This window comes from Microcoleus sp. bin48.metabat.b7b8b9.023, assembly GCF_013299185.1.
Taxonomy (GTDB): domain Bacteria; phylum Cyanobacteriota; class Cyanobacteriia; order Cyanobacteriales; family Microcoleaceae; genus Microcoleus.
The window spans coordinates 230,571-279,716 of record NZ_JAAFKG010000002.1 but is presented as its reverse complement, the minus strand read 5'-3'; the positions used below and the strand labels follow the sequence as shown (position 1 = coordinate 279,716).

The window sequence follows — 49,146 nt, the reverse complement described above, 5'->3', positions numbered from 1 at the left end:
GGATGCCTAACTGGTGATGCGATAGTTGCACAGATTTTTGGGTGTTTTTACTCACGCTTGGTCTCGGATAATTCACTTTTACGCCCTCAATTCGCCTATGTGCCAGTTGGGATGCGGAATGTGGGTTAGAACGAGCCAATTTAAGCCGTGCAAATCTCAGCTATGCTGATGCGAGTTGGGCGAATCTCAACGGTACTAATTTAGCTGAGGCAAATTTGCAAAAAACTAACCTCAGTTGGACGGATTTGAAGGCATCGAATCCCCAACACGCTCGCTTGGGATTGACGGCGCTTACTGGAATTCGACTTCCTTGGGGCGTGTACGTCATCAACCACAAAAAAGCGCGCAAAGAACATAACGAGAGTTAGTTTCTATATTTTTCCCTTTGACTGTTGCGATCGGATATTTTTTATTGAGTTATTCAATCCGCGACAGCCAAAGGAGTGAAATGATTCTATGATTTTTTTCTGTCATCAAACTGTAGCAATTTCTGTCAAAGCTCTTTTGCTATGATTCGGTGAAAGCTGCACAGCAATAACATAGATAGCTGAACCGAGGAATAGACAGTATAACTCTTAAGAGTTGTTTTCACAGCTCGCAAACCTAATTATCCGCTCATTTCGGCAAAGGCTCTAAGATTTTCTCAGCATGACTTGCCGCCACCGCCGCAAATAAAGCCTCATAATGATTCAAAGCTTCCTCAAATCCGTAATTCTCTACAGCATACTTTCTACCTTGTTCGCCCAACGCATCCACCCGATCGCGATTTAAGAACAAATCCTCCACAGCATCAGCCAAAGCCTGCGGATCTTCCGGCGCTACCACCACCCCGCCACCGCTTTGCTGCACTGCTTTATGGGCCGTACCCGTTTCGGGAACCGACGCCAAAATTGCCCGGCCGCTCGCCAGCAGCACTTGAATTTTTGAAGGCATATTAAAGTTAGTTACCCGGCGCTTTTGTACGACTAAACTAACATCCGCAGCAGCTAACATTTCGGGCAATTTTTCTCGCGGTTCAAACGACAGTAACATTACATTAGTAGCTTTGTAAGTTTCGCAATCTTTTTGCAAGCGCGTCAGTGCTGTTGATTCCCCCACAATTACAAAAGCAATTTCAGGTATGTGCTTCAAACGGGCCGCTGCTTTGACCACTGTTTGTAAGCCTTGGGTAAGGGCAATATTTCCAGCATAAAGAACCACAAATTTGCCATTTAGTTTGTGGGTTGCGCGAAAGGGGTTATTTTCTTTTGGTAAAGGGCGGATAAAATTGACATCAACCCAATTCGGAACGCAAACTATTTTTTCCGGGGGTACTCCCTGAGAGTGCAATTTGCTGACAAAACCGCTGTCGATAACGCTGACTTGGCTAGCTGTGCTGTAAGCCAATTTTTCTAAAGCGTCAGCAATGCGAACTAGCATTCCATTTTTTTTCACTAAGCCGACGCGCACGGCTGCTTCTGAGACGATATCTTGAACGTTCAGGACGATCGGGATATCGCGAATCCAGCCGTAAAAGGCCACTGGGACACAAATCGGTAAAGGTGGCATTGTTGAGAAAATCACGTCCGGACACCAGCCTCTGAAGGCTTGAACGGCGCTGGATACGACAAAACTACCGTCTAGCAAAAGTCGGTCTAGCAGGCTGGGGTGAGGGCCGTTGACGCGCAGGTAGCTGCGCTGAATAGTGACGCCGTTGTGTTCTTCGGTGAGGTAGAATTTGCCCCGATATTGCGGATAAATTCGCCGCTGGGGATAGTTGGGCATTCCGGTGACGACTCGGACTTGGTGCCCGCGCTTGACTAGGCCTTGGGCTAGTTCTGTCATCAAGGGGGCAATGCCGATCGGCTCTGGATAGTAGTTATAGGAATAAATTAGAATACGCATAATATTTAGTTTGAAGCAAATAGTCCTGCCGCGACTAACTCGATCGTCCACCCGGTGAATTGCAGAGGATGCGATCGGGTGTCAGGGGCATCTCAGGGGCGGCGCCCGCCAGGGCCGACGATCGCCAGAAGCCGCCCAGGCTCAGGCGGGCATCGCGCCCTCAGATAAGGTTTTTCCGCATTACCAGGCAGTTGGAGCGATCGTCGGTACGGATATAGTGCAGCTCGTCGGTGAGCTTGTACATAAACACCAGTCCCCTTTCTCCTTCTCTATCCAAGGGATCGCGCTGCTCTTGCAGGATCGAGCGCAGCTTTGATTCCAGGTTGAAGGGTTGACCCTTGTCCCAAATCCTAATTTCTAAGTAGTCTGCAAACACTTTTACGTCAATGTCGATCGGCGTCTCGGGGGGCAAGTTCTGGTGAGCATGGCGGACAGCATTTGTAAACCCTTCATTAACAATCAGGCTGCACTGCCACCACAAGTCCTGTGGTATCAGCGGCAGAACAATATTCTCCAACCATTCCGAAACTTGTGTCAGAGCGTTCAGGTCTGTTGTAACCTGAAGGTCAAACTCGGCAATTGGTTGCTCGTCTTTCATTTTTCTTCTCCCTGGTCGCCCCCCACCACCGCTGTAGCCAGCGCAGGTTGGAGAGGAAAAGGAGGGCAAGGTCTTGGCAACATATTAGTTTAGTCAAGCTTGAATTGAAGAAGCCCGTTTTGCCTCAAGGTGAGCATTCCTTTCGCACCATTTACTCGATCGCGAAAATGAGAGACTTCCGATACTGTAACCCGCTTCGGTAGGACGTTTAAATCGGAAAATTTCCCGACTCAGCAGCTTGCGATGAGTTATTTCAGCTTCGACCGTGTTAGCAGTCCGTACTTTTTTCAACACACCTGAGTTCTTGTCGTCCTCGAAAACCCTGCTGGAGTCATTCGAGTACGACCTCGAACTCGCCAATTGCTAATTAATGCTCCGATCGCAGAGCTGGCAAATAGATGCACACTTTCTGGGCGTGTGAATTTTAACACTTAATCCTAACGTAAGTATCGCGATCGATCGCCTGCTTGACTAAGTATCAAGTTCGAGTTCCGGCTGTCGAGGAATTAACAGCAACTAAAAGTTCAGCAATCGGTTGTTGACCGCTCTACATAGCGCCACTATTTTTGTTAAACAGCACAGTTATCGTTTTAACAATTAGTTTCAGGTCATACATCAGGCTCCAGTCTTGTTGGTATTTTAAATCTAAACGGATGACATCTTCAAAATCGCGGACTTTAGAGCGACCGTTGACTTGCCATTCGCCTGTCATTCCAGGTTTGACATCCAAACGCTGCCACTGAGGGACTTCGTAGCGCTCTACTTCGTCTGGAGTAGGCGGTCTGGTGCCGACTAGACTCATTTCGCCTTTGAGCACGTTCCAAAACTGTGGCAGTTCGTCGAGACTCGTTTTCCGCAAGATGCGCCCGACTTTGGTAATCCGCGGGTCGTTGTCATTTTTGAAAAATGCGCCAGAAGCTTGGTTTTTAATTTCGGCTTTCATGGCTTCGGCATTAGTACACATCGATCGAAATTTCCAAATCCGAAATCTTCTGCCCATCCAGCCGCAGCGGGTTTGTGCAAACAATATCGGGCCCGGATCGTTAATCGTGATGGCTGCCGCTATGGGTACAAACAAAATTCCTGTAATTATCAAACCGACGATTGCCCCAACAACATCTATCACCCGTTTCACCAACGACTGCACCGAGGGGTGCGTCATCGGTAGCTGATTGTCGGAGGGGTCTGTCTTTGCAGGAGTTGAGTTTGCAGAAGGCTGCTCGATTGTCAGCACTTGATCTAGGCTGGTGAGAGCAAATACTGCCATTACCTGCGGCTTCAGGTTCCGGAGTACCAAGTCGCTGCCGCGCTGTCTGGCAAATTTCAAATTGCTGACTAAAGCACCGATCCCGCTACTGTCAATGAATGTCGTCTGACTGAAGTCTAGGACAATTTTGCTGGGAACGGTGTTTTCAGAGAAAAGTTGCTGGCAGGTTGTCTTGAAGTTTACGGCTTCAAGTACGCTCAAGCGCACGGGTATGTGAACCGAGGGAATCTCGTCCAAGTATGTAACCCGAAAATCTGTCTCTGGGGTTTGGCTGACCATGAAGTCCTAGTTTCAAATTTCAAGCTGATGTCTTTAGCCTATTGTGTCCTAGCTGCTCCACCTTTACCAAATATTCTTCCGATCTAAAGCCCAGCTTTATACAAACTTTACAAAGACGCCCGAAAATGTGACCACCGAGTGTCCCGATATCCAAGGCAAAGTTGACACTCCTGGGCTCAGATGAGCGTGAGGATTCTTCGTTCAGCGCTCGGACTTAAATCAAGAACATTGCTGCACCCGATCCAGAGATCCAATCTCCCTAAGGAATGAAAATTGAATAACTTAAGTAACTTTGCTTCCCCATTTTTTTTCCAGTAAGGGCGAAGGGGGCATAGTCGCCTAGGTTATTAAATTTTGATTCCTAAGCGTTTACTGCATCTAGTACAGAAGTTCCGACGTGCCCCGTCGTACCTATCCCGCGATTCAGGATATTAATTGCGGCATTAGGATCTCTATCCATCTCGCATCCACACTGACAATCATGGGTTCGAGTGGAGAGAGATTTTTTAACGGCTTCCCCACAATTACTGCATTCTTGACTCGTGTAAGCAGGATTTACCGCAATGGTGATCCGACCAAACACTTTTCCAAAATATTCTAATAACACTCTGAACTGATACCAAGAAGCATCGCTTATTGACTTAGCCAGACAATGATTTTTCACCAGGTTAGACACTCTCAAATCTTCGTAAACCACTACATCGTTTGATGTGATTACGCACCTTGCAAGCTTAATTGCATGGTCTTTACGCTGTCTACTTATTTTGAGATGTCGCTTACCTAAAATCGCTCTAGCTTTGCGGCGGTTTGACCCGCCTTTTACCTTCCGACTTACTAGACGCCCAGCACGTTTTAATCGTGCTTCAGCTCTGAGCAGAAATCTAGGGTTGGGAACCATGAAGCCATTTGAATCAGTGTAAAACTCTTTCAAACCGACATCTAGTCCAATTGTTTTACCTGTCATTGGAGCGGTTTCTAGTCGGTCTATAGAGATGCAAAACTGGACATAATATCCATCTGCTCGTTTAACCAACCGTACTCGCTTAATTTGGGAAGAGTTGATAAAAATTTAAGTCACGAGTACCTTTTAACTTCAGTCTACCAATTCCACACTTATCGGTAGAGGTGATTGATTTCCTATCGAACGAAAGCTTCCAAGAATTAATTTTGTACTCAACAGAACGACAGTCTTTCTGGAATTTAGGAAACCCAACTCTTTTGCCTTTAATGCCTTTTTTGACATTATCATAAAAGCGGGAAATACTAGCCCATGCTCTTTCTGCACTAGCCTGCGAAAGCGATCGCACCTAACTTATTTGCTCCGGTCAATTTTTTTTGCCCAAATTGCACAATGCTTAGAAAGATCTAACCAAGATTTAGCCCCACCATCCATCCACAGTCGGATCGATTTGTTGCGAATGAATTGACAAATTCTAATTGCTTCATCTACTGCCTGAAACTAACATAGTTTTGCGTAAGCCTTGAATTCGAGAACAAGCATCTTAATTTCCTCCTGTTCCTCGGCATAACACATCGATCGTAGGAATGCCTGACTTCCTCTAAAAATATGGAGAAAGTCCCCCGCTTAAGGGGGAGGCTCTAACCCCAATTTTCTGGTAGCTCAAGAATTGTAGACGTTTTCTGACTGGGAGGTTTCGCGGCTGATGGGTTGGACTTTGGCTTTGGCTTTGGCTGCGTTGCGTTTCAGGGCCTGGAGACGAGCTTCGTATTTAGCCCGTTGAGTTTTTTTGGAGGTTTGCTCGATTAAGGTTTTTAAGGCGCTACCGAGGCTTTTATAAGCGTTTGGCAGAGTGTAGCCGAAGCGAGTGGCGAGGGTGAGAGCTTTTTCGTCAGCGTCTATTGCTTCTTTTAAGCTTTTATCTCCGTTATTTTTTTGGTAAAGTCTCCAGCCAGAGACGCCGCACAGGGCTAGGGCCAATACCAGTAGCAAGCCATCTTGCACCCAAAGTTCGCCGACGGCGCCGCCTAAACCGATCGCCAGAGCCGCCATTTCCCAACCGTCTCTGGGGATGGTGTCGTTTTGGATGCGGGCGACTTCATGCCAAAATAGGAGGTTGCGCTGATCCATTGCTAGCTGTTCCCAGCGGATCAGGTCTATCTGTATTTCTACCTGGTCTTTGCCTATCTCTTCGCTACGGATTAGGGTGGGATTAACTTCTATTGTTTTTTCTACTGTTACCCAACTTTGGAGTTCTGGGGGCAGTATATTTTTCAAGCGCCGGATCTCACTCATCTCGGCTCTTGCTGTAGAGGTTGCATAGGATGTCATAGCTCCGGCCTATTGATTTTCCAAAGGTTAATATGTGTCTATATTCTGGAGTATAGCAAACCTTGAATCCAAATACAGCCGAGCTGCGGGGGTCGATCGACCTTTTGGCAATTTTATTTGATTTTAGTCGTTGTGGGCGATCGCGTTGTGGGCGATCGATTTCTTCCGACTATTTCATCAACGGTTGAATTTCCTGCCGCAATTTCGACCAAGCCGCCAAAACTTCCGGCTTAGAAGTAATCCCTTTTTGAACCAAAACCACCCCGTCCAATACTTCAGCAATTCCGTACAAGCCATTCCGCAGAGCTGCATCGGTAAAACGCACTCCCCCCCGAACTCTACCTCGGTCAACCTCAGCTTTCAAATTATTTTGCTTCAACTGCCACAAATCTAACAGCGCATAATCGACATCGACCACTTTTCCCTCTTCATCTTTCATCTGCATCACCTCTAAACGAATCAGATTTCGGCGACCAGAAAGGTGAGAAACTATATAACCGCTAGTAGAAACACTAGAATCTTGGGGAATCAAACTCAAGACTTTTTTGACATTAGCTGCATGGCCCAGTTGAGCAGGCAAAGATTGATAAACCCAAGGTTGGAAAGAATAAGGAGAAATAGAATACAAAGCTTTACTCGGATTAGAAGTGTAGGTAAGTACGATCGACAAACCAATACATCCAATCCAGAAGCGATGGAACCTTGGTTTAAATTTACCTTGATTTTGCGACCACCACAGGATTGTACCATAAAACAACCCCGGAACGATCGCAAATGTGTAGCGGGTGTTGATAGAAGTAGCCGACTTATTAACAACTTGCAGCAACAGAACCAGCAAAGGAAAAATAGTCATCAACCAGGCACTAGGAGCAATCGCAGGCACAAATCCTAGCGGCAACCAATGACCGAAAATATATAAAATCCGCCTGCTTGCATCCTTGAAAAATACTTCAATAATTATCTGAGGTTGAGTGATAATTGCCCACAACAGTTCTAGTGTTGACGGATTCTCTGTTTTGACAAATTTACTAAAGTAACTTGCTATGTACAAGCGGGAATTGTCAACCGAAAACCTCGGCATAATTGTATTAGTTATAAACACCACATAGCTAAAACTCAGCGCGCACAAAGCCATGCCAGCACGAGGGTAGCGACGGCTGACAATTAAATACGATCCGATGCCAAACAAGCTAATTCCAGCATCTTCGCGAGTACCTAATGTTAACACTGCGAACAGCCAAAACAGCCACCAGCGCTGCTTTTCTAAAGCTAGGAGCAAACTAAACATAAATAGAGGAATCTGGCAGTGTTCGTAAAAATTTCCCAGCGTCGGGCCGATGACACCATTTGCTCCGTAATAGCTAGCAACTATCATTACTGACATCGGAACAGATAGATAGTGTCTTGCTAAGAAATACAGCACTATTCCGGCGGCAGCAATTAAACCTACTTGCAGAACAATCAGGGTGACAGGAGATGGAAACAAAGCATAAATCGGCAGCCAAATCAGAAAATCGATGACAAAGTGTTGCCCTAAATGGATGTAAGATGGGTATGACAGTTGTCGGTCTATCAGCGAGGCGCTAGAGGCGGCTGATGACATTGAACTTTGAAAAAATCGCCCGTGTACGCTGTTCCAAAATACTTGGTTAAAGAGACCGTGATCGTAGGTGGATAAAAAGCTTTCGTAACGGATGATACTAAAAGTTAAAACTATTATAAAAAATATAGTTGCTAGGATTGTAGCTTGACGCAATCCTGTTTGACTGTTCCAGGAATCAATAGGTTTAAATTTCATAGTTTTTACTGAACCCGATATTTTTTCTGAGATTGACTGAAGTTGTGTTTGAATTCGGAAATAGAAATAAATTTACCTTGAGTTTTCAGAATTTCCAGGTATTTTTCAAGTTTGTCAACCATTTTGTCGCCTGAGTCTTTTTTGACGTAACCGGGTAATTTAAACTCGGAAATATCTGTGAATTCCCACGGGTGAAAGTAGATATTGAGATACGAATCTGTTTCTAGCGTTAGCTTGGTGGCTAATTGTATCATTGACAGAGGAAAGTTTTTAAAGCTCAGCCAAAATAACGGAAATCGGATCAGAGGAGTCACTGATATGGGAAGATTCAGTAATTGATTCGTATAATATGCCGTTCTGGGTTTAGAGAGATTGTTGTATCTACCGGGAATGTAAGTGGGATTCATGGATGAGTTGTATTCGTACCCTGCCTTTTCTATTTCTATATCGTCAACTGGCTGAAGTCTTGCCATTCTGAATCCGGTGACTTGAGTATTGGTTATTTGTTCTAGGGTTAGCTTAGATTTTTGCAAATCTTCGACGCAAAATTGAGAGTGGTAAAAGCCGTGGGAGGCGATTTCGTGATGTTTTGAGAGTTCCTTGATTGTGTCTCGGTGGTGGAGTGCAAAGTTGGCTGTCACAAAAAATGTGGCTTTAATCTCTAATCTGTCAAGAAGTGCTATAATATTTGACAATCCTCGGCTAGATATTTCAAATTTTATTTCCTCTTCCAGGTGTTGACCGTATTCTTCGGGGATGTCAAATTCTTCTAGATCGAAACTCAACAATATTGATTTATTCATAGTAGCCTGCGCGGTCGTTGGATCTAATCTTAAACAAGCAGCTCAGCATTTTTAGGGAATCTTTCAATATATTGACTTGAGAAAGTTTGTAGAGATGTTCTTGTGAAACTCTGGCTGGTATCTCACCAATTGTATATCCTTTCTTTTTGGCTAAGAAAAGCAGTTCTGCATCAAAGGAAAACCCGGTAAGTGTTTGTCTTTTAAATATTTGTTTGGCTGGTATTTTCTTGAAGCCTTTGAGTCCAGCTTGCATATCTTTATATTTTAAATTGAGGATAACTCGGGAAATAAAGTTAAATATTTTGCCGGCTATTTTTCTAAGTAAGGTAAGATTTCGGAAGTTTTCTCGATCGAGATTGCGGCAACCAATTACGACATCAAATTTTTCTAATTTTTCTACTAAGGGTTCGAGATGTTCGAGGGAGTATGCTAAGTCGCCATCCATGAAGCAAATGCAGTCTGCGTCTGCATATTCGCATCCTTTTTTGACGGCATACCCTTTACCTTGACGGTTGCTGTAAGAAATTAGTTTGATGTGATGTGTGGGGAAATCTTTGAGTTTATTGTCTATAATTTCTAGGGTATTGTCGGTGGAGCCGTCATTAACAATGATAAAATTGTAAGCATGATTTTTTTGAGAAAATTCTAAAATTCTGTCAAAGGTTTGCTCTATGCAATTTGCTTCGTTGTAAACAGGCAGAATTACTTCGATTTTCATCATTGTTGTTCGATCGTCGGGCTTTCGCAGAAGTATGCTACCACCTCGGGCAAGAAATCACAAGTACAGGACATCACGTTTCAACAGTTGACAGTTGACAGTTGACAGTTGACAAGTGACAGTCTCTCCAAGAGAGCGACCTCTACCTAAAAGGAAGAGGGATGGAGTAATGAATAGTCCGATTTTAATTTCTCCCTCAAGGGGTTGGGGCTTTCAACCAATTCTTTCTGTGTAAAAAAGTTAGCCAAAAATAAATCTTGTCAAGTTTTAAGGGGGTGCTGCGGGAAAAGTACGATCGCCATAAATTGTATCATGCTAGACTTGGCCTAGCTCATCTTTAGGGGCGACACGGGCGATCGACAATCTAGACACTCCCAACATCTAAACTGGAAAAACCGTCATACTACCGCCTGAACTATATACCTTATGAGGTTGTAATTGTCAATGATAAATTATTTAGTTAACAAATGGCCCGAGTATTTTAAACCCGGTATGACGCCCCGAAAAAAACGTATTATTAGATTTTTACTAGCATTCCTCCTAACTTTCATCACCTATCAAGCAATCTTAGAAATTATCACAGTAGAAATTCCGATATTCGGCTTTCACGATATAGTAGATTTGCGGAATCCCCAGGAAATACCGCCGCAGCGGCGAGACTTTCCCGGCGACTACAGCCAGCAAAACTTGGAACCATTTTTAGATGACTTAGTTAGGCAGAACTATTGGTTTTTGTCAACCCAAGAGCTTTACGAGTATTTCATCGCCAATCCCAAAAAGCCGGTGCCGAGTGAATATGGCGATCGCAAAAAAGTTATGATTACCTTTGACGATGGCAACAAAAGCATTTATACGCACTTGCTCCCGATTTTACAAAGACTCGAAAATAAATATGGCAGAAAAACTAAAGTAGTTGTATTTGTCAACTCCGGCTTCTTAGGTCGTCAAGACTCACTCATAAAAAAGGTAACTTGTCAAGACTTAAGAGACGGAATGCAAACAGGTTTTTATGATATTCAATCCCACGGACTGAACCACGAAAATCTTACAAAGATTTCTATGACAGCATTAGACAGAGAACTATCTCAAGACCAAATTATACTCAGAAAATGCACCAAAGACTTAGATCCAAATCAAATAGTTGCGTCTCACATAGCCTACCCCTTTGGCGCCGTCAACAAACAAGTTGACAAATACCTCGTCAAATACTTCTCATCAGGATACTTGTACGACAGTCTCAAATTAAAATTGCGGTTTTTTCCACCCAATAAATACCGGATTTCGAGATTAACAGTCAACAAAAAGCACTCCGCAGAAAGACTCAGCAGACTAGCTTCAGGAAGCTGGTTGCACAAACTAATTGGCAAAAAATAAGCTATAGCCTTTCTGAGCAAAGATGAAGTACGTTGTTGGGCTTCAGCCCTCTTAGTTTCAGCCGTTATATAAGCTATCAGCCATACCTCATCTTTGTGAGAAAGGCTATATACAGCTTTTACAGTTATTCAATGAAGAATTGGTGAGTGCATTGGAACACGCAACATCGGAATCACAAAATAGCATCGAAAACCAAAAAACCTTAGCAATTGCTGCCGTTTCCCAACGCGCCGACGCCCTTGATGCGCTGCGCGGACTAGCAGTATTAGCAATGGTTTTATCAGGTACAATAGCCCGCAAAACCTTACCAGCGTGGATGTATCACGCCCAATTACCACCACCAGACCATATTTTTAATAATAAGCTACCAGGATTAACCTGGGTTGACTTAGTTTTCCCCTTCTTTTTGTTTGCAATGGGCGCCGCGATACCGCTAGCTTTGTCGCGCCGCATCGCCAAGGGAGGGGATACAAAAAAAGTGATTTTCTCTATTTTGCAAAGAGGCTTTTTGTTAGCGTCATTTGCGATATTTCTCCAGCACATTCGCCCGACTACAATTAATCCAGACGAACCAAGCCCGCAAAAGTGGTGGCTGGCTTTGTGCGGTTTTTTTCTATTATTTTTAATGTACGTTCGCTGGCCCAAAAAATGGTCAACTTGGCTGTGGCGAGGGATGACAGTTGTTGGTTGGAGTGCGGGGATTGGCTTCATCTCTCATATCAAATATCCCGATGGTAGGGGAATTTCTTTTGAACGCAACGATATTATCTTGATGGTACTTGCAAATGTAGCAGTTTTTGGTTCTATAATTTGGCTGTTTACGCGTTCAAATGTGTGGTTGCGAGTCGGATTTTTGGGTTTGCTGTTGGCGGCGCGGCTGTCTTCTCATGCTGACGGTTGGATTAAGCTAGTTTGGCTGTACTCTCCTGCACCTTGGCTGTTTCAATTTGATTATTTAAAGTATTTGTTTGTAGTGATTCCTGGTACGATTGTTGGAGATTTGCTTGGAAGGTGGATAGAGTATCGTTCGCCGGAAGAGGCGATTTATGCTAGCTGGAAGAGTTGGCGCTATTTTAGCATTATGATTTTGATGTTTGCTGTCAATTTAGTTTTGTTAGTTGGACTGCAAGCTAGATTGGTGTGGCAGGTTTCATTAGTGACGGTGGTACTGTGTTTGTGCGGTTTGTTTTTGTTGAGAAAGCCTCGGAATGTCACGGAAAATGTATTGAACCGCCTTTACAAATGGGGTTTTTATTGGCTGGTTCTGGGTTTGCTGTTTGAGCCTTATGAAGGCGGAATTAAGAAAGATTCGGCGACGATGAGTTACTTTTTTGTAACGACTGGAATGGCGATTTTTCTGTTAATTGGGTTGATGATAATTATTGATGTGTTTCAGAAGAGATGGTTTTTGCAGTTGTTTATTGATAACGGGGTGAATCCGATGATTGGGTATGCGGGATTTGCCAATATTATCTGGCCGATTCTGGTATTAAATGAATGGGAACCTGTGATTATTGAGATGACTTCCACCGATCCGTTTATGGGTTTTTTGAGGGGCTTTGGATATACAGCGGTTTTAGCGTTAATTGTGGTGGTGTTTACGAGGTTGAAACTATTTTTGAGGACGTGATATAATGGCGATTGGAAAGATAAGGTACGTTGTTGGGCTTCAGCCCTATCTTAGTTTAGTGCTTGTATAAGCTATCATTTATACCTCATCTTTTTGAGAAAGGCTATATAATTAAAGGCCGAGAGCATCTTCACGTTTGGTAATACCATTTCTCTAAAATCGTGCAACAATCTTTGACCCCCCCTAACCCCCCCTTGCTAAGGGGGGGGACAAGAGTATTGTTGTATTCTTTTTTAAAATCAGCTTGCCGAAATTCAATATTAAACTTATCGAACACAACTTCTTTTCCTAAAAGCATGACATCTGCTGTGTTATTTTGTATCCAAGCAGTAGGAACCATCAAATTATATCCGTCAATTGTCATTTCAATCTGTCGCAAAACATACTCAACTGTTACCCCCAATTGTTTGACATATTGATATGTGTTCTCCATCGGCTAAAGCATATCCCAAATCTTGACCTGCTTTCAATGAAATTATACTAAAATCTGCTCCTGAATCTACTACCATAGTAGCATTCATGACTAGCTCTTTATGCTTGAGATTTACTTGATAGGTAGGCGACCACTCATGGGTGCTGACAGTGCTGAAATAAATCGGTAAAATCACAATAGAGCTAGTAAAACCCGGAACTAAGTAAATTGAAAAAATCTCTCCTGATGCTTCAGCTAACTGTAAAATTTCGCGCAAGTTTTCACTGTTTTAGATAATACCGTTAGCATTATAAATAAGCAATATATTGATGGGCATACTGTTGCAAGTGCTGGCAATTTCGGTTCAGCCATTTCAGCATTTCCCGGCTTTCGTTTTTAGCAGGAATTTTGTTCATAGATGATGCTATGATTGGCTAGAGAAATTTGCTGGCAAACCTAGGGAGTTACCGCTTATGAAAGTGACTTGAGAATGCCGCTTTCTAACTGATAAATTGCTGCCATGATTCCGGTTTCAGGATGTGCGAGCAGGGATTTTTTCACATCTTTCAAGTATTCTACAATGTGTTCGCGCAAAATTGGTCTTTCTACTGTGACTGTATGATTGTAATCCCACAAATCCCAGATAATAATCCCGATGCCGACAATCGGGTCGATTAAACCTACTCCAAGCTGACTTGCAACTGTACCGCCTGTTTTTGTTGCTACTTTGGCGGCGGCTTTGCTGGCAACTTTTGCTGTAACTTTGCTGCCGACTTTGGTTGCTACTCCCAATATTAATGGTTTAGCAATTAAGTAACCGCTGCCACCAACCAATGCTTTTAAGGATAAATTTGAGATGCTTCCTTTGTCGCTGATTGTGGTGGCAATATCGTTCAGATATTTGTCCCACTGTACTTGTGGGATGTTATAATTGTTTTGAACTACTTTGACATTTTTGCTGACTTCGGCTATGTACAAGTTGGCAGTATCTTGAGTGATTAATTGAAATTTGAGTTGAGCGTTTTTGGGAACCAGCACGCGGTTAGCAAATTCTCTTTGGAAGTCTTCGGTTAATTTTTCGGAAACCGCACGAGATGCTGCATTCATGTCAAATCGGTTGAGTACGGCTGATTTGACGAAATTGAAAGGGACTGTAAACTCCATCTTTTTTTGATTGAAGTAATCGAAGTACCAATCGAGGAAGCTATTGTCTACTCGTGCTATTACTTCGGTTTCCCATTTGTCCAATTCTTTTGATGCGAAAGTCTCGGCTGTTGTATGGGCTTTTTGGATGGCGTTTTTAATGTCTTGGTTGACTTTGCTGAAGTCGTGGGGCGGGGAGACTACAACGGTTGTGGTTGCAGTATTTGTGAGCGACTGGGAGATGAGAAAGTTGCCTAGTAGGGGAATGATGACTACTAGAATTACAACTGTCCAAATCATCGGTGTCACGGTTTTGATAAACTGAGCGATGACTCTGAGGCGTTCTGTTTTCTCTGAATAGCTGATTTTTTCCTTATCTTGACTCATGGCGGTTTCTCAATTGATGAGAGTGTGGGGCTAGTTTAGATTATAGGCGGCGTTTTGTGCGATCGATCTACAGGTCTCTGGCCCGGTATTCTGGAAGGGTTGGGACAAAAGGGCGTGAAGCGGAGCTATCCCGTAAGTAATCGCGATTTTCTATTCTTAGGAATTTTCTCGCCACCTAAAAATTAGTTGTAACAGGCGATCGCACTTTCTGTAGAGACAACTGTTAAAAAAATATCACGCGCTGCTGCTATCAAGTTGCCCCTTCGCAAAAAAGACATCCAATCACTTAAAAAGTTAGTCAGTAAGTAACTGGGCAATTCGCCGAAAGCCCGTAGGTCAGGCGACTAGGAGGTAGCTTAAACGTATGGGCGGCGATCCACCGCCCGAAATGCAAGGCTGTTTTGCATGAGTTACAGCAGCGCGTGACTATCAAAGTATAACATTTAAGCAATATATAACAACCATTTTAGTAAACAATGCGATCGCTTACCTTTAAAATTCATTCAGATCCTCCCGAGCGGGAGTATCATGTCTGATATATTCGCAGCTTAATCCTATATATTTTTTCACGAAATTGATCATTCTTCTGCCAGAATCTACTGATGACCAAGTTGTCAAGTCACCCAGCAATTCTAATAGTTCTTCGTCTGTTAACTGTTGCAGCGATTGCTTATTGTAAATTTTATTCAAATATATCTGCCTAACTTTTTTGGAATATCTCAATTCCTTAATTTTAGTATGAATCAAAGCTACTATATCTGATGGATTCATAATTTCTTGACTAATATTATAAATATTAGGCTCTTTCTGGCACCCGTATTTATCTTTAATTCTGTTAATTTGTTCTTTGAATTTAGCACCTTTTTCAGGATTGACCATCGAGACAAAATTGGCAAAACCTTCTATTGATGCGATTATATCCTCAGACTGTCCCCATTTGTGACCTTCCAGACCGTCTTTCTCAATTTGATAAAGAACAGCACGAAATTTTTTTAGCTGTTCTCTTGAAACATTAAGTTTTTCATTAACTACAATACCAGTAACTTTCTGCTGCTGATATCTACGAATAACTTTAGTTTTCTGTTCATTAATCTCAAAATCTTCTTGCTCAACAATAAACCTGGTGTTTTGGAAGATATTAAAGATATAGCGGAGACTCTCACCCGAAGCAGAAAAAGTTAGGTCATCAGCATACCGAGTATAATCAAAACCATATTGTTTCGCCATCGAATATAATCGCCGATCCAGCCTGCGACACAGAATATTTGTAATTGCTGGGCTTGTTGGTGCTCCCTGTGGCAAGTATCGTTTAGTCCACGAAAGTAATAATTCTGTTTTACCGTTCAATTCAACCTCTTTAATTTTCGGCTCAGTACAAATCAAACCGAAAATTGTTGAGGCAGTTTCCGAATAGCCGAATGATTTGAAAAGTCCCTTAACTCGTATATAGGAAATAGAAGGAAAAAAATCTTTGAGGTCGATATTGATTATGACTTCTTTTCCTACATGATGCTCTGCATTAGTAACTATAGAATGTTTAAGGCGAAAACCGTGAGCAGCATCGTGTAGTTGGATTTTTTCTAAAATATTCTCAAGAATCCACTTTTGAGTTTTCTTTAACAAGTGTGTCGGTGCTGATATTTTCCTATTTTCCCCAGTTTTTTTTGGAATTTGGAAGCGGATATAATGATATTTTTTGCGGGAAAAAGCTAGAAAGCGCAATCCTTTAACACTAATTTCCATAGCTTGGGCGATCGCTTCATGGGAGTTGCATAATGGCAAGTTGTTGCTTTGCAATTGCTCCGGATCGAACTTCGCATTGTTAATACGCTTCTTCTGCAAAACCTGACTATGTTTTAGTTGCCTAGAAAGCCAGCGCTCTAGTTTTTCAAACTCTTCTTCTATATACGCATCAGCGTCTTGTCTTAAACAATTTATATCGCCAGATGACATAAATTCATGGGGAAAAGCGTCTACCAGATCGTCATAGCACTCATACCAGTTTTCATTATGAAATATCCAACTTTGTTCACTATAATCTGATTTTACATTTTCAATCTTTTTAAAACAATATTGGTCAATAAATGTTTGTAAATTATTGGATATAGTCGTGTATTCTTTATCGTTTAAGAGCTTTGCCGCTTGCTGTAAATCTTCAATAGCTTCCTGCTTATCTGTTTGTCGCCTGCGAATCAAACCTCGGTAGTGATAGGCTTGGACGCAGTTCATATCGTCGTTAATGATGGCTTGGTTAAAGCATTCAAGAGCTTCGCCGTAGTTGCGTTGCATATAATAATAAATTCCTTGAATAATAAGATCACTGGTATCCATATTATCTTTTAGCCTGCTTTACTTAACACAACCAGAATGTACTGGTCAAGACTAACTCCTTCCCTTTCCGCTTTTTCTGCTAAACTCAAATGCAGCGATTTTGGAATTTGCAACGATAAATTTCCGCTATACTCAATTTCGGTTGCAGGTAAAGGAATCTCATCTTGACACTCATAAGCAGTCTCTATCCACAATTCCCTAGCTTCCTGAATATTCTCCATCGCTTCGGACAAAGTTTCACCCTGAGACATACAACCAGGAAGGTCTTTTATTATAGCTGTATAACCTTCGGATTCTGGATAAAAACTGATAGGATATTTAAGACTCAAGTAATAGTCTAGAGATTTAAGCTTGACTTTCATCTTCTATAGTCCTGGACGCACGGGTGGTCAGAAACCGGGTTTTTCACGAGAATACGCGTTACAGCCGACAAAACGGCAAAAAACCCGGTTTCTTTGGTATTTATGCGCAAGTCTTATTCTAATTGAAAAGTGCGATCGCACTTTTCATTCGCGTTCATCTGCGTTGATTTGCCACCATCAGCGGTTCGTCAAAAAATAAGGTGAGCAACGCCCACCTTACTATAGCCTTTCTCAAAAAGATGAGGTATAACTGGCAGCTTGTATAATCGCTTAGACTAAGAGCGCTGAAGCCCAACAACATACCTCATCTTTCTGAGAAGCGCTATATCTTAGCTAAAAGCAATTAAACCTTAGCTTCTTTCTTCACCAAATCACCCCAACCCAAATCCTTCAGCGAATTATTCCGGCGCAGGGGACGAGTCACCAACTCCAAAATATCTCGCGCATTTCCAAAGCCGTGAATCTGTGCGAAAGTAAACTCAACTGACCATTTAGTATTAATCCCGCGCGCTTCCAAAGGATTAGCGTGGGCCATACCGGTAATCACTAAGTCGATATTTTGCTCGTAAATCCGCTGTAGCTGATTGTAATTGTCTGGTTTCTCGACAATCCGAGGAGTGGGAACTCCCATCTCGTGACAAGTCTTTTCTAACAAAGCCAATTCCGCGGCTTGATAGCGCTTGTCCATGTAAGGAATGCCGATTTCGGGACAAGTCATGCCGCAGCGGATCAAGAAACGTGCTAAAGAAATCTCCAACAAATTGTCGCCCATGAAGAAGACTGATTTGCCGCGAATTATTTGCAGGTAATCTTCTAAACCTGCCCAGATTTGCGCTTCTCTTTCGTCTAAACCTTTGGGTTCGATTCCTAACACTGAGCAAATCTTTTCAATCCAGGCGCGGGTTCCGTCAGGCCCGATCGGGAATGGTGCACCAATTAGCTTACACTTACGACGGCGCATCAACGTCGAAGCGGTACGGGACAAGAACGGATTCATGCCGGATACATAATAACCTTCTTCCAAAACTGGCAATTCAGTGTAGCGTTTGGAAGGCAGCCAACCGGAAACTTTGATGCCTTGCTTCTTCAATTCTAAGGTGAGCTGAGTCACAACCGGGTCGGGCAAGGAACCGAAAAGTACCAGCGGTGTGTGCTTGACATATTCGGATTCATCTGCTGCAACTTCCTCTTTTTTCTTGCCGAAGTTCAGCAGTTGAGAGATAGCATTGCGTTCTACTTTTTGAGATTCCATCACCGGCGCTTTCTCAGGGCATTTAGCAGCCATCGCGGCTAAAACGGTATCTTCGCCTTGAGTGAAAGCGTAGTCTAAGCCGTTAGCGCGGGCTGTGACGATGGGAATGCCAATTTCGGCTTCGAGCTTGGGTGCTAGGCCTTCCAAGTCCATTTTGATGATTTCGGTGGTGCAGGTGCCGATCCAGACGATTACACTGGGGTTACGATCGCGCTTAATTTGCAAACACAGTCGTTTCAACTCATCGAAATCGTTTAATTGAGCGGAAATGTCGCCTTCTTCCAACTCAGCCATCGCATAGCGCGGTTCGGCAAAAATCATCACGCCCATGGCGTTTTGCAAGAAGTAGCCGCAAGTTTTGGTACCGATGACTAGGAAAAAGCTATCTTCAATTTTTTGATAAAGCCAAGCTACGCAGCTAATCGGACAAAATGTGTGATAATTACCAGTTTCGCATTCAAAGTTTAAGGCTTCTGGCTCAGTAGTCGTAATTGCAGTCATATTTCAAATGTTCTCCATTTAAATTGTTTTTCGTCTGGAACTTTCCCAGGCTATAGTTAGCGAGGAAATACCTGTATTTGGCGATCGCACGATCGCAGAACAATAATAGAAATACCTGGTTTTGGCGTAATTCCTGTGAAAAATAGATGCAGCAAACTGAATATTTTCGCAGCAGCAGCATCTAAAATTCCAGCTCAAAAATTCTGCGCGAGGGCTGGTAATCCCTCACAGCAGGGATTTAGTGTTTTTCAACTCGGTGACGCTCCTACACCAACCGCAAGCGGTATGTTGTAGGCATCTGAGTCCGGTCAAGGATATCAAGATCTTCCTTCAAGGTACTCCAATCGTTTCCCTCTACGGCGTTTTATAGTGAGGAACACGTCCCGCCCCACTTGTCACATCAAAACTTTTGACTTAGACCCAGATTGTTATTCTTTGATCTAAGGTATGAGTATTTTACCGCAATTATTACGGAGGAGTGCTCGTCTCGTCGCCACCCTCCATTATTGGTTGGCTACGCTCAACATCGCTTGGAGGGTCGCTCATATCCTCGCACGTCTTTCATCCCACCCCAAATCAAAGATTATGGGCTGGGGATTCCCACCTGTCTAGCTAAGCTAAAAACCATTTTGGTGGTTGTGAGTTTGAGTTAATTAAAATTTAACAACTCGCAACTCACAACTCACAAATAGGCGGGAAAACTCCAGACTGGGATAAAATTTGGCGATCGCAACAACCTTACTTAAAATCCGACAAAAAGCCCGAAATCTCTTCATCCTCATCATCAGAATCCAAATCACCGAGACCTAGAGCATCTAAATCATCTTCATCAGGATCTCCGGTAGTTGCTTCCCCCAAATCGTCTAGTCCGAGTTCGTCGAGGTCATCGTCATCAGATACAGAGAAATCGTCAAGACCATCTTCGTCCAAGTCGCCCAGATCCATATCTAGGTCATCTGAGGTCGTTGCCCCAAACGGATCGGGTATTGCTTCGGCGACAAACTCTGCATCTTCTTCCCCAAACGGATCGGATATCCCCGCTTCGAGATCCCCAGAGGTCAAAGTCCCAAATTCTGAGGCTTCATCTTCCTCATCGTCGAGGTCGAGACCACCCAAGCCTAAGGCTTCATCTTCCTCGTCATCAAGGTCGAGACCGCCCAAAGCTGAGCCATCATCTTCCTCATCATCAAGGTCGAGACCGCCCAAAGCTGAGGCTTCATCTTCCTCATCATCGAGGTCGAGACCGCCCAAAGCTGAGGCTTCATCTTCCTCATCATCAAGGTCGAGACCGCCCAAAGCTGAGGCTTCATCTTCCTCGTCGTCGCCCATATCGAAGTCTGATATGGCGTCTTCCTCATCCTCGCCCATATCGAAGCCAGATATGCCGTCTTCCTCATCATCGAGGTCGAGACCGTCCAAAGCCGAAGCTTCTTCTTCCTCATCCTCGTCCATGTCGAAGTCGGAGACAGATTCTTCCTCATCCTCGTCCATGTCGAAGTCGGAGACAGATTCTTCCTCATCCTCATCCATGTCGAAGTCAGAGACTGCTTCTGCCTCGTCCTCGTCCATGTCGAAGTCAGAGACTGCTTCTTCCTCATCCGGTCTCAGTGCGTTAGCAGCAGCAGCCAGACCAGCGACTCCGGCGACTCCGGCGACTACTCCGGCTGCTGTTAGGGCCGCACCGCCTAATTTATTAGATTTGGCATCAGCGGGTGCAGCAGTTGCAGTGGGAGCGGCAGTTGGAGCGGCTGCGGGTGCAGCAGTTGGAGCGGCTGCGGGTGCAGCAGTTGCAGTTGGAGCGGCTGCGGGTGCAGCAGTTGCAGTTGGAGCGGCTGCGGGTGCAGCAGTTGCAGTTGGAGGTTGACCGGCCATTTGTGGCACGGTACTTGAAGGCATACCTAGTGCTAGATCCGGGTCAAAATTTAGACCCAAGACTTCGATCAGGCTATCTGCATCCGGCTTGAGTTTTGAGAAGGGCAGCATTAATTGCTGGAGTTCCGGCTCCAGGGCAGCCGCAATTCCCAGGATGAGGTAAGAAACAGGCCTTTTCCCGCCGTCGGGTGTGGCGACCGTGTTGTCAGCCGTCATGTGCAGGAGCAGCCAAGTCCGATTTGCCTGGTAGTAGTCCAACCACTTCTGTTTGAGAGCAACTGAAAAAGTATCAAAAAAAGCCATAACCTCTTTATCCTCATCCTGATCGCTAGACCTATTAAACCATCATCAGGTCTAGCTCATCTTCCTCCTTCTTGACCACCGGTTGCACAGGATTTAGATAAAAATCTGACAACAAGGAGAATAATTCGCGATCGGGCGTGTCGTTGGGCACTACTCCTTCGGGCATTGCCAAAATTTGGTCGGCGATGTTGAGGTAGTAATCGCAGACGTAGTTGAGGGATGGGTCAGACTCGGCCATCTCAAACAAAGTTTTGCCTTTGACGCGAGAAACGCGGATGTCTTCAATTAGCGGCAGGACTTCCAGCACTGGCATGGGTACGGTGTCGATGTACTTGTCGATCAAATCGCGCTTGGAGGTGCGGTTGCCAATTAGACCGGCGAGGCGCAACGGGTGAGTGCGGGCTTTTTCGCGAACTGAGGCGGCGATGCGGTTGGCTGCAAATAATGCGTCGAATCCGTTGTCGGTAACAATCATGCAGTAGTCGGCGTAGTTCAATGGGGCGGCAAAACCGCCACACACTACGTCGCCGAGCACGTCGAACAGGATGATGTCGTATTCCTCGAAGGCATTGAGTTCTTTGAGCAGTTTAACGGTCTCTCCGACTACGTAGCCGCCGCAACCAGCTCCTGCGGGCGGGCCGCCTGCTTCTACGCAGTCAACGCCGCCGTAGCCTTTGTAGATGACATCTTCTGGCCAAACGTCTTCGTAGTGATAATCCTTTTCCTGAAGGGTGTCAATAATTGTGGGGATCAAGAAGCCCGTGAGGGTAAATGTGCTGTCGTGCTTTGGATCGCAACCGATTTGCAAAACTTTCTTGCCGCGTTTGGCTAGGGCAACGGAGATGTTGCAGCTTGTTGTCGATTTGCCAATTCCACCTTTTCCGTAAACTGCGAGTTTCACTCTTTTTTTCTCCTATAGGTTTCTATCAAAACGATCGGGCTGGGGTTTTACGCTTTGATGTTGCGATCGCCCCAATGCAATAACCTTTCCTCCAGTGCCCTTACCGCAATCCCATTCTTGTCAAGTTTGGAGTTGGCTGTGCTGAAAGCTCGTTGAAAGCATTATTAGCTAAGTTACGAGGAAAAGAAAGGGGCCCTCGAAATGAAAATGCTAGTAATTCTATTTATTTTGCATCTTTGGGCATCTTAGCTGGTTTTTTGATTTACAAATCTATTTTTATAAATATTTTAGATTTTATTTAAGTTTTAGAATACTTTCTTAATAAAAAGAGGTACAAAAACAAAACAAAAATTAACTTCTCAAATAATCTCGGTCTTTGGGTTTGGGGCTAGGATGGGTGCAGTTGATGGCTTGTGGGGTAAGTGGAGGGGGAACAAAGGCGCTAGTGGATGAGGCAAAGCGGAAAGTAAGTTGGGTTAATTGGGCCTGGGATGCCAAAATTAGACGATTTTGGATTTGAGATTTGAGATTTGAGATTAGGAAAGAGTGATTTTGCTTGGGTTTTGAGTGTTGTGTAAAAAATTGTGAATTTTTAGTAATTGAGCGACAGTTGTCAGTGGGCAGTGGGCAGTGGGCAGTGGGCAGTGGGCAGTGGGCAGTGGGCAGTGGGCAGTGGGCAGTGGGCAGTGGGCAGTTGACGCATCGGTGGCTAGAAATCCGGTTTCTGCGAGTTTTGCATTTTGTGACGAGAAATCTCCGAAGAAACCGGGTTTCACTCTTGGCGCAAGTGCGATCGCGCAATACAATTTTCAGTGGTTAGCGGTCAGTTTTTTGTAGTGCTGTGCTCGCTCCCATGCTGTGTAAAATCGTTTCCGGTTGTATCGGAATCATCTGTTTGGATGAAGTCAGTGCGATCGTCTCGCTCGCACGCTCATAATTCCGGTGCTGCCGGATTTGATATCAAGCACGCGATCGAGGACAGCACTGTTTTAAAAAAACATCTTTTTAAAGAGGGCCCGCCCGCACCATCCACCGCCCCTACAACTGTCAACTGTCAACTGTCAACTAAGAGGGCTCTCACGGGGGCACTGCCCCTACAACTGCCAACTGTCAACTGTCAACTGCCTTCTGTCAACTGTCAACTGTCAACTGTCAACTGTCAACTGTCACCTGCCTTCTGACGATCGGAATCTCGATCGCAAACTCAGTCCCCAGTCCAACTTCCGAAACGCACTCCAGCCGCCCCCCATGCTGTTCCACAACTAAATGATAGGAAATAGACAGTCCCAAGCCAGTACCCTTACCGACTGGTTTGGTAGTAAAAAACGGGTCAAATAGTTGCCGGCAAATCTCATCCGGTATGCCCCCGCCGTTGTCGGAAATGCGGATCGCTACAACATCGCCAACAACTTCAGTGCGAATTGTAATTGCGGGAATAGTCAATGGAGAACTAGGAATTAACGGCGGTGGATTTTTCGCCTTTCCCTTTCCCCATTGGCCCTTCTGGATTGCTTCATCCAAAGCATCAATAGCATTGGCGATAATATTCATAAACACTTGATTGATCTGACCTCCACAGCACTCGACGCTGGGCAAATTGCCGTATTCCTTAATAATTTGAATACCTGGATGTCCGCCTTGAGCTTTGAGCCTGTGCTGCAAAATCAATAAAGTGCTGTCGAGTCCCTCGTGAATGTCAACGAATTTGACGCTAGTTCGATCCGATCGCGAAAAATTTCGCATTGACAGGACTATTTGGCGGATGCGATCGGTGCCAACTTGCATCGAAGACACGATCTTAGATAAGTCTTCCACCAAAAAATCGATTTCCATATCTGCTGCTGCTTCCCTAATTTCCGAGACTGGTTCGGGATAGTGCTGCTGGTAAAGTTCTAATAGTTGAATTAATTCTTTGATGTAATGACTCGTGTGGGAAAGATTGCCGTAGATAAAATTAACCGGATTGTTAATTTCGTGGGCGATACCGGCAATCATTTGTCCCAAAGAAGACATTTTTTCGGTGTGGACTAATTGAGTTTGAGTTTGCTGCAATTTCCGCACTGTTTGCTCTAATTGCTCGGCTTGATTTTTCAAGCAGGTTTGCTTTTTCCGCAGCACTTCTTCTACTCGCTGGCGCTTAATAATATCCCGTCTTAATAATTTATTTGATTCTAAAAGTTGGGCGGTGCGCTCTTCAACTTGTTTTTTTAAGTCTTCGTGAGCTTGGTGCAGGGCTTCTTGGGCGCGCTGGCGCTCTAAAATTTCTTGCTGTAAAAGTTGGTTGGTTTTCTGCAATTGGGCGGCTCTATCGTCTACTGCTTGCTGCAAAAGCTCGATCGTCCCGTACATCTCAGATTGGTTGAAAACTTGCGGCAAACTTGTCAGAGAAACAACACCCAAAAGCTCTCCGTGACTGCCAACTACTACCAAACGGCAGACGCAATGGCGCTGCATTTCCTGGTGGGCGCGGAAGAGGGAATCGGTGGCAGATATGGAAAATAAAGGCGCACTCATGGCATCCGCCGCCAAGATTTCCGAGAGGTTTAATTCGAGGGCGTGAAACTGCACGATGTCGCGCTCGGTGACAATGCCGATCGGGATTTGATACTTTTCTATTGGTACGATCCGCTGTGGATGCTGAATTTGGTCTTCGATAATGACGACGCAGTGCGATCGATGTTTGACCATGAGCTGGGCTAATTCGAGGGCTGAGGCAGTCTTTGGCGCACAAATGACTTCTTTTGTCATGACATCTCCCGCACAGCGCAAATTTGCTAGCAAGTTCACTGGTTGTAGGGCTTCGTGAATGGCTTCGCGGGTGATGATGCCGACAAGTCGCGAGTCGTCATCGACTACGGGTAAGTGCCGGATCGAGTGCTGGCGCAAGGTGAATATAGCGGTGAAAATATCTTGAGACTCGGATTGTTTGAGGGTAATGGGCGAGTGAGTCATTACGTCAGCAATTGTCAGTCCGATCGCACAAGCTTCCATGGTACTTAGCTTGACGATATCCCGTTCTGTGAAAATGCCGATCGGGCGATCGTCCTCCACGACTATGACACAACTGCGCTTTGCCGGGATCTTAAGATTCTTTTGTTTTTCGCTACAAAGCTGACAGGAGACGCGCATCGGGTTCATGAGAGCCAATACTTCGGCGATCGGTGTTTCTGGAGCCACTGTCAGGGGATGGCGATCGATCGATCGATCTAAAGGTGATAGATCGATCGGTGCGCTGGTGGGTTCTACAGGGGCTGCTGGTGGTTTAATTGCGAGCTGGGGGACTGAATCTAAGAAATGTTGTAAATCTTGTTCTTGTAGCATAGTGATTATTAAATTTCCTTAATGAATTGTTACAATTTGGCGGACAGGAGTTGACAGACTTAGCATTAATTAAGTGGAACAAGGAACCGAGAAACGGATACCGTGCCACGTAGTCCTATAGTGGTGAACTCCAAATTTGAGATCCTAGTTCAAGCTTCCAGATTGATATATGGAGGAAATCTAAAATCTCAAATCGGCTGACAGATACTTTGCCAAAAACCCGTTATTTAATTTTTATTTGTTTAATTCCTATGTCGTGGACACCATTAAATCATCGAATTCATCATTTGCCACTGATTCTTGCAGGCCCGATTTTGCGCCGAGTTGAAACTGGGGGCGTAACAGTTTGGCTGGCTTTGAAAGCACCCCGTCAAGTCGAACTCAAGGTTTATGCGACTGAGGGGGGCACCGGTGAAATTGTCGGTACGCCGTTGCTGCAAGGTGCTAGTTCTACTGTGCGGCTTGGCAAATACCTGCACGTAGCGGCCGTGACTGCTAAACCAATCGACAGAGATATCTTGACATCCGGGCAAGTTTATGCTTATGACATTGAGTTTGCGGGGAGTCGCGAGTCGCCGTCGGTGGGAGTCCCAGAAAATGAGCAGGAAAATCTCCTTTCTTGTCTGTGGCCGACTGCTGCTGATTTGTCAGTTTTGGGGCCACAGACGATCGGTTATTTCGCTCACGGGTTGCCGACTTTTGCCCTGCCACCGAGGGATTTAAACTATTTGCGTATAGTGCACGGTTCTTGTCGCAAGCCCCACGGAGACGGCAGAGATGCGCTGCCAATCTTGGATAATTCGATCGAACAGTTTGCAGGTATGGCAAATTTCCGGCCCCACCAACTGTTTTTAACGGGTGACCAAATTTACGGCGATGACGTTGCCGATGCGATGCTGTGGGCCTTGACTGACGCTGGCGATACACTATTGGGCTGGGAAGAGAATCTGCCCCTGATGAATGATGCCCAAATAAAAAAGAATTTGTGTACCAGTATACCTAAGAAATCGGAAAAGAAAAATGTAATTCGTCAAGAGAGGGAAACTTTCAGAGAATCGCCAATTCAGCAAGCGTCTGATGCTGAGTCTGAATACAAAAAACCAATTGAGTTAAAGCCGGGGACTCGCAGCGATATTGCTAGAGATTTTGGCGGTTTTACGGCGATGTTGGTGAATAAACCGGATAAGGCTAAAAGTCACTTGTTTGGTTTGGGCGAATATTGCGCGATGTATTTGTTAGTTTGGTCTCCTGTGCTGTGGTGCGATAGTTTTCCCAAGGGTAAGGATATTTGTCAAGATTCTAAGCAGGCAAAAGTCTGGGATAGAGAAGTTGTAGAACTTGACGGTTTTTGTCGCAATTTGTGGCGAGTCAGGCGGGCGCTGGCTAATATTCCTACTTATATGATTTGCGACGATCATGATGTTAGCGATGATTGCTATTTGAATCGGGAGTGGTGTTATCGGGTATTGGGTAAGCCGCTGGGCCGCCTGGTGGTGCAGAATGCTTTGCTGGCTTATGCTGTGTTTCAGGCTTGGGGAAATACCCCCGCACAGTTTGAGGATGGAAGAGTAGGAGATAAGTTATTAAAAGCTACTAAAAAGTGGTCGGATTCGGCGGGGACTGATGTTAGTGTCTGGGATGAGGCTGCTAGGTATTTGGGGATTCCGGCGGTTGATAATGAAACTAATTTGCCGAAATTTAAGTTAGATGATGATGTTTTGATTTTGGATCGGGATGATGAGGTTTTAAGTTGGCATTTTACTGTGAGAAGTTTTAAGCACGAGGTGATTGTGCTCGATACGCGGACTTGGCGGGGCTATCCACTGGAAAATGCGATCGATCCGCCGATGCTTTTGACTCACAAAGGTTTTGAGGAGCAAATTCAGCAGCCTTTGCGGGAGACTGAGTTGCTGAATAAAACTGGGGAATTTGCGATCGAAGCGACGCTGGTTGTGGTGCCGACAAATTTGGTGGGTTTGTGGATTATCGATGCGGTGCAAAGGCGGGATGTGGAACAGGGCAAGGTTTTTAATACCGATGCGGGGGATGCTTGGAATTTTCATGAGTTGGCTTTTGTGAAGCTGTTGTCGGAGTTTTTTAAGCAGCGCGATCGGGTGATTGTTTTGACGGGGGATATTCACTATGCTGGTGCTGTGCGGTTGAGTTATTGGTCGGATTGTCATTTTGGCGATTCTCGCCCTGAGATTGAGCGTTTGTCGCCTGCATCTGGGGTGAATGGAGAGATGAAAATTGGGAGTCAAAGATTGTCTGTGTTGGCGCAGTTAACGGCTAGTGCTTTTATTAATGAGGAGTGGACAACTCATGTAATTCATACTAAGATTAAGTCGCTGTTTGCCGAGCGATCGCACGAACGTTTGGGATGGAATGAGCCGCTGGAGTTGGTGAAGATTCCGAGACGCGGCAGGAAGAAGGCTGTGGCTGCTGCTGTGAGGGATAGGCAATCTTTGCCTGATTGGGGTTATCGAGTTGACTGGATGAAGCGGCAAAGATCTCGGCTGTTTTTGCAGCATGAAGGCGGTAATATGTCAAGTATATTGCCTAAAAATAAACTGTTATTAGTGTTGCGTCGTTTGTGGGATTTGATAGCGTTGTTGTGGCGGAATCGGTGGCTGCAAGAGGGTGATGAGATTGTGGGTTATGGCAATATGGCGATCGTCAGTTTTGAGTGGCCGGCTGATGCTGATGGGGAGAAGGCGGTGATTCAAAGTGTTTATTGGCGGCCGCTTTGGGCACCGGATAGTGTGGTTTACAGTCAGTATTTTGTGTCGTTGGGTTTGGATGGGGATGATTAGATTTCCGGTTTATTGAACCGGGCGGTTGGAAACCGGGCGGTTGGAATCCCGGCGGTTGGAAACCGGGCGGTTGGAAACCGGGCGGTTGGAAACCGGGCGGTTGGAAACCCGGCGGTTGGAATCCCGGCGGTTGGAATCCCGGCGGTTGGAATCCCGGCGGTTGGAAACCGCGGCTACACAGACAAAACCCGCCTCCGCGGGTTGAAGAGTTCGTAGCGTAGCGGGGTGTAAGCCATCGCACATTTATCTCAAATTGGATGTTTCTTAGTCCGCGGAGGCGGACATGGTTTGTGTAGACGCGGTTTCCAACCGCCGGGTTTTTAACCGCCTCCGATTTCAAATTCGATCGCACATTTATCTCAAATTCGAGGCGATCGAACTCGGCGGTCAAATCTACAAACATTGCTAAACCTTCGTCATCTACTTGCAACCGAAAGTTTTCAAGGTAAGTAACCCAAGGTAAATAATACGATATTTTCTAATTGTACCAATATATCTGGATTAACTTCACCAATTTTATTTCGCAATCTTGTTCGATCTAAAACTCGCAGTTGATGGCATAATGCAACAGAATCTTGAGCTAATCCTCCTTCACCGCCGGGAATTAGAACGCAGGAAGGAAGAGAGGCACGGCGCAGATTTGTGGTGAGAGGAATACTGATGACAGTGGTGGTATATCTAGAAATAGTATCGTTTTGAAAAATAATTGTAGGACGCACGCCAGCCTGTTCGGAACCTTCTGTAGGATCGAGGTTGGCAATCCAGATTTCACCTCGTCTAATTGTCATACCAAATCCTCATGTTTGAGGAGGTCTGCATATTCGCTGATTCCGAGTTCTGCAAGTTGTCGGTCTTCTTCTGCAAATTCGCTGTATAGTGCAGCTAAGTTAGTTTCATCGATCGCAGGAATAGTAACTAATCTGGCACGGAATTTCAGAAAAGCAATAAATTCAAATACTTGTTTGAGTTGTTCTCGATCGAGCTTTTCTAACTCTTGTTGGATTAACTCTTTCATGACAGTTGTTTTTGGTGGGATTTTTTTATATTATAGCCGATCGCACATTTCCCTCAAATTCGATCGCCCATCCATCCAAAAATGCGATCGCCCATCCACTCAAAAATGCGATCGCCCATCCATCCAAAAATGCGATCGCCCATCCACCCAAAAATGCGATCGCCCAGACCCCAGAAACCGGGTTTTTTCCGAAATACTACGTTACAACGCATAGATTTGGGCAAAAACCCGGTTTCTTGGCTGAGTGGCGTGGCCCAGGCCCCAGAAACCGGGTTTTTTCCAAAGATAAATGATTCTAGTCCAGAAATTCGATAAAAACCCGGTTTCTTTGTCGGAGTCCCTAAGCCCTGAAAAACCCTTATCCCAACAACAACTCCTGAAACCGCACATCACCCCGAATCCCATCAAAATCCGCATCAGTTTTCGCTAACTCTCGAAATCTTTCCGGTTCCAATTCAATCGCGCGCCGCAAATTTTCCAGCGCTAACCCCACCTGATTCTGCAAGGCAAAATATCCAGCTTTATTATAATAAGCACTAGCATAATTTGGATCTAGTTCTAAAATTTTATCCCAATCAGTCATTGCTTCGTCAGAACGACCTAACTTTAGTAAAACGTAAGCTCGACAATCCAAGATATAAGGATCGTCAGGCTGCAATTCTAAAGTGCGATCGTAACTGGATATTGCCTCTTCAGCGCGTCCATTTTTTGGCAGAACTAGCCTGCTCCTCTTCCAGAAATAAGGGTTATTTGTCTGTATTTTAATGGCTAAATCGAGACAGTAAATAGCTTGCTCGTATCGTTCTAACTCGAATAGCGCCTCAGATGTTTCAAACCAAAACTCGCAGTCAGCAGGCTGAATATTAATGGCAAAGTCCCAATTTTCGCGCGCCGCTTCTTGACTGCCACACTTCATCAGTGCAAAGCCCCGACAAAACCAAAAATCTCGGTCTTTCCTTGCTATTTCTCTGGCTTTGTCGAGACTGGCAACAGCTTCTGCATAGCGATCCAACTCATACAAAACCTTGCCTTGTTCCCACCAAACAATCAGCGCATCTGGCCTTATTTCTGCAACTTCAGTGAGTTTTGCTAGGGCTGCTTCATATTGCCCTTGTTTCGCCAGCGCCAAACCACTGTAAAACAAAGAAACGGGATTATTTAGCCCAGCAGCATCGCCCAAATCGCCCCTTCCCTCCAAGCGCAGGAAATGCACCCGGCCAGACGCATCGCCCGCTACAACTGTTACTCCATCAGGCGAAATTGCACAGCAATGGAAGCTACCATCTCCGCTAAAACTAGCTATCTCCTTGCCAGTAAGCAGATCCCAGATTTTCAGGGTGTTATCATCTGATGCGGAAATCGCGGTTTTTCCGTCGGGTGCGATCGCCACTGCTGTTACCGAGTTAGTATGACCCGTGAGGGTTCTGACTTCGGTGCCACTCTTGATGTCCCAGATTTTCAGGGTTTTATCCCCTGATGCGGAAATCGCCGTTTTGCCGTCAGGTGCGATCGCCACTGCTGTTACCCAGTTAGTATGACCGGTGAGGGTTATAACTTCGGTGCCACTCTTGATGTCCCAGATTTTCAGGGTTTTATCCCCTGATGCGGAAATCGCGGTTTTGCCGTCGGGTGCGATCGCTACTGCTCTTACCGATTCAGTATGACCCGTGAGGATGCTAACTTCGGTGCCACTCTTGATGTCCCTGATTGTCAGGGTTTTATCAACTGATGGGGAAATCGCGGTTTTGCCGTCGGGTGCGATCGCCCCTCTTACCCAGTAACTATGACCCACGAGGGTTCTAACTTCGGTGCCACTCTTGATGTCCCAGATTTTCTGGGTGCGATCCCATGAAGCAGAAATCGCGGTTTTGCCGTGGGGTGCGATCGCCACTGCTGTGACCGAGTTAGTGTGACCCGTGAGGGTTCTAACTTCGGTGCCACTCTTGATGTCCCAGATTTTCAGCGTTTTATCCCCTGATGCGGAAATCGCGGTTTTGCCGTCAGGTGCGATCGCCACTGCTGTTACCGAGTTAGTATGACCCGTGAGGGTTCTAACTTCGGTGCCACTCTTGATGTCCCAGATTTTTAGGGTGTTATCATCGGAAGCGGAAATCGCTATTTTACCGTCAGGTGCGATCGCCACTGCTCTTACCGAGTCAGTATGACCCGTGAGGGTTCTAACTTCGGTGCCACTCTTGATGTCCCAGATTTTTAGGGTGTTATCATCGGAAGCGGAAATCGCCGTTTTGCCGTCGGGTACGATCGCCACTGCATATACCGAGTCAGTATGACCGGTGAGGGTTCTAACTTCGGTGCCACTCTTGATGTCCCAGATTTTCAGGGTTTTATCCCATGAAGCAGAAATCGCTATCTTGCCGTCGGATGCGATCGCCACTGCTTTTACCCAGTCAGTATGACCGGTGAGAGTTTTCAGTTGGATGCCGCTGTCTGTATCCCAAATTTTCAGGGTGTTATCGAAATATGAAGCGGAAATCGCCGTTTTGCTATCGGGTGCGATCGCCACTGCTGTTACCGAGTCAGTATGACCTGTGAGGGTTCTAACTTCGGTGCCACTGTCAATGTCCCAGATTTTCAGGGTGTTATCCCTTGAACCGGAAATCGCGGTTTTTCCGTCGGGTGCGATCGCCACTGCTCTTACCTCGTCAGTATGACCGACAAGAGTCCGCAATGCCCCTTCATTTGCCCGCTCTAAATTAGCCTTCAAAGGCCGCAACCAAACACTATCTTTCCACTGCTTTGCCTGTTCCAGCATCGCCTGAATCTGGGGCATTTCAAAATCCAGCAACCTCCCCAACAAATGCCCAGCCAATTGAGTTTTATCCTTCTCCAAAACGTGCGCCGACTTGCGAATCGCCCCTTGAATCAATTTCAGCGTTTGCCTTTGCTCCTGGCCCAACAACACATCAGTATTTCTCGCCAAATCGAAATCCTCAATTAACGCTTGCACCCCCAACAAATCCAACTTCGCCTCAATAAAACCAAAATCAGTCACCCAACGATAATAACGATCTAACTCTCCCGAAGTTTCCACAAAATCCCTGGGTTGATACTTCAAAAAATATTCTCTATCCGATCGACTTTGCTGCGACAACCACACACCCAAATCGCTCATAACGGCGCTCCTTTTAACCTGTTATCCATACCTTGGCGGTTGAGTTTTTCAACATCAATCCCCGCAGATTGCACCGTTTCATCTTGTGCCAAAAAGTCGCGAAAACTGTTGTGATAGATGCTGTAGCGAATTTCGCCGTCAACTTGCTGCTGCCGCAAAAACGACTCCCATTTCCTCAACACCTGCTGCACTTGAAAATCCGTTTCCCCTACCGATTTCGCAATCCAGCCGCGAGAAACAGCTTCCCGCGCTTTCGAGACGACATAGATAATCTTAACCTTCATCTCCAGCAGCGGATCGTCTTCCCGCCCCATCATTTGCATCCAATGCTTCCCATAATATCCTGTCAACTCCCGTGGCAAATCTTGCAAAGCAATATCCCCGTACTCGCCGCTTTCGATATCATTCAGCACGTAGCGGAGATACATAAAATTGTTCTGGCTTTGTTCTGCCACCGCCGCTACAAAATCTTGCTGAGTCAAATTATGATCGACAATCCAATTCTGAATTGATGCGCTGTTGGCGATGCGTTTGGCAATATAAGCCTGAGAATCTTCCAGACTTTCTGCATCGTACTCCATCAAATTAAACACCTGATGCTTGACCGGCATCGGCAAAGATTCCCGCCGCTTGGAAACAATAAAATAAACGTTCTCCGGCAAAACTTCCGGCAAATACAGAACGTTGCTATCTTTGGTTTGCGAAGTGCGATCGACTTCATCGAGAGCATCCACCACAAAAATCAACTTTTTGCCGCCCCATTTAGCGCTAGCTTCTCCCAATAACCGCCCTAAAAAATTGCCATTAGCCGTCGCATTTTCCGGCAGTTGCGGATACTTATTCTGAAGCTTGCAGCCTTGGATTAACTGAAGGCAAGCATTTTCTAAAAAAGTTTTAGCCTCAATAATTCCGTCCGATCGCGAGTTAAAATGAGTAATGCAGCGCCGTCGCAAACTCAGCACCAAAGCTGCCATAATCGAACTTTTCCCAACCCCCGGATCGGCTTCTAAAACAAAATAGCCTTTCTGATTATTCTGCAAAAAATCTCTAATAGCTTCAAATACAAATTTGCGCCCGGTAAAATCTTGAATTCTGTCTTTAATAATCGTCTCCGACTCCAAAGGAATCGGCAAACTCGGCGCCGCAGTATCGACAAATCTTGCCATCAACTCCCGATTTTGCGCCAACTGAGCCCGAATTACAATTTCGATCGCACTCAGCCGCGCCATGACTTCGCAAATTTGCTCCCGCGTTGCCAAAGCCTCCAACTTTTGAAAAACTTCCCCATTTTGCAGTCCCAAATTTTTAAGTTCCGCCACAGTTTCCCGATGCAAAGTCAACTGCATTCCCGCAAATTGTCTGCCGCCAGTTTCCGCATCTTGTTTCAGCACTTCGCGAAACGCTTTCGGAAAAGATTCGTGCAGTTTTTGGGCCGCCTCGGCGATAAGTTCGGGATGCAAATTTTTCTGTTCTGATGCTGCAAAATCCGTTAAAAAATCTTGCCAATCTCGCACAGTCAATCCCGTAACTTCTACAAATCGATCCGGCTCTGGCGAAAAAATCTTAGCAAGTTGGTCGTCAGTAAAATGTAAAGCAGCGGAACTGTCAGTTGCAGCATCAATTTTTACCCAGTAATCGACTGTTTTCTTAGCTAGGAATTTGAAATCGCTTTCGGGATAAGGTAGATTATTGCGTTCGGCAATCGCAATTATTTCATCAGATTCAGCAACTTTTTCTAAGAGACGGCTAATAGCTTCTCCAACAGCCGCAGTCAAATCGCCATTTTTAAGAATATCGTCATTTTTTCCGACTCGCTGCGCCAACTTGTTACCCAATTCACCCGCCGTAATATTGCCAACAATACTAGCCGCAATAGTTGCCAAAACGCCAACCCCGAACACTCCTACAGGGCCGCCAAGCATCGGTGCGGCCATCCCTGCTGCGGGGCCGCCCAAGAGGGCGCTGGAAAGGCACTGGCCTACAGCGTATACGGCACTACATCCGATCAGCCGAGCTTTGGTACTTGCAATATTAATTGCCATAGAAAATATTTATGAGTAATATCAAATTCCATTGATTTGTTATTATATAATGTAAATTATTGTAATTGCTGGTTTTAGGAATAAAAATTCTCTAAAATCGATAGTTCTGTCAACTCGCCCCAGCCAGGAATTAGGACTTATGCAATCTTTAGGCTTTTCTTAAGGCTTGAGATGCTTCGCCTCACTGGTGAATGACAGAATTAGGTTGTTGTGGCCCCTGGACTGAAATTAATGCTCTTGAACTGCTCTTTCTTGCAAAAGTTGGCTTGCCCAAACCTGCTCTTCTTCCGATAGAGGCGGTACGGGTTCTCGATCGTAGTCGATGCGATAGTCATAGCCGGCGCGATCGTAAATACCTGCAAATATTTCTGGTAAATTAAGAATTGGTTCTACATCTTCCTCGCGCAAGGGAAGCGGAAATATAGGCAAAGAATCGCGGAGATTGAAAGCATAAAGTTCGGCAAACGGACGGCGATTGCTGGGACTGACTAAAATCCGATAATCGCTTTGAATGGAATTGTTAAGGATGGGCATAGATTCCCATTTTCGCAGCAAGTCAATTTCCACTAAATTGGTTAAGCTACCTAAAATACTCTGGCGTTTTTTGAGATAAGTAATTCTGCCTTCTCCACTACGTTTGTTGACTGGAGAAAGGATTTCAATTGCGGTGACAACTTGTTTCGTTGTCATTTCTCGCACTTCTAGATAAGTTTGTGTAATTTTTTTAGTAGTTGGCACTTTGACAGTAGTCGGAAGTGTGACGGTTAAAGTGGCAACTGAACCAGTAGGAATATTGGGGTTATTAGATTGACGCTTAATCGCGACATCGGGGATACCGACTAAAAGGGAGTCGCCGTTACTATCATTTGGATCCGTAATTTCATAGATGCGTTTGTCAATTGCTACCTCATATTTAGGACGAATTTGAGGCATGATGGTATCAGCGATCGCGACAATCAATCGATTGTGAGTTTCCTGCCAGAAATCGGGGTGTTCTAAGTACGGATCCATTCCAGGAAATGGTGAAGGCATAGGACTTTTTTCCGATGTATTGATTTTGAATTCATTTTAGCATTTTTATTTTTTTGGGTGCGTTGCTTGAAAGCGAGGCAGAGCAAGAGAGATTTGGGCTCCCGGGCTGGAGCCTGGGAACCGGTTATTAACGCAGGGTTTCGACGCTTCGAGGTTCAGCCAGCGTAGTCGATGGGCAATCACCAGGGTTAAGAAGGACTAAAGTCCTCACTACGAACCGGTTAAGAAGGACTAAAGTCCTCACTACGAACCGGTTAAGAAGGACTAAAGTCCTCACTACGAACCGGTTAAGAAGGACTAAAGTCCTCACTACGAACCGGTTAAAAAGGACTAAAGTCCTCACTACGAACCGGTTAAGAAGGACTAAGGTCCTCACTACGAACCGGTTAAGAAGGACTAAAGTCCTCACTACGAACCGGTTAAGAAGGACTAAAGTCCTCACTACGAACCGGGAAATATCAACTACAAAACAGCAGCAACTGTTGCCATCAGCAACCCTTGAAACAATTTCATTCCATCAGTTTCGCCCAACATCGGATCGGAAGCCCTCTCAGGATGCGGCATCATTCCTAACACATTGCCCGCGCGATTGCAAATGCCGGCAATGTTATTTAACGAGCCGTTGGGATTTCCCGCAGTGTTAATTTCGCCGGCACTTGTACAGTAGCGAAATAACACTTGATCGTGTTCTTCTAGTTCTGCCAAAGTATCGGCATCCGCGTAATAGTTGCCTTCCCCGTGGGCGATCGGCAAATCGATGATTTCACCCGAAGTATAGGCGGAAGTCCACGGCGTATTACCGCGTTCAACTTTCAACGAAGTGCGATCGCAAATAAAATGCAATCCCGCATTCCGCACCAGAGCACCGGGGAGCAAACCGGCTTCAGTCAACACCTGAAAACCGTTGCAGATGCCGAGTACAAGCTTTCCTTGTTTCGCGTGTTCCGCCGTAGCCTGCATCGCTGGAGAAAAACGGGCGATCGCACCGCACCGCAAATAATCTCCGTAACTGAAACCGCCGGGAATTACAATGATGTCAATATCCGAAATATCGGTATCTTCGTGCCAAATCATTCGCGTCGGTTGGTGCAGCAACCCTTGAGTTACCCACACCACGTCGCGATCGCAATTTGAACCCGGAAAAACAATAACTCCAAATTTCATAAGCAGAAGGAAGTTCGGCAACGGATTTTGTAACGGATGTAACGGATGGAAATCAGAAGCCTGAAGCGTCAACTTCAGACTGAAATCGTCTGTGTTTCTTGCTTGTATCGAAGTCTAGATCCCCCTCGCATCCCCCTTCAGAATGGGGACTTTGAGTGTTCCGAGTTTTCGTGTTTTTAACAGAGACTTTGAATGCTCTTGTCTCCGCTTTTTAAGGCAGACTTTGAGAACTCTCTTGTCCCCCCCTTACCAAGGGGGGTTAGGGGGGTCTCCGGGTTGAAAAACACACCCTACGGTCGATCGCACTTAAGCCACAGTCTCGACAGCAACAGGAATTTCAGTCAACTCAACCCGATAGTTTTCAATCACTGGATTGGCCAAAAGTTGGTCGCAAATGCGATCGAGTTGTTCGCGCGCGGAGGACTCACCAGCAGCAGTTAGCGTCAATTCAACGTACTTCCCGATCCGCACGCGATCGACATTGTCGTATCCCATGTGTTGCAAACCAGACTGTACAGCAGTGCCGGCCGGGTCTAAAACCGAAGGGCGGAGGGTAACATAGATTTGGGCAAAATATTTTTGAGTCACAGCAATGTGTAGGTGATGCGAAATTTACGGCCACCTCATTCTACAACGCGGGCGGGAAGCCGATCGCCCTTTGCTGACCCTAATTAAGCTAGCCTAGAAACAGGGACAAATTTGATTCCAGCAGACTACACCACAAAATTATGAGAACTAACCGCACCCGCAGTCAGGAGCGTATTTTACACTTGCTCAAGCACTTGAATCGATCGCTCTCAGCGCAAGATATCTACTTAGAACTGCGTAACAGCGACCACAGCATGGGCTTAGCAACAGTTTACCGCTCCCTCGACGGTTTAAAGCGGGAGGGCTTCGTGCAAGTCAGAACGCTTGCTAGTGGCGAATCTCTCTACGGTGCCGCCCACCAAGACCAACATCACCTTACTTGTCTCGAATGCGGTGCGTCTATTACGATCGACGAATGCCCCGTCCATCACCTAGAAAGCCAATTACAACAATCTCATTCTTTCAAAATTTATTATCATACTTTGGAATTTTTTGGATTGTGCGATCGATGTACTCTCGCTCAAGAATCTTAAAGAAGGAAAAAGGAAGAAAGCCTGACTGTAATTGTCGTAAGGGCGGGTTTACCAACAATATCTAACAGCTAGCAACAATCTAAATAAACCCGCCCCCCACCACGGATAATATACATCAACCTTTATTTTTATTAAATGCCAAAAATTTACGCGAGGATTTACCGTGGGGCGGGGGCGGGTTTGAGAGATTGTTAATTATTGGCAGTTATTGTTGGTGGAACCCGCCCCTTGTATCTACGAACACCGTGTAAATAGATATCTATCGCTCGCAACAATATCTTTTAGACTAGCTTTTCACCTCATTATTACTGGCTTCCCCAACGATCGATCGCAATCCTTCCATCGTAGCCGGGATAGTACGCGGATCCATAAACATCACCTTGCTGCTATCGCTGCTGCCAATTTTTAAGCCCATATCTAAATAGTTCTGAGCTAACAAAAACTGCAAAGCTTCGCGGGACTTGGGGTCATTTTGTAGAGTTTTACCGATAATTTGTAAAGCCTCAGAAGTAGCTTGAGCTTTCAAAACCTGGCTTTGGCGTTCTGCTTGCGCTCTCAGCACGATCGCCTTTTGTTGAGCTTCTGCTTCCAAAATTGTCGCTTTTTGGCGCGCTTCCGCATCCAAAACCTGCGCTTCGGCTTTACCTTTGGCGCTGTTAACTGCCGACTCGCGTTCGCCCTCGGATGTCAGAATTGCGGCTCGTTTTCGGCGATCGGCTGCCATCTGCAATTCCATCGATTCCTGTACAGTTTTAGAAGGGATAATATCGCGCAATTCCACCCGCGTTACTTTCACTCCCCAAGGATCGGTAACAATATCTAAATCTCTGAGCAAGATTTCATTAATTTGAGAACGAGCCGTAAAGGTTTGTTCGAGGTCGAGTTGACCCATTTCGGCGCGAATTTGAGTCAGCACCATATTCACCATTGCTGACTGAAGATTTTCGACTTTGTAACAGGCTTTTTCCAAGTCCACAATCCGCCAGTAAACTACAGCATCAACGGTGAATGAAACGTTGTCGCGGGTGATACAAGCTTGGGGGGGAATGTCTAAGACTTTTTCGCGGATGGTTTGTTCGTAAACAACGCGATCGAGAAACGGTGTTACAAAATTCAAACCAGGTTCGAGTTTCTTGCCGCTATATTTACCTAAAGTTTCTACCAGGGCTTCATTTCCCTGATTGATAATCTTGACGGAACCTGCGATCGCCGATCCGCCCAGTGCTAAAAATACGAGTAAAAAAAATTGTTCCACGGTAGCCTCCTATAAATCTTGACTGTTAAATGTTATAGCCTTTCGAGCTCCCATATGAGGTACTCATGGGCGAAGCGAAGCGGAGGGATGGGGCATGGGGCATGGGGCATGGGGCATGGGGCATGGGGCATGGGGCATAGGGCATGGGGCATACCTCACTTTTTTGATAACCGCTATATCTAAAAACTACTGACAACTGACAACTAACTACTGACAACTGACAACTAACTACTGACAACTAAATACTGACAACTGATACCATTTTTCTGTGAAGCTGCATAGAATATATCCTTGACAGGAAAGGATTTCAGGCTGACCATTCTGTGCAGCGACCTACACAATTGGTATGACAACTAACTACTGACTACTAACTACTAACTACTAACTACTAACTACTAACTACTAACTACTAACTACTAACTACTAACTACTAACTACTAACTACTAACTACTAACTACTAATTTCGCATTTTTTTAGGAATGCAGCAAATGTTCTGGTAAAACGATCAGAGTAGTGCCTTTCCTGCCGACGACTATCACGTTTTGGTTGGGGGGGATGGCGGTAGAAGCGTCTTCGCAGCGAGCTTGCCAAGAATTCCCCTCATAAATCACTCGCCCCGATTCTCCTGGGGGAATTTCTGTTAAAGTTTTAGCTTCGTCAGAATCTGCGATCGCCCATGCCTTGCCTTTTGGTATCAATCGCCGGGACAGCAGCACAAAAACTGTCGAAAATACCATCCACAGGAATATTTGTAAATTAACGTAAGGTAAAACCAGAGAGCATCCAGCGACGGCGAAGGCACTCAGTCCCAGGATAAAAGCAACAAAAGCAGTGGGGAGAAATAGCTCTGCCAAACAGAGCAAAGCCCCAACTAGCAACCAAAGGAGCGTGGGAGTCCAGATCATAAAAAATTGGTGATACTATGAAATATCTTAGATTTGAAATTTGAGATGTAACAATTGCGAACAACTGAGTTTGCAAGGGTTTGCGACTTGCTAGCCCTTGGAGAGCGAAAAATCGCGTCGCAGTAACAGGTTGAGCCTGCAACCACCGGGCTGCAAGTTCGATCGCACTCAAACTCAGAGTTTGAGTAGCTTAAATTACAATTTTAGCCGGTGGACACCGGCAGCAACTACAATTTCTCGTGCCCCAAAGGCAGTTAAGAAATTGATAGGGGCTAAAATCAGTTTATTCTCAAGTTCCTGAATTTGAGCGTGGCAATCATATATCTTCAGAATGTTTTTACACAAACTATTTCGATATGATCAGTAGTTTCTCCGAACCGATTTATTGCCCGAATCTGAGCTGTTCCGATCCCGGCAATAGCTTTGGCAGCCAAAAGTGTGCAGCTTGCGAAACCGATTTAATTTATCGCTATTTGTGGGCGGTGGGCCCCACAGTCGAGGAAGTGCCCGCGGGTAAGGTAATCGCCGATCGATATTTTGTCATTGCACCCCAAATCTGGCTCGACAGCCGTCCGTCTATTCCTCCTAGCGTCCCCGAACAACTGCCGGTGCACATCATGCCTTACCTGCATTTGTATCCCCAGCGGCTGCATACGCCCGAAGTATACGGCTTTTGTTCGCTCGGGGAAGCAGCAGAAGCCACAGAGGTGCTGTTGTTGGAAAATGTGCCGGTCAATAATTTCGGTAGCCTGTATCCTTCTATTCTACAAGCTTGGGCTCAGACAAGTGCCACGCGCCAAGTTTACTGGTTGTGGCAAATGCTCCAACTGTGGGCGCCGCTTTCGGAACAAGGAGTCGCTGCGAGTTTGCTGGTACCGGAAAATTTGCGCGTGGAAGGTTGGCGGGTGCGTCTGGTGGAACTGCATCGAGGTAATTTTGTACCGACGCTGAAGGATTTGGGAGATGTGTGGTCTGGTTTGGTGGACTCGGCGCAGCCTGAGGTACAGTCGAAACTCGGAGAGATTTGTCTGTTTATGCGCCGCAGCAGCATGAATTTAGATGCGATCGCCCTGGAACTTAACGATTTACTATTAGAACAAGCTGCTAAATTGCCCCTGCATTTAGAAGTAGTCGGCATCACCGATACCGGGCCGCAGCGCTCCCAAAATGAAGATAGTTGCTATCCGACTGCTGCTGATTTTCAATCGATAAAAAGTGCCGGAAATGACAAACTAATTCCTTACTTGACAATGGTTTGCGACGGGGTTGGAGGCCACGAAGGAGGAGAAGTTGCCAGTCAGTTAGCCGTGCAATCGCTGAAAGCTTTAATCCAAAATTTGCTCGCCGAAATCGCCGAACAAGAAGAGTTGATGGCGCCAGCAATGGTCATCAAACAACTCGAAGAAATAGTGAAAGTTGTGAATAATGTGATTTCCGCTCAAAATAACGAGCAAGGAAAAGAGTTGCGGGAGCGCATGGGAACCACTTTGGTGATGGCCCTCCAGTTGCCTCAAAAAGTGAAAGTTTCCCAGGATGTACCCGCGAATAACAGTCACGAACTTTATTTGGTCAATGTTGGAGACAGCCGCGCCTATTGGATTGGCAACAATTACTGTCAGCGGCTAACTGTGGACGACGATGTAGCGTCTAGGGAAGTCCACCTAGGACACAGTTTATACTGGGAGACTCAATTGCGATCGGATGCCGGAGCCCTGACTCAAGCTTTGGGGACGCGGGACGGCGATTTTCTGCGCCCGACGATTCAACGATTTATTGTCGAAGAGGAAGGCTTGCTGCTGCTGTGCTCCGACGGTTTGAGCGATAACGACTGGGTAGAGCAATCTTGGCAGAATTACGGCCCAGAGGTACTTGAGGGCAAAATGTCCTTGGAAGCCGCTGCTCAGTCTTGGGTTCGCCTCGCCAACGAGAAAAATGGTTACGACAACACCTCTGTAGTGGTGACTTACTGTCGGATGTCACCGGAGAGAGTCGTACTGTTCGATACGGCTTCCGCACCGTCGGCGTCGCCGTCGATATCGCTACCCATGTCACCCTCCGTGTCGCTACCCATGTCACCCTCGGTGTCAGGCTCGGTATCCCTCCAAAAAACGGGGAGGATGCCAGAATCTCAACTTTCTGAATCGTCGAAACAGTTGCTGTACCCCGAAACTGCCTCCGCCTCGGAACCAGTTGAAAAACAGAAGCCGAAGCGTTTGGGGCCGCTGCTGGGACTGTTGGTGCTGATGCTAGTCTTCGCGGGTTTAGGTTTGTGGGTGCGGAGCCTCCAAAACCAGAACCCGGATCCCGAACAACTGCCGCCACCGCCGGAAACTACCGCCCCAACTCCTGCGGATATTCCCTCGCCCGGTGCCGAGAGTCCCTCGCCCGGTGCCGAGAGTCCCTCGCCCTCCCCAGAATCGAGTCCTGCGGAGATTCCCGCGCCGTCGCCAGAATCAACAACTCCTCCGGAAATTCCCACGCCTTCCCCCTCGCCGGAAATTCCCGCACCTTAAAAGTTGGCTAGTTTGGGAATTTGTTGTGCATAACTATAGCGGTTCTGAGAAAGATGAGGTACGTTGTTGGGCTTGGGCCCTCTTGATCGACATCTTCGATGGATGATTTTTTGACTTTTATTAATCGGAACTTCCCCGATATGGAGAAGTTCCATTAATAAGTAAGGTTCGTAGTGTGGACTTTAGTCCGCAGAAATTGATGCGGACTAAAGTCCACACTACGAACGGTTTTTGTTATGGTAATCGACTGTCGTGTCTTCCTTCTTCCTGTCACTATAAAATACAGATACTTTCCGGTGGCACGGAGACTCGAACGCTGTCGCCAATTTTGTGCCGCTGCAAGTCATCTCTGTGCAAGTTTTGTCGGCGAAGGGCGATCGAGCTTTTAGCAGTCAGGCGCACCGTATAGCGCGTGTCAGTGCCAATATAAATCGCCTCTTCAACTACTCCCGGCCAGCTATGCTCAGCATCATAATTAGCCGGATAAATAGTGGCTTTTTCCGGCCGCAACACCAGAGTAACAACTTTCCCAGCCGGCAAATCTTCTGCTGTCGCAACTAACACGGGCAACTGCTGGTCAACCAACACCGTTATTTTACCATGTTGCTTTTCCACTACTCGCCCGGTCAAAAAATTGCTGTCCCCAATAAAATCAGCCACAAACCGCGTTTTAGGATATTCATAAATCTCAACAGGCGTCCCGACTTGTTGCAGTTTTCCTCCCTCCATCACAGCAATTCTGTCCGACATCGCGAGCGCTTCTTCTTGGTCGTGAGTTACATAAATAAACGTAATTCCCAACAGTCTCTGCATCTTTTTTAATTCTAATTGCATCTCTTTTCGCAACTTCAAATCCAGGGCTCCTAAGGGTTCATCCAACAGCAAAACAGAAGGCTCTTTAACCAACGCCCTCGCCAACGCTACTCGCTGCTGCTGCCCTCCCGACAGTTGGCGGGGATAGCGTTTTTCTACATCCGTTAACTGTACTAATGCTAAAGCTGCCACGACGCGATCGCGAATTGTTTGGGGAGGCAAATTCTCCATTTCCAAGCCAAATGCAGCATTTTGTGCTACTGTCATGTGCGGAAATAAAGCATAATTTTGAAATACCGTATTCACTGGGCGGTGAAATGGCGGGCGATGTCGCATCGGTTGACCGTGAATGTAAATTTCGCCCGCTGTGGGCATTTCAAAACCCGCAATCATTCGCAAAGTTGTAGTTTTGCCGCAGCCGGAAGGGCCGAGCAAAGAAAAGAATTCGCGATCTTTAATTTGCAGGTTGATATTGTCTACAGCCAAGAAATCTTGACTGCGGGCACTTTTAAATACTTTGGAAATGTCTATAATTTCGACGGCGTGCATTCTGATCTATCCTAGTAGTTATTGTAGGGTGCGGAGCGGGCTGAATATTTTGACGAGATACTCAATAATTTTCCCCCGCTCCGCACCCTACAGTTAGTTACTCGCTATTGTGTATAATTTAATTTTTAGTTATTGTAGGGTGCGGAGCGGGCTGAATGTTTTGACGAGATACTCAATAATTTTCCCCCTGATACCAATGTTATATGAATTTGCATTTTGCATAGAATCCGATCGCCCTTAACAAGGCAGAGCGGTTTTATTGTCGTTACACAAATTAGGTATGTAGTTGCGCTTGAGCGCTATACGCTTATATCAGGAAAGAGCGCTTTCATCGCAACTACGTACCTTGGCCCAGTTATTATAGGGTGCGTCAGCGCTGAATATTTTGACGAGATACTCAATAATTTTCCCCCGCTCCGCACCCTACATTTCGTTAGTTACTCGCTTTCTACTCGTTACCATGCTCTTCCTTGGAACCAGTTAAGTTTGACCTGGTTGTTGGCACGACGAATGCTTACTTTCCTGCTCCTGCTTTAACTTCCGTCGAAGCTCGATCGTACAATGCGGTTGCTTTCCCGACATCCTGCAAGAATTTCATCTTACCAAAAATTTCAGCCGGTGGATAAATTTGGGGATTTTTCAAATCTTTCGGGTCAATTAAACCTTTGTCTATTGCTGCTTTATTCGGCGAGCCATAGTGGGTAAAATTAGAAATTGTCGCACCTACTTCTGGCTGCAAAATAAAGTTAATAAATTTCTCAGCTAACTCTTTGTGCGGTGCACCTTTGGGAATTGCCATGTTGTCAGAAAAGACAATTGTGCCTTCTTTGGGAATAGCGTAGCGGAGATTTGGATTCTCTTTCATCACCTGAAAAATATCGCCGCTCCATTCCATTGTCAGGTTGACTTCTCCTTGATCGAGCAGAGTTTGACCCGTGTCGGGGACAAAAGCGGCAATCATATTTTTATTTTTAATCAGCAAGTCGCGGGCTTTGTTAATTTCTTCGGGATTAGTTGTATTTGGGTCAAATCCTAAATACATTAAAACCACTGCAAAAGTGTATCGGGCATCATCTTGCCATGCTATTTTTCCAGTATATTTAGGATCGAACATCGCCCCCCAACTGTTAATCTCGTCCTTGGTTGCTTTGATGTTGTAGCCAATTCCCATTGTTCCCCACTGATAGGGCAATGAATATTTATTGCCAGGGTCAAATGTTTGGTTTAGCCATTTTGAATCGAGATTATTTTTGTTAACAATTTTTGCAGGATCTAGCGGTTCAAGTATATTCTCGGCTGCCATGATTCTGACCATGTAATCGGCGGGAAATATGACATCATAACCGGGATTTCCCTGTTTGAGTTTGGCGTAGAGTGCGTCGCTGTTCTCGAAAGTGTCGTATTGAATTTTAACATTGTTCTCTTTCTCGAATTGGGCGATCGCTTCGGGAGCGATATAAGTTGCATAATTGTAAATGCTGAGGACTTGCTGGTTGCTGCCTGTGCGGCTGCATCCGAAAACCATCGTTGCACTCATCACAAACAAAAGTAAGAAAGTCAGCAGGCGTTTCATGGGTTTTGTTGGTTGTAGGCAAAGTTAATTATGACACATAAAGCAAGTTTTTTAACTTCTTTTAACTCTTAGCGACGATACAACCAGCAATAAAGAAGCTAGCAACATCAAAGTTGAGATGGCATTAATTGCTGGCGTCACTGCAAATTTTATCATGCCGTAAACCAATAGCGGGAGCGTCATCGAACCGACACCGGTGGTAAAGAATGTCACGACAAAATCGTCCAGCGACAAAGTAAAAGCCAGCAGTGCTGCGCTGAAAATAGCGGGCAAAATTAGAGGGAGAGTAATCCGCCAAAAAGTCCGCCACTCGTTAGCACCCAAGTCAAAGGCTGCTTGTTCTAATTGAGGATCGAGTTCCGCCAAACGCGCCCTGACGGTAATCGTTACGAATGAAATATTAAAGACAACGTGACCGATAATTACTGTAGGTAAGCCGAGATTGAGGCGGATTCCCGTGAGATTTTCTACGATCCGAAATGCTAGGGTAAAGAAAACTAGCAGCGAAATGCCGATCGTAATTTCGGGCATAATAATCGGCAAAAACAGCAAAGCTTCTACTGCTTTGCGTCCCGGAAAATGAAAGCGTTCAAGCGCTAGCGCGAGCATGGTACCGAAAATAGTCGCTAAAGCTGTCGAAATAGCTGCAATTAGCAAGCTATTGCTAAGTGCTGGCAAAATTCCGGCACTGCTGCTGGTAGCAAGACTCACGCCTGCATTGCTAAACAAGCTGCCGTACCAATCGAGGGTAAAACCGCGCCAAACTGCGTTAAATTTGGAGCTGTTAAACGAGTAAATAATTAAGATGAGAATTGGCAAGTAGAGAAAGGCAAATGCTAGGGAAGCTTGTACCCAAAGCCACTTTTTGGCGATCGCCCGAACAAATAAATCTAGTTTTATTTTAGTCATCAGTCATTAGGTAGGGGCGGTGGATGGTGCGTGCCCGCCCTCTTAGTAGTCAATAGTCATTGGTCATTAGCTCATCTTAACCTAAATGTAAGGCGCGCAGTACACACCACTTATTCCGTTTCGTCGGAGACGCGGAAGTAAATTAAAACAGGAACTAATATTATTACCGTCAACAGCATAGAAAGCGCCGAACCAAAAGGCCAATCCCGAGATTTCATAAACTGATTTTGAATCAAATTTCCCACCATAATTGTTTTAGCTCCGCCCAATATATCGGGTGTAATGAAAGCGCCGACTGCGGGAACAAACACGAGGATAGAACCCGCCACAATGCCGCGAGTTGTCAATGGCAAAAATACGCGCCAAAAAGTGCGAATATCATTTGCTCCTAAATCTTGAGCTGCTTCAACCAATGAGAAATTAAAGCGTTCTATGCTAGAATATAAAGGCAGAACCATGAAAGGTAAATAGCCGTAAATCAGACCGATCGCCACAGCGAAAGGCGTAAACAGCAAGTTTAACGGTTCGGTAATTATTTGCAGGTTTTGCAGGGCTGTGTTCACTACTCCTTCGCTCCGCAGCAGAATGATCCAGGCGTAGGTTCTCACTAAAAAGTTAGTCCAAAATGGAATAATTATCAGCAAAAGCAAGGCATTTCGCCAGCGGGGAGGACGGGTGGCGATGAAAAATGCTAGGGGATAGCCGACTAACAAACAAGCCGCGGTTGTCAAAAAAGCCAAAAAGAGCGATCGACCAATTACCCCTAAAAAAACCCAGCTAAACAAACGCTGGTAGTTGCTGAGAGTAAATACCCAAGTAATCCCGCCGTAAGTACCGCGCTCTAAGAAACTGTACAACAGTACAATTAGCACCGGGAGAATGAAGAAAACGATTAGCCATGCACTTGCGGGAAATAATAGCAGCAACAGGTTATACAGTTTTCTATGTTCGATGTTCGATGTTCGATTGGGAAAGAGCGATTTCATAAGGGTGTCTGGCTACCCGTGCGTATAGGACTAATAATCCCACACATTTTATATCAAATCCGCAGGTCAAGCCGCAGCATTTATCTAGGGGTAGAATTCGGGCTTTTGCCTTCGGGCGAGGGTAATTAGCGGTTTAGGTCAACATTTAAGTTTTCGCGGCGGAATTGGAAGCGGAAAACGACTTTGCGATCGCCCGCGGCATTTTGAGTCTGATTCGCGTCTAATTCTCCCCGTCCCGAAACTAATACTTTTTGCTCCAGTTGAGCTTTTTTAGGAAAAGTAACCTCATTGGAAAACATATAATTAGAAACAGCTAAAGCCCTTCGCAAACTCAGTTCCAGATTTTTTGAATCGGAACCTGCGGAACTTGTATGTCCTTCGATGACAACGCGAGCAATTTGTTTTTCAAACTGTTTGTTAGCAAAAAGCACTTGGCTGTAAATGGGAATGAAGGCTTGCAAAAACTTTTTTCCTTCGGGTTTGAGGACGGAACTGTTATTATCAAACAAAATGCGATCGCGAATGCTGACATCTCCGGTTCCGGGGTCAACCGTAAAAATATCTTTGTCTCCAACTTTCCCCTCTAAAGCATTGACAATAATTTGCGGTAGTCCTTCAAAAGCCTTTTGATATTGCTGCAATTCCTGTCGCAGTTTTTCCACCTGAAGGATTTTCTCATCGAGCATTTTCGCCTTGGCGCTGAGTTGAATTTGGACGGTGATGAACAGGAGCGCGAATAACATCAACAAGCCGGACATTAAATCGCCGATCGACAGCAGTACGCTGGAATCTTCCTCTTCTTCTATTTCGGGTACATTGTCTAAATCTGATATATTTCTCATTTTTGCACTGTTAATTAGTTTGTAGTGAGGAATGCGAGTCCTCTCGCATTAAAGTTAATTAGTTTGTAGTGAGGAATGCGAGTCCTCTCGCATTAAAAGGACTCGCATTCCTTACTACGAACGTTTGTAGTGAGGAATGCGAGTCCTCAACCTATATATTTCTAAATATTATCCCAAGCGTGACCATAGTCTCTAACAGGATATTGAGTCCACAAATGACGCAGCCATTCCCGTCCATAATATTTTAAATACCAGTGAATACTACTTTGCTCGTAATCATAAGGAGACTTTACCCATAGGTGTTTGACAGGATTGTTGTGGATATAATTCAGCGTTGTATAGTAATGGCGTTCCGAACGAATAGCTCTATCACTGTAACTATACCAAACTGTTCGACCACCTGTAGCTCCATCTTCAAGATTCCATTGACGAGAGGTTGCGCCATGAACCGAATGAAATAATTTACTTAAGTCGTTAAAGTTCGTAACCTGCACCAAAAGATGATAGTGATTGGGTAATACAACCCATGCTAGTATTTCCATACCTTTAGTTACAAATGCCTCAAATAGCCGATCTAGGAGTTGCTGGCGGCGGGATGTATCTACCATGTAATACTTATGTTCGTAACAAGTGGCTGTCAGCAGGTAAAAAGTGCGATCGCGTATTAAATGTGGTGGTCTGTGGGGTGGATAGCCTTTGGCTAAGCGTTGTCGAACTAATTCAGCACGTTGTTCTGGTGTCAGCGTCCGGTACTCGTACATGATATTTTGATTTTAAATTTTGTAGTAAGGACTTGAGTCCTCATTATAAATATAACTTTCCCAGGTTCGTAGTGAGGACTTCAGTCCTTCTTCTTGCGGACTAAAGTCCTCACTACAAACCTTAATCTGAGGTTCGTAGTGAGGACTTCAGTCCTTCTTTTTGCGGACTAAAGTCCTCACTACAAACCTTAATCTGAGGTTCGTAGTCAGGACTTCAGTCCTTCTTTTTGCGGACTAAAGTCCTCACTACAAACCTCACTTCCTGGTTTGTAGTCAGGACTTCAGTCCTTCTT

General features: G+C 45.4%; 42 protein-coding genes and 1 pseudogene. 8 read left to right on the top strand and 35 right to left on the bottom strand.

Annotated features, from left to right (window positions below; translation table 11 throughout):
- The first annotated feature begins 89 nt into the window (after positions 1-89).
- Positions 90-368 carry a pentapeptide repeat-containing protein gene (locus tag QZW82_RS32165; protein WP_366664964.1) on the top strand — a complete coding sequence of 93 codons (279 nt, stop codon included), beginning with the start codon at positions 90-92 and terminating at the stop codon, positions 366-368.
- A 247-nt stretch (positions 369-615) separates the two neighbouring features.
- Here the strand turns inward: QZW82_RS32165 and QZW82_RS02400 are convergent, their stop codons facing one another.
- The 9 genes and pseudogenes from QZW82_RS02400 to QZW82_RS02360 all read right to left on the bottom strand — a co-directional run bounded on the left by QZW82_RS02400 (position 616) and on the right by QZW82_RS02360 (position 9,640).
- The gene (locus QZW82_RS02400; protein ID WP_293143996.1) at positions 616-1,884 is read right to left on the bottom strand and encodes a WcaI family glycosyltransferase; all 1,269 of its coding nucleotides are present in this window, start codon (positions 1,882-1,884) and stop codon (positions 616-618) included.
- 160 nt (positions 1,885-2,044) lie between these two features.
- Positions 2,045-2,482: an ATP-binding protein gene (locus QZW82_RS02395; RefSeq protein WP_293143993.1), complete on the bottom strand. Its 438-nt coding sequence runs from the start codon at positions 2,480-2,482 to the stop codon at positions 2,045-2,047.
- Between the two features lie 93 nt (positions 2,483-2,575).
- A complete protein-coding gene (locus QZW82_RS02390; RefSeq protein WP_293143964.1) occupies positions 2,576-2,776 on the bottom strand; it encodes a hypothetical protein in 201 nt (66 codons plus the stop codon).
- A 253-nt stretch (positions 2,777-3,029) separates the two neighbouring features.
- The gene (locus tag QZW82_RS02385; RefSeq protein ID WP_293143961.1) at positions 3,030-4,028 is read right to left on the bottom strand and encodes a sugar transferase; all 999 of its coding nucleotides are present in this window, start codon (positions 4,026-4,028) and stop codon (positions 3,030-3,032) included.
- Between the two features lie 361 nt (positions 4,029-4,389).
- Positions 4,390-5,529: pseudogene (locus QZW82_RS32160) on the bottom strand (transposase).
- 120 nt (positions 5,530-5,649) lie between these two features.
- Positions 5,650-6,318 carry a DUF3318 domain-containing protein gene (locus QZW82_RS02375; RefSeq protein ID WP_293143955.1) on the bottom strand — a complete coding sequence of 223 codons (669 nt, stop codon included), beginning with the start codon at positions 6,316-6,318 and terminating at the stop codon, positions 5,650-5,652.
- 169 nt (positions 6,319-6,487) lie between these two features.
- Positions 6,488-8,116: a DUF2079 domain-containing protein gene (locus QZW82_RS02370; protein ID WP_293143952.1), complete on the bottom strand. Its 1,629-nt coding sequence runs from the start codon at positions 8,114-8,116 to the stop codon at positions 6,488-6,490.
- Between the two features lie 5 nt (positions 8,117-8,121).
- Positions 8,122-8,919: a polysaccharide deacetylase family protein gene (locus QZW82_RS02365; protein WP_293143949.1), complete on the bottom strand. Its 798-nt coding sequence runs from the start codon at positions 8,917-8,919 to the stop codon at positions 8,122-8,124.
- Entirely contained in the window at positions 8,912-9,640 is a 729-nt protein-coding gene (locus tag QZW82_RS02360) for a glycosyltransferase (RefSeq protein WP_293143946.1), read from the bottom strand. The genes QZW82_RS02365 and QZW82_RS02360 overlap by 8 nt, the downstream gene beginning before the upstream one ends.
- Positions 9,641-10,129: 489 nt before the next feature.
- Here QZW82_RS02360 and QZW82_RS02355 point away from each other — a divergent pair, with 489 nt between their 5' ends.
- The gene (locus QZW82_RS02355) at positions 10,130-11,011 is read left to right on the top strand and encodes a polysaccharide deacetylase family protein (RefSeq protein WP_293143943.1); all 882 of its coding nucleotides are present in this window, start codon (positions 10,130-10,132) and stop codon (positions 11,009-11,011) included.
- 142 nt (positions 11,012-11,153) lie between these two features.
- Positions 11,154-12,641, top strand: a complete 1,488-nt coding sequence (locus tag QZW82_RS02350; RefSeq protein ID WP_293143940.1) for a DUF5009 domain-containing protein — start codon at positions 11,154-11,156, stop codon at positions 12,639-12,641.
- Between the two features lie 130 nt (positions 12,642-12,771).
- Here QZW82_RS02350 and QZW82_RS02345 read toward each other — a convergent pair whose 3' ends face one another.
- From QZW82_RS02345 to bchL, 8 genes are all read right to left on the bottom strand, one after another.
- Complete coding sequence (locus tag QZW82_RS02345; protein ID WP_293143937.1) at positions 12,772-13,005, bottom strand: hypothetical protein; 234 nt, start codon at positions 13,003-13,005, stop codon at positions 12,772-12,774.
- A 22-nt stretch (positions 13,006-13,027) separates the two neighbouring features.
- A complete protein-coding gene (locus QZW82_RS02340) occupies positions 13,028-13,330 on the bottom strand; it encodes a hypothetical protein (RefSeq protein WP_293143934.1) in 303 nt (100 codons plus the stop codon).
- 194 nt (positions 13,331-13,524) lie between these two features.
- Positions 13,525-14,583, bottom strand: coding sequence for a hypothetical protein (locus tag QZW82_RS02335; protein ID WP_293143931.1), 1,059 nt, complete (start codon positions 14,581-14,583; stop codon positions 13,525-13,527).
- Between the two features lie 492 nt (positions 14,584-15,075).
- Positions 15,076-16,914 carry a reverse transcriptase domain-containing protein gene (locus QZW82_RS02330; RefSeq protein WP_293143928.1) on the bottom strand — a complete coding sequence of 613 codons (1,839 nt, stop codon included), beginning with the start codon at positions 16,912-16,914 and terminating at the stop codon, positions 15,076-15,078.
- Positions 16,915-16,922: 8 nt separating this feature from the next.
- Complete coding sequence (locus QZW82_RS02325) at positions 16,923-17,276, bottom strand: type II toxin-antitoxin system HicB family antitoxin (protein ID WP_293143925.1); 354 nt, start codon at positions 17,274-17,276, stop codon at positions 16,923-16,925.
- Between the two features lie 343 nt (positions 17,277-17,619).
- Complete coding sequence (locus QZW82_RS02320; RefSeq protein WP_293143922.1) at positions 17,620-19,029, bottom strand: ferredoxin:protochlorophyllide reductase (ATP-dependent) subunit N; 1,410 nt, start codon at positions 19,027-19,029, stop codon at positions 17,620-17,622.
- A gap of 738 nt (positions 19,030-19,767) precedes the next feature.
- On the bottom strand, positions 19,768-21,204 hold the full coding sequence (locus QZW82_RS02315; RefSeq protein ID WP_293143919.1) for a DUF5331 domain-containing protein: 1,437 nt from the start codon (positions 21,202-21,204) through the stop codon (positions 19,768-19,770).
- Between the two features lie 34 nt (positions 21,205-21,238).
- On the bottom strand, positions 21,239-22,105 hold the full coding sequence (gene bchL / locus QZW82_RS02310; protein ID WP_265237962.1) for a ferredoxin:protochlorophyllide reductase (ATP-dependent) iron-sulfur ATP-binding protein: 867 nt from the start codon (positions 22,103-22,105) through the stop codon (positions 21,239-21,241).
- A gap of 908 nt (positions 22,106-23,013) precedes the next feature.
- Between bchL and QZW82_RS02305 the strand changes: the two genes are divergently transcribed.
- Positions 23,014-23,286: a hypothetical protein gene (locus QZW82_RS02305; RefSeq protein ID WP_293143916.1), complete on the top strand. Its 273-nt coding sequence runs from the start codon at positions 23,014-23,016 to the stop codon at positions 23,284-23,286.
- Here QZW82_RS02305 and QZW82_RS02300 read toward each other — a convergent pair.
- On the bottom strand, positions 23,258-25,426 hold the full coding sequence (locus QZW82_RS02300) for a CBS domain-containing protein (RefSeq protein WP_293143914.1): 2,169 nt from the start codon (positions 25,424-25,426) through the stop codon (positions 23,258-23,260). The genes QZW82_RS02305 and QZW82_RS02300 overlap by 29 nt on opposite strands.
- A 251-nt stretch (positions 25,427-25,677) precedes the next feature.
- Between QZW82_RS02300 and QZW82_RS02295 the strand changes: the two genes are divergently transcribed.
- Positions 25,678-28,239, top strand: a complete 2,562-nt coding sequence (locus QZW82_RS02295; protein ID WP_293143911.1) for a PhoD-like phosphatase — start codon at positions 25,678-25,680, stop codon at positions 28,237-28,239.
- A 9-nt stretch (positions 28,240-28,248) separates the two neighbouring features.
- Here the strand turns inward: QZW82_RS02295 and QZW82_RS02290 are convergent, their stop codons facing one another.
- Positions 28,249-28,482: a hypothetical protein gene (locus QZW82_RS02290; RefSeq protein ID WP_293143909.1), complete on the bottom strand. Its 234-nt coding sequence runs from the start codon at positions 28,480-28,482 to the stop codon at positions 28,249-28,251.
- 40 nt (positions 28,483-28,522) lie between these two features.
- Between QZW82_RS02290 and QZW82_RS02285 the strand changes: the two genes are divergently transcribed.
- A complete protein-coding gene (locus QZW82_RS02285; protein ID WP_293143906.1) occupies positions 28,523-28,648 on the top strand; it encodes a hypothetical protein in 126 nt (41 codons plus the stop codon).
- 31 nt (positions 28,649-28,679) lie between these two features.
- On the opposite strand, the gene QZW82_RS02280 is transcribed toward QZW82_RS02285, so the two are convergent.
- The 8 genes from QZW82_RS02280 to purS all read right to left on the bottom strand — a co-directional run bounded on the left by QZW82_RS02280 (position 28,680) and on the right by purS (position 37,213).
- A complete protein-coding gene (locus tag QZW82_RS02280) occupies positions 28,680-29,027 on the bottom strand; it encodes a type II toxin-antitoxin system PemK/MazF family toxin (protein WP_293143903.1) in 348 nt (115 codons plus the stop codon).
- Positions 29,024-29,254, bottom strand: a complete 231-nt coding sequence (locus QZW82_RS02275; RefSeq protein ID WP_293143900.1) for a hypothetical protein — start codon at positions 29,252-29,254, stop codon at positions 29,024-29,026. Before QZW82_RS02275 ends, QZW82_RS02280 begins: the two co-directional genes overlap by 4 nt.
- 53 nt (positions 29,255-29,307) lie before the next feature.
- Entirely contained in the window at positions 29,308-29,466 is a 159-nt protein-coding gene (locus tag QZW82_RS02270) for a hypothetical protein (protein WP_293143897.1), read from the bottom strand.
- A gap of 146 nt (positions 29,467-29,612) precedes the next feature.
- Complete coding sequence (locus QZW82_RS02265; RefSeq protein ID WP_293143894.1) at positions 29,613-32,387, bottom strand: tetratricopeptide repeat protein; 2,775 nt, start codon at positions 32,385-32,387, stop codon at positions 29,613-29,615.
- Positions 32,384-34,429, bottom strand: a complete 2,046-nt coding sequence (locus QZW82_RS02260) for an ATP-binding protein (RefSeq protein WP_293143891.1) — start codon at positions 34,427-34,429, stop codon at positions 32,384-32,386. Before QZW82_RS02260 ends, QZW82_RS02265 begins: the two co-directional genes overlap by 4 nt.
- A gap of 228 nt (positions 34,430-34,657) precedes the next feature.
- Positions 34,658-35,461, bottom strand: a complete 804-nt coding sequence (locus QZW82_RS02255; protein WP_293143888.1) for a DUF4058 family protein — start codon at positions 35,459-35,461, stop codon at positions 34,658-34,660.
- Between the two features lie 462 nt (positions 35,462-35,923).
- Complete coding sequence (gene purQ, locus QZW82_RS02250; protein ID WP_293143885.1) at positions 35,924-36,625, bottom strand: phosphoribosylformylglycinamidine synthase subunit PurQ; 702 nt, start codon at positions 36,623-36,625, stop codon at positions 35,924-35,926.
- 306 nt (positions 36,626-36,931) lie between these two features.
- A complete protein-coding gene (gene purS / locus QZW82_RS02245) occupies positions 36,932-37,213 on the bottom strand; it encodes a phosphoribosylformylglycinamidine synthase subunit PurS (RefSeq protein ID WP_293143882.1) in 282 nt (93 codons plus the stop codon).
- 140 nt (positions 37,214-37,353) lie between these two features.
- Between purS and QZW82_RS02240 the strand changes: the two genes are divergently transcribed.
- Positions 37,354-37,746 carry a Fur family transcriptional regulator gene (locus QZW82_RS02240; protein ID WP_293143880.1) on the top strand — a complete coding sequence of 131 codons (393 nt, stop codon included), beginning with the start codon at positions 37,354-37,356 and terminating at the stop codon, positions 37,744-37,746.
- 286 nt (positions 37,747-38,032) lie between these two features.
- Here QZW82_RS02240 and QZW82_RS02235 read toward each other — a convergent pair whose 3' ends face one another.
- Together QZW82_RS02235 and QZW82_RS02230 are read right to left on the bottom strand one after the other, a co-directional pair.
- Positions 38,033-39,001 carry an SPFH domain-containing protein gene (locus QZW82_RS02235; RefSeq protein WP_293143875.1) on the bottom strand — a complete coding sequence of 323 codons (969 nt, stop codon included), beginning with the start codon at positions 38,999-39,001 and terminating at the stop codon, positions 38,033-38,035.
- 474 nt (positions 39,002-39,475) lie between these two features.
- On the bottom strand, positions 39,476-39,907 hold the full coding sequence (locus tag QZW82_RS02230; RefSeq protein WP_293143872.1) for an NfeD family protein: 432 nt from the start codon (positions 39,905-39,907) through the stop codon (positions 39,476-39,478).
- Between the two features lie 356 nt (positions 39,908-40,263).
- On the opposite strand from QZW82_RS02230, the gene QZW82_RS02225 reads away from it, so the two are divergent.
- Positions 40,264-42,420 (top strand): protein phosphatase 2C domain-containing protein, encoded by a 2,157-nt coding sequence (locus tag QZW82_RS02225; RefSeq protein WP_293143869.1) that lies wholly within the window; start codon positions 40,264-40,266, stop codon positions 42,418-42,420.
- Between the two features lie 273 nt (positions 42,421-42,693).
- Here the strand turns inward: QZW82_RS02225 and QZW82_RS02220 are convergent, their stop codons facing one another.
- The 6 genes from QZW82_RS02220 to QZW82_RS02195 form a co-directional block, all read right to left on the bottom strand.
- Positions 42,694-43,782, bottom strand: a complete 1,089-nt coding sequence (locus QZW82_RS02220; protein WP_293143866.1) for an ABC transporter ATP-binding protein — start codon at positions 43,780-43,782, stop codon at positions 42,694-42,696.
- A 514-nt stretch (positions 43,783-44,296) separates the two neighbouring features.
- A complete protein-coding gene (locus QZW82_RS02215) occupies positions 44,297-45,355 on the bottom strand; it encodes a spermidine/putrescine ABC transporter substrate-binding protein (RefSeq protein WP_293143863.1) in 1,059 nt (352 codons plus the stop codon).
- Between the two features lie 51 nt (positions 45,356-45,406).
- On the bottom strand, positions 45,407-46,264 hold the full coding sequence (locus QZW82_RS02210) for an ABC transporter permease (RefSeq protein WP_293143860.1): 858 nt from the start codon (positions 46,262-46,264) through the stop codon (positions 45,407-45,409).
- A 110-nt stretch (positions 46,265-46,374) separates the two neighbouring features.
- Entirely contained in the window at positions 46,375-47,250 is an 876-nt protein-coding gene (locus tag QZW82_RS02205) for an ABC transporter permease (protein ID WP_293143857.1), read from the bottom strand.
- Between the two features lie 125 nt (positions 47,251-47,375).
- Positions 47,376-48,092 (bottom strand): OmpA family protein, encoded by a 717-nt coding sequence (locus QZW82_RS02200; RefSeq protein WP_293143854.1) that lies wholly within the window; start codon positions 48,090-48,092, stop codon positions 47,376-47,378.
- Positions 48,093-48,253: 161 nt separating this feature from the next.
- Positions 48,254-48,853, bottom strand: a complete 600-nt coding sequence (locus QZW82_RS02195) for a transposase (RefSeq protein ID WP_293143851.1) — start codon at positions 48,851-48,853, stop codon at positions 48,254-48,256.
- Positions 48,854-49,146 lie beyond the last annotated feature (293 nt).

What these genes read in the sequence shown, in the direction of transcription:
- QZW82_RS02400 (WP_293143996.1), bottom strand. Translation starts at nt 1,884, where the DNA reads ATGCGTATTCTAATTTATTCCTATAACTACTATCCAGAGCCGATCGGC.
- QZW82_RS02395 (WP_293143993.1), bottom strand. Translation starts at nt 2,482, where the DNA reads ATGAAAGACGAGCAACCAATTGCCGAGTTTGACCTTCAGGTTACAACA.
- QZW82_RS02385 (WP_293143961.1), bottom strand. Translation starts at nt 4,028, where the DNA reads ATGGTCAGCCAAACCCCAGAGACAGATTTTCGGGTTACATACTTGGAC.
- QZW82_RS02375 (WP_293143955.1), bottom strand. Translation starts at nt 6,318, where the DNA reads ATGACATCCTATGCAACCTCTACAGCAAGAGCCGAGATGAGTGAGATC.
- QZW82_RS02370 (WP_293143952.1), bottom strand. Translation starts at nt 8,116, where the DNA reads ATGAAATTTAAACCTATTGATTCCTGGAACAGTCAAACAGGATTGCGT.
- QZW82_RS02365 (WP_293143949.1), bottom strand. Translation starts at nt 8,919, where the DNA reads ATGAATAAATCAATATTGTTGAGTTTCGATCTAGAAGAATTTGACATC.
- QZW82_RS02360 (WP_293143946.1), bottom strand. Translation starts at nt 9,640, where the DNA reads ATGATGAAAATCGAAGTAATTCTGCCTGTTTACAACGAAGCAAATTGC.
- QZW82_RS02355 (WP_293143943.1), top strand. Translation starts at nt 10,130, where the DNA reads ATGACGCCCCGAAAAAAACGTATTATTAGATTTTTACTAGCATTCCTC.
- QZW82_RS02345 (WP_293143937.1), bottom strand. Translation starts at nt 13,005, where the DNA reads ATGACAATTGACGGATATAATTTGATGGTTCCTACTGCTTGGATACAA.
- QZW82_RS02335 (WP_293143931.1), bottom strand. Translation starts at nt 14,583, where the DNA reads ATGAGTCAAGATAAGGAAAAAATCAGCTATTCAGAGAAAACAGAACGC.
- QZW82_RS02330 (WP_293143928.1), bottom strand. Translation starts at nt 16,914, where the DNA reads ATGGATACCAGTGATCTTATTATTCAAGGAATTTATTATTATATGCAA.
- QZW82_RS02325 (WP_293143925.1), bottom strand. Translation starts at nt 17,276, where the DNA reads ATGAAAGTCAAGCTTAAATCTCTAGACTATTACTTGAGTCTTAAATAT.
- QZW82_RS02320 (WP_293143922.1), bottom strand. Translation starts at nt 19,029, where the DNA reads ATGACTGCAATTACGACTACTGAGCCAGAAGCCTTAAACTTTGAATGC.
- QZW82_RS02315 (WP_293143919.1), bottom strand. Translation starts at nt 21,204, where the DNA reads ATGGCTTTTTTTGATACTTTTTCAGTTGCTCTCAAACAGAAGTGGTTG.
- QZW82_RS02300 (WP_293143914.1), bottom strand. Translation starts at nt 25,426, where the DNA reads ATGCTACAAGAACAAGATTTACAACATTTCTTAGATTCAGTCCCCCAG.
- QZW82_RS02295 (WP_293143911.1), top strand. Translation starts at nt 25,678, where the DNA reads ATGTCGTGGACACCATTAAATCATCGAATTCATCATTTGCCACTGATT.
- QZW82_RS02290 (WP_293143909.1), bottom strand. Translation starts at nt 28,482, where the DNA reads ATGTGCGATGGCTTACACCCCGCTACGCTACGAACTCTTCAACCCGCG.
- QZW82_RS02285 (WP_293143906.1), top strand. Translation starts at nt 28,523, where the DNA reads ATGGTTTGTGTAGACGCGGTTTCCAACCGCCGGGTTTTTAACCGCCTC.
- QZW82_RS02280 (WP_293143903.1), bottom strand. Translation starts at nt 29,027, where the DNA reads ATGACAATTAGACGAGGTGAAATCTGGATTGCCAACCTCGATCCTACA.
- QZW82_RS02275 (WP_293143900.1), bottom strand. Translation starts at nt 29,254, where the DNA reads ATGAAAGAGTTAATCCAACAAGAGTTAGAAAAGCTCGATCGAGAACAA.
- QZW82_RS02270 (WP_293143897.1), bottom strand. Translation starts at nt 29,466, where the DNA reads ATGCGTTGTAACGTAGTATTTCGGAAAAAACCCGGTTTCTGGGGTCTG.
- QZW82_RS02265 (WP_293143894.1), bottom strand. Translation starts at nt 32,387, where the DNA reads ATGAGCGATTTGGGTGTGTGGTTGTCGCAGCAAAGTCGATCGGATAGA.
- QZW82_RS02260 (WP_293143891.1), bottom strand. Translation starts at nt 34,429, where the DNA reads ATGGCAATTAATATTGCAAGTACCAAAGCTCGGCTGATCGGATGTAGT.
- QZW82_RS02255 (WP_293143888.1), bottom strand. Translation starts at nt 35,461, where the DNA reads ATGCCTTCACCATTTCCTGGAATGGATCCGTACTTAGAACACCCCGAT.
- purQ (WP_293143885.1), bottom strand. Translation starts at nt 36,625, where the DNA reads ATGAAATTTGGAGTTATTGTTTTTCCGGGTTCAAATTGCGATCGCGAC.
- QZW82_RS02240 (WP_293143880.1), top strand. Translation starts at nt 37,354, where the DNA reads ATGAGAACTAACCGCACCCGCAGTCAGGAGCGTATTTTACACTTGCTC.
- QZW82_RS02230 (WP_293143872.1), bottom strand. Translation starts at nt 39,907, where the DNA reads ATGATCTGGACTCCCACGCTCCTTTGGTTGCTAGTTGGGGCTTTGCTC.
- QZW82_RS02225 (WP_293143869.1), top strand. Translation starts at nt 40,264, where the DNA reads ATGATCAGTAGTTTCTCCGAACCGATTTATTGCCCGAATCTGAGCTGT.
- QZW82_RS02220 (WP_293143866.1), bottom strand. Translation starts at nt 43,782, where the DNA reads ATGCACGCCGTCGAAATTATAGACATTTCCAAAGTATTTAAAAGTGCC.
- QZW82_RS02215 (WP_293143863.1), bottom strand. Translation starts at nt 45,355, where the DNA reads ATGAAACGCCTGCTGACTTTCTTACTTTTGTTTGTGATGAGTGCAACG.
- QZW82_RS02210 (WP_293143860.1), bottom strand. Translation starts at nt 46,264, where the DNA reads ATGACTAAAATAAAACTAGATTTATTTGTTCGGGCGATCGCCAAAAAG.
- QZW82_RS02205 (WP_293143857.1), bottom strand. Translation starts at nt 47,250, where the DNA reads ATGAAATCGCTCTTTCCCAATCGAACATCGAACATCGAACATAGAAAA.
- QZW82_RS02200 (WP_293143854.1), bottom strand. Translation starts at nt 48,092, where the DNA reads ATGAGAAATATATCAGATTTAGACAATGTACCCGAAATAGAAGAAGAG.
- QZW82_RS02195 (WP_293143851.1), bottom strand. Translation starts at nt 48,853, where the DNA reads ATGTACGAGTACCGGACGCTGACACCAGAACAACGTGCTGAATTAGTT.